Annotated in this window: 62 protein-coding genes; 44 read left to right on the forward strand and 18 right to left on the reverse strand. The window is 65.6% G+C overall.

Going from position 1 to position 40,605, the window contains the following annotated elements; translation table 11 throughout:
• The 3 genes from GM1_RS18875 to GM1_RS18885 all read right to left on the reverse strand — a co-directional run.
• Positions 1 to 1,033: IS481 family transposase (locus tag GM1_RS18875; protein ID WP_008381557.1), on the reverse strand; the 1,033-nt coding region annotated here is incomplete at its 3' end.
• Between the two features lie 185 nt (positions 1,034 to 1,218).
• Positions 1,219 to 2,070: an alpha/beta fold hydrolase gene (locus GM1_RS18880; RefSeq protein ID WP_008381558.1), complete on the reverse strand. Its 852-nt coding sequence runs from the start codon at positions 2,068 to 2,070 to the stop codon at positions 1,219 to 1,221.
• Positions 2,067 to 3,686, reverse strand: coding sequence for a hypothetical protein (locus tag GM1_RS18885; protein WP_008381559.1), 1,620 nt, complete (start codon positions 3,684 to 3,686; stop codon positions 2,067 to 2,069). The genes GM1_RS18880 and GM1_RS18885 overlap by 4 nt, the downstream gene beginning before the upstream one ends.
• 175 nt (positions 3,687 to 3,861) lie before the next feature.
• On the opposite strand from GM1_RS18885, the gene GM1_RS18890 reads away from it, so the two are divergent.
• Both GM1_RS18890 and GM1_RS23370 read left to right on the forward strand, forming a co-directional pair.
• Positions 3,862 to 4,242 (forward strand): carboxymuconolactone decarboxylase family protein, encoded by a 381-nt coding sequence (locus tag GM1_RS18890; protein ID WP_008381560.1) that lies wholly within the window; start codon positions 3,862 to 3,864, stop codon positions 4,240 to 4,242.
• A 33-nt stretch (positions 4,243 to 4,275) separates the two neighbouring features.
• Positions 4,276 to 4,458, forward strand: coding sequence for a DUF8730 family Cys-rich protein (locus tag GM1_RS23370; protein ID WP_075052025.1), 183 nt, complete (start codon positions 4,276 to 4,278; stop codon positions 4,456 to 4,458).
• Between the two features lie 14 nt (positions 4,459 to 4,472).
• Here GM1_RS23370 and GM1_RS18895 read toward each other — a convergent pair whose 3' ends face one another.
• Positions 4,473 to 5,423 carry a LysR family transcriptional regulator ArgP gene (locus tag GM1_RS18895; protein ID WP_008381561.1) on the reverse strand — a complete coding sequence of 317 codons (951 nt, stop codon included), beginning with the start codon at positions 5,421 to 5,423 and terminating at the stop codon, positions 4,473 to 4,475.
• 55 nt (positions 5,424 to 5,478) lie between these two features.
• Here GM1_RS18895 and GM1_RS18900 point away from each other — a divergent pair, with 55 nt between their 5' ends.
• Positions 5,479 to 6,132 carry a LysE/ArgO family amino acid transporter gene (locus tag GM1_RS18900; protein WP_008381563.1) on the forward strand — a complete coding sequence of 218 codons (654 nt, stop codon included), beginning with the start codon at positions 5,479 to 5,481 and terminating at the stop codon, positions 6,130 to 6,132.
• A gap of 81 nt (positions 6,133 to 6,213) precedes the next feature.
• On the opposite strand, the gene GM1_RS18905 is transcribed toward GM1_RS18900, so the two are convergent.
• On the reverse strand, positions 6,214 to 7,500 hold the full coding sequence (locus GM1_RS18905) for an acetyl-CoA C-acetyltransferase (RefSeq protein ID WP_008381565.1): 1,287 nt from the start codon (positions 7,498 to 7,500) through the stop codon (positions 6,214 to 6,216).
• A gap of 53 nt (positions 7,501 to 7,553) precedes the next feature.
• On the opposite strand from GM1_RS18905, the gene GM1_RS18910 reads away from it, so the two are divergent.
• A complete protein-coding gene (locus tag GM1_RS18910) occupies positions 7,554 to 8,195 on the forward strand; it encodes a DUF998 domain-containing protein (RefSeq protein WP_075052024.1) in 642 nt (213 codons plus the stop codon).
• Here GM1_RS18910 and GM1_RS18915 read toward each other — a convergent pair.
• A complete protein-coding gene (locus GM1_RS18915) occupies positions 8,128 to 9,192 on the reverse strand; it encodes a metallophosphoesterase (protein ID WP_008381569.1) in 1,065 nt (354 codons plus the stop codon). The two genes, GM1_RS18910 and GM1_RS18915, sit on opposite strands and share 68 nt — an antisense overlap.
• 117 nt (positions 9,193 to 9,309) lie before the next feature.
• On the opposite strand from GM1_RS18915, the gene GM1_RS18920 reads away from it, so the two are divergent.
• The 3 genes from GM1_RS18920 to GM1_RS22500 all read left to right on the forward strand — a co-directional run bounded on the left by GM1_RS18920 (position 9,310) and on the right by GM1_RS22500 (position 12,100).
• Positions 9,310 to 10,983 carry an alkaline phosphatase D family protein gene (locus GM1_RS18920; RefSeq protein ID WP_008381571.1) on the forward strand — a complete coding sequence of 558 codons (1,674 nt, stop codon included), beginning with the start codon at positions 9,310 to 9,312 and terminating at the stop codon, positions 10,981 to 10,983.
• 68 nt (positions 10,984 to 11,051) lie between these two features.
• Positions 11,052 to 11,936, forward strand: a complete 885-nt coding sequence (locus GM1_RS18925; RefSeq protein ID WP_008381573.1) for an SPFH domain-containing protein — start codon at positions 11,052 to 11,054, stop codon at positions 11,934 to 11,936.
• Positions 11,933 to 12,100 (forward strand): type II toxin-antitoxin system antitoxin, encoded by a 168-nt coding sequence (locus GM1_RS22500; protein WP_008381576.1) that lies wholly within the window; start codon positions 11,933 to 11,935, stop codon positions 12,098 to 12,100. Before GM1_RS18925 ends, GM1_RS22500 begins: the two co-directional genes overlap by 4 nt.
• Here the strand turns inward: GM1_RS22500 and GM1_RS18930 are convergent.
• The gene (locus GM1_RS18930; protein WP_008381578.1) at positions 12,094 to 13,383 is read right to left on the reverse strand and encodes a family 1 glycosylhydrolase; all 1,290 of its coding nucleotides are present in this window, start codon (positions 13,381 to 13,383) and stop codon (positions 12,094 to 12,096) included. The two genes, GM1_RS22500 and GM1_RS18930, sit on opposite strands and share 7 nt — an antisense overlap.
• A 64-nt stretch (positions 13,384 to 13,447) precedes the next feature.
• Positions 13,448 to 14,602 carry a hypothetical protein gene (locus GM1_RS18935; RefSeq protein WP_075052023.1) on the reverse strand — a complete coding sequence of 385 codons (1,155 nt, stop codon included), beginning with the start codon at positions 14,600 to 14,602 and terminating at the stop codon, positions 13,448 to 13,450.
• A 134-nt stretch (positions 14,603 to 14,736) separates the two neighbouring features.
• On the opposite strand from GM1_RS18935, the gene GM1_RS18940 reads away from it, so the two are divergent.
• Together GM1_RS18940 and GM1_RS18945 are read left to right on the forward strand one after the other, a co-directional pair.
• On the forward strand, positions 14,737 to 15,381 hold the full coding sequence (locus tag GM1_RS18940) for a HEAT repeat domain-containing protein (protein ID WP_008381582.1): 645 nt from the start codon (positions 14,737 to 14,739) through the stop codon (positions 15,379 to 15,381).
• Between the two features lie 7 nt (positions 15,382 to 15,388).
• On the forward strand, positions 15,389 to 16,369 hold the full coding sequence (locus GM1_RS18945) for a HEAT repeat domain-containing protein (protein ID WP_008381584.1): 981 nt from the start codon (positions 15,389 to 15,391) through the stop codon (positions 16,367 to 16,369).
• A 9-nt stretch (positions 16,370 to 16,378) separates the two neighbouring features.
• Here the strand turns inward: GM1_RS18945 and GM1_RS18950 are convergent, their stop codons facing one another.
• Complete coding sequence (locus tag GM1_RS18950) at positions 16,379 to 16,957, reverse strand: TetR/AcrR family transcriptional regulator (protein ID WP_008381586.1); 579 nt, start codon at positions 16,955 to 16,957, stop codon at positions 16,379 to 16,381.
• A gap of 100 nt (positions 16,958 to 17,057) precedes the next feature.
• Here GM1_RS18950 and GM1_RS18955 point away from each other — a divergent pair, with 100 nt between their 5' ends.
• Positions 17,058 to 18,596, forward strand: a complete 1,539-nt coding sequence (locus tag GM1_RS18955) for an MFS transporter (RefSeq protein WP_008381588.1) — start codon at positions 17,058 to 17,060, stop codon at positions 18,594 to 18,596.
• Between the two features lie 204 nt (positions 18,597 to 18,800).
• Here the strand turns inward: GM1_RS18955 and GM1_RS18960 are convergent, their stop codons facing one another.
• The 3 genes from GM1_RS18960 to GM1_RS18970 all read right to left on the reverse strand — a co-directional run bounded on the left by GM1_RS18960 (position 18,801) and on the right by GM1_RS18970 (position 21,560).
• Positions 18,801 to 19,661 carry an SCO6745 family protein gene (locus tag GM1_RS18960; RefSeq protein ID WP_008381589.1) on the reverse strand — a complete coding sequence of 287 codons (861 nt, stop codon included), beginning with the start codon at positions 19,659 to 19,661 and terminating at the stop codon, positions 18,801 to 18,803.
• Positions 19,662 to 19,779: 118 nt separating this feature from the next.
• On the reverse strand, positions 19,780 to 20,538 hold the full coding sequence (locus tag GM1_RS18965) for a lytic transglycosylase domain-containing protein (RefSeq protein WP_008381590.1): 759 nt from the start codon (positions 20,536 to 20,538) through the stop codon (positions 19,780 to 19,782).
• 128 nt (positions 20,539 to 20,666) lie between these two features.
• Entirely contained in the window at positions 20,667 to 21,560 is an 894-nt protein-coding gene (locus GM1_RS18970; RefSeq protein ID WP_008381591.1) for a potassium channel family protein, read from the reverse strand.
• A gap of 259 nt (positions 21,561 to 21,819) precedes the next feature.
• Here GM1_RS18970 and GM1_RS18975 point away from each other — a divergent pair, with 259 nt between their 5' ends.
• A complete protein-coding gene (locus GM1_RS18975; RefSeq protein WP_008381593.1) occupies positions 21,820 to 23,034 on the forward strand; it encodes a tyrosine-type recombinase/integrase in 1,215 nt (404 codons plus the stop codon).
• Here the strand turns inward: GM1_RS18975 and GM1_RS18980 are convergent.
• The 4 genes from GM1_RS18980 to GM1_RS18995 form a co-directional block, all read right to left on the reverse strand.
• A complete protein-coding gene (locus tag GM1_RS18980; protein WP_008381595.1) occupies positions 23,031 to 23,237 on the reverse strand; it encodes a DUF3263 domain-containing protein in 207 nt (68 codons plus the stop codon). The genes GM1_RS18975 and GM1_RS18980 overlap by 4 nt on opposite strands.
• Positions 23,234 to 23,647 (reverse strand): hypothetical protein, encoded by a 414-nt coding sequence (locus GM1_RS18985; RefSeq protein WP_040520722.1) that lies wholly within the window; start codon positions 23,645 to 23,647, stop codon positions 23,234 to 23,236. The genes GM1_RS18980 and GM1_RS18985 overlap by 4 nt, the downstream gene beginning before the upstream one ends.
• Before the next feature lie 168 nt (positions 23,648 to 23,815).
• A complete protein-coding gene (locus GM1_RS18990; RefSeq protein ID WP_008381597.1) occupies positions 23,816 to 24,643 on the reverse strand; it encodes a DUF3800 domain-containing protein in 828 nt (275 codons plus the stop codon).
• Positions 24,640 to 25,233 (reverse strand): helix-turn-helix domain-containing protein, encoded by a 594-nt coding sequence (locus GM1_RS18995; RefSeq protein ID WP_008381598.1) that lies wholly within the window; start codon positions 25,231 to 25,233, stop codon positions 24,640 to 24,642. Before GM1_RS18995 ends, GM1_RS18990 begins: the two co-directional genes overlap by 4 nt.
• A gap of 182 nt (positions 25,234 to 25,415) precedes the next feature.
• Between GM1_RS18995 and GM1_RS19000 the strand changes: the two genes are divergently transcribed.
• From GM1_RS19000 to GM1_RS19020, 5 genes are read left to right on the forward strand one after another with little or no spacing between them, the layout of a single operon-like run.
• Complete coding sequence (locus GM1_RS19000; RefSeq protein ID WP_157436201.1) at positions 25,416 to 25,709, forward strand: XRE family transcriptional regulator; 294 nt, start codon at positions 25,416 to 25,418, stop codon at positions 25,707 to 25,709.
• A 49-nt stretch (positions 25,710 to 25,758) separates the two neighbouring features.
• Entirely contained in the window at positions 25,759 to 26,547 is a 789-nt protein-coding gene (locus GM1_RS19005; RefSeq protein ID WP_008381600.1) for a phage antirepressor N-terminal domain-containing protein, read from the forward strand.
• Positions 26,544 to 26,750: a hypothetical protein gene (locus GM1_RS19010; protein WP_008381601.1), complete on the forward strand. Its 207-nt coding sequence runs from the start codon at positions 26,544 to 26,546 to the stop codon at positions 26,748 to 26,750. Before GM1_RS19005 ends, GM1_RS19010 begins: the two co-directional genes overlap by 4 nt.
• A 59-nt stretch (positions 26,751 to 26,809) precedes the next feature.
• Positions 26,810 to 27,883, forward strand: coding sequence for a hypothetical protein (locus GM1_RS21745; protein WP_008381602.1), 1,074 nt, complete (start codon positions 26,810 to 26,812; stop codon positions 27,881 to 27,883).
• Positions 27,880 to 28,674 carry a DUF6551 family protein gene (locus GM1_RS19020; protein WP_008381603.1) on the forward strand — a complete coding sequence of 265 codons (795 nt, stop codon included), beginning with the start codon at positions 27,880 to 27,882 and terminating at the stop codon, positions 28,672 to 28,674. The genes GM1_RS21745 and GM1_RS19020 overlap by 4 nt, the downstream gene beginning before the upstream one ends.
• 59 nt (positions 28,675 to 28,733) lie before the next feature.
• Here the strand turns inward: GM1_RS19020 and GM1_RS19025 are convergent, their stop codons facing one another.
• A complete protein-coding gene (locus GM1_RS19025) occupies positions 28,734 to 28,940 on the reverse strand; it encodes a hypothetical protein (RefSeq protein WP_008381604.1) in 207 nt (68 codons plus the stop codon).
• Positions 28,941 to 29,047: 107 nt separating this feature from the next.
• Between GM1_RS19025 and GM1_RS19030 the strand changes: the two genes are divergently transcribed.
• From GM1_RS19030 to GM1_RS19085, 12 genes are all read left to right on the forward strand, one after another.
• Positions 29,048 to 29,356 (forward strand): hypothetical protein, encoded by a 309-nt coding sequence (locus GM1_RS19030; protein WP_008381606.1) that lies wholly within the window; start codon positions 29,048 to 29,050, stop codon positions 29,354 to 29,356.
• The gene (locus GM1_RS19035; protein WP_040520725.1) at positions 29,353 to 29,550 is read left to right on the forward strand and encodes a hypothetical protein; all 198 of its coding nucleotides are present in this window, start codon (positions 29,353 to 29,355) and stop codon (positions 29,548 to 29,550) included. The genes GM1_RS19030 and GM1_RS19035 overlap by 4 nt, the downstream gene beginning before the upstream one ends.
• 241 nt (positions 29,551 to 29,791) lie before the next feature.
• Positions 29,792 to 30,055 (forward strand): hypothetical protein, encoded by a 264-nt coding sequence (locus GM1_RS19045; protein WP_008381608.1) that lies wholly within the window; start codon positions 29,792 to 29,794, stop codon positions 30,053 to 30,055.
• Between the two features lie 42 nt (positions 30,056 to 30,097).
• Positions 30,098 to 30,382 carry a hypothetical protein gene (locus GM1_RS19050; protein ID WP_008381610.1) on the forward strand — a complete coding sequence of 95 codons (285 nt, stop codon included), beginning with the start codon at positions 30,098 to 30,100 and terminating at the stop codon, positions 30,380 to 30,382.
• Positions 30,379 to 30,561, forward strand: a complete 183-nt coding sequence (locus GM1_RS19055; RefSeq protein WP_008381612.1) for a hypothetical protein — start codon at positions 30,379 to 30,381, stop codon at positions 30,559 to 30,561. Before GM1_RS19050 ends, GM1_RS19055 begins: the two co-directional genes overlap by 4 nt.
• Positions 30,558 to 31,100, forward strand: a complete 543-nt coding sequence (locus tag GM1_RS19060; RefSeq protein ID WP_008381613.1) for a hypothetical protein — start codon at positions 30,558 to 30,560, stop codon at positions 31,098 to 31,100. The genes GM1_RS19055 and GM1_RS19060 overlap by 4 nt, the downstream gene beginning before the upstream one ends.
• Positions 31,100 to 31,252, forward strand: coding sequence for a hypothetical protein (locus tag GM1_RS22505; protein ID WP_008381615.1), 153 nt, complete (start codon positions 31,100 to 31,102; stop codon positions 31,250 to 31,252). Before GM1_RS19060 ends, GM1_RS22505 begins: the two co-directional genes overlap by 1 nt.
• Positions 31,253 to 31,442: 190 nt before the next feature.
• A complete protein-coding gene (locus tag GM1_RS19065) occupies positions 31,443 to 32,240 on the forward strand; it encodes a PD-(D/E)XK nuclease-like domain-containing protein (protein WP_008381616.1) in 798 nt (265 codons plus the stop codon).
• A gap of 11 nt (positions 32,241 to 32,251) precedes the next feature.
• A complete protein-coding gene (locus tag GM1_RS23305; RefSeq protein ID WP_008381618.1) occupies positions 32,252 to 32,776 on the forward strand; it encodes an NUMOD4 motif-containing HNH endonuclease in 525 nt (174 codons plus the stop codon).
• The gene (locus GM1_RS21750; RefSeq protein WP_008381619.1) at positions 32,773 to 33,648 is read left to right on the forward strand and encodes a hypothetical protein; all 876 of its coding nucleotides are present in this window, start codon (positions 32,773 to 32,775) and stop codon (positions 33,646 to 33,648) included. The genes GM1_RS23305 and GM1_RS21750 overlap by 4 nt, the downstream gene beginning before the upstream one ends.
• Positions 33,645 to 34,175, forward strand: a complete 531-nt coding sequence (locus tag GM1_RS21755) for a WhiB family transcriptional regulator (RefSeq protein WP_008381620.1) — start codon at positions 33,645 to 33,647, stop codon at positions 34,173 to 34,175. Before GM1_RS21750 ends, GM1_RS21755 begins: the two co-directional genes overlap by 4 nt.
• Complete coding sequence (locus GM1_RS19085; protein ID WP_008381621.1) at positions 34,172 to 34,804, forward strand: hypothetical protein; 633 nt, start codon at positions 34,172 to 34,174, stop codon at positions 34,802 to 34,804. The genes GM1_RS21755 and GM1_RS19085 overlap by 4 nt, the downstream gene beginning before the upstream one ends.
• Positions 34,805 to 34,807: 3 nt before the next feature.
• Here GM1_RS19085 and GM1_RS19090 read toward each other — a convergent pair whose 3' ends face one another.
• Positions 34,808 to 35,044: a hypothetical protein gene (locus tag GM1_RS19090; protein WP_157436203.1), complete on the reverse strand. Its 237-nt coding sequence runs from the start codon at positions 35,042 to 35,044 to the stop codon at positions 34,808 to 34,810.
• Between the two features lie 37 nt (positions 35,045 to 35,081).
• On the opposite strand from GM1_RS19090, the gene GM1_RS22510 reads away from it, so the two are divergent.
• The 16 genes from GM1_RS22510 to GM1_RS22535 all read left to right on the forward strand — a co-directional run.
• Positions 35,082 to 35,300 carry a hypothetical protein gene (locus GM1_RS22510; RefSeq protein ID WP_008381624.1) on the forward strand — a complete coding sequence of 73 codons (219 nt, stop codon included), beginning with the start codon at positions 35,082 to 35,084 and terminating at the stop codon, positions 35,298 to 35,300.
• Positions 35,297 to 35,461, forward strand: coding sequence for a hypothetical protein (locus GM1_RS22515; RefSeq protein WP_008381625.1), 165 nt, complete (start codon positions 35,297 to 35,299; stop codon positions 35,459 to 35,461). The genes GM1_RS22510 and GM1_RS22515 overlap by 4 nt, the downstream gene beginning before the upstream one ends.
• Positions 35,458 to 35,679 carry a hypothetical protein gene (locus tag GM1_RS19095; protein WP_008381626.1) on the forward strand — a complete coding sequence of 74 codons (222 nt, stop codon included), beginning with the start codon at positions 35,458 to 35,460 and terminating at the stop codon, positions 35,677 to 35,679. Before GM1_RS22515 ends, GM1_RS19095 begins: the two co-directional genes overlap by 4 nt.
• Before the next feature lie 108 nt (positions 35,680 to 35,787).
• Complete coding sequence (locus tag GM1_RS19100; RefSeq protein WP_008381627.1) at positions 35,788 to 36,066, forward strand: hypothetical protein; 279 nt, start codon at positions 35,788 to 35,790, stop codon at positions 36,064 to 36,066.
• Entirely contained in the window at positions 36,063 to 36,263 is a 201-nt protein-coding gene (locus GM1_RS19105) for a helix-turn-helix domain-containing protein (RefSeq protein ID WP_008381628.1), read from the forward strand. Before GM1_RS19100 ends, GM1_RS19105 begins: the two co-directional genes overlap by 4 nt.
• A complete protein-coding gene (locus tag GM1_RS22520; protein WP_157436205.1) occupies positions 36,260 to 36,415 on the forward strand; it encodes a hypothetical protein in 156 nt (51 codons plus the stop codon). Before GM1_RS19105 ends, GM1_RS22520 begins: the two co-directional genes overlap by 4 nt.
• Positions 36,412 to 36,558: a hypothetical protein gene (locus tag GM1_RS22525; RefSeq protein ID WP_157436207.1), complete on the forward strand. Its 147-nt coding sequence runs from the start codon at positions 36,412 to 36,414 to the stop codon at positions 36,556 to 36,558. The genes GM1_RS22520 and GM1_RS22525 overlap by 4 nt, the downstream gene beginning before the upstream one ends.
• A gap of 136 nt (positions 36,559 to 36,694) precedes the next feature.
• The gene (locus tag GM1_RS23310; protein WP_085950685.1) at positions 36,695 to 37,216 is read left to right on the forward strand and encodes an HNH endonuclease signature motif containing protein; all 522 of its coding nucleotides are present in this window, start codon (positions 36,695 to 36,697) and stop codon (positions 37,214 to 37,216) included.
• On the forward strand, positions 37,216 to 38,175 hold the full coding sequence (locus tag GM1_RS21765; protein ID WP_008381630.1) for a hypothetical protein: 960 nt from the start codon (positions 37,216 to 37,218) through the stop codon (positions 38,173 to 38,175). The genes GM1_RS23310 and GM1_RS21765 overlap by 1 nt, the downstream gene beginning before the upstream one ends.
• Complete coding sequence (locus GM1_RS19120; protein WP_008381631.1) at positions 38,172 to 38,543, forward strand: hypothetical protein; 372 nt, start codon at positions 38,172 to 38,174, stop codon at positions 38,541 to 38,543. Before GM1_RS21765 ends, GM1_RS19120 begins: the two co-directional genes overlap by 4 nt.
• Complete coding sequence (locus GM1_RS23160) at positions 38,540 to 38,974, forward strand: HNH endonuclease (protein ID WP_040520728.1); 435 nt, start codon at positions 38,540 to 38,542, stop codon at positions 38,972 to 38,974. Before GM1_RS19120 ends, GM1_RS23160 begins: the two co-directional genes overlap by 4 nt.
• Positions 38,971 to 39,363 (forward strand): RusA family crossover junction endodeoxyribonuclease, encoded by a 393-nt coding sequence (locus GM1_RS19130; RefSeq protein WP_008381632.1) that lies wholly within the window; start codon positions 38,971 to 38,973, stop codon positions 39,361 to 39,363. Before GM1_RS23160 ends, GM1_RS19130 begins: the two co-directional genes overlap by 4 nt.
• A 124-nt stretch (positions 39,364 to 39,487) precedes the next feature.
• Positions 39,488 to 39,865 (forward strand): hypothetical protein, encoded by a 378-nt coding sequence (locus GM1_RS19135; RefSeq protein ID WP_008381633.1) that lies wholly within the window; start codon positions 39,488 to 39,490, stop codon positions 39,863 to 39,865.
• The gene (locus GM1_RS19140; protein WP_008381634.1) at positions 39,862 to 40,242 is read left to right on the forward strand and encodes a hypothetical protein; all 381 of its coding nucleotides are present in this window, start codon (positions 39,862 to 39,864) and stop codon (positions 40,240 to 40,242) included. The genes GM1_RS19135 and GM1_RS19140 overlap by 4 nt, the downstream gene beginning before the upstream one ends.
• Positions 40,239 to 40,391 (forward strand): hypothetical protein, encoded by a 153-nt coding sequence (locus tag GM1_RS22530; protein WP_157436209.1) that lies wholly within the window; start codon positions 40,239 to 40,241, stop codon positions 40,389 to 40,391. The genes GM1_RS19140 and GM1_RS22530 overlap by 4 nt, the downstream gene beginning before the upstream one ends.
• Positions 40,388 to 40,605 (forward strand): hypothetical protein (locus GM1_RS22535; RefSeq protein ID WP_373278359.1); only part of this gene is annotated, 218 nt, incomplete at its 3' end. The genes GM1_RS22530 and GM1_RS22535, both read left to right, overlap by 4 nt.

Here is a 40,605-nt window from a genome sequence, read left to right on the forward strand (position 1 = left end):
TTAGTTTGCGGATGACTGTCCGAGGTGACTGCGGTGGTTCGCACATACTGCCGCCGGGCACCGGTATCGACCGGTCAGGCTGGGGCCGAGGGGATTGGGCTTTGTCTGTCGCGCGGTAGGCGGCCAGCGGAGTGATACGGCCGGGAAGGCTCTGATGAGGGCGTTCGGTGTTGTAGATGAGGTCGAAGGCGTCGACTTGGATTTGAAGTTCGGCCAGGGTCGATGCCATCGGCTGGGCGTGCAGATACTGGAACAGGGTCCGGTGAAGGCGTTCGTTCTTGCCTTGCGTCGTCGGCTTGTACGGCTTTCCTGTGATCGGTTCGACGCCCAGCTTCTGCACGTGAACGACGAGTTGACCGAGGAAACCACGGCGAGACGGGTTGAGCGCAGACCCGTTGTCGGTCAGCAGCCGCTGAGGGACGCCGTGTTCGGTGACGCCCTTGTCGAACACCGTGATCGCTGCGTCTGCGGTTTCGGTCCATGCCACATGCGAGGCGATCTCCAGACGGGAGTGATCGTCTTCGAGTTGGAAGATTACGCAGGTCCGGCCGCCGGTCAGGACGTACTCGGTGGCATCGAGCTGCCAACACGCATTCGGTGCCGGGTAGACGAAGCGGCGCCATGCGGCACGAGGACGTTTCTTCAGTTCGATGCGCGCCACGCCTGCCTCACGGAAGATCCTTGCCAGAGAGGCCGTTGACGGGACCGTATCCAGGCCCATCGAGGTCATCTTCTCGTAGACGCTGATCGGTCCATGGTCCAGACCTGACGCCGCGAGCGCGGCCCGGACCTGCACAGCCTCGCTAACGGCGTCGTCGGCGATCTTCGTTGGACTCGATCGCGGCCGGCAGGATCGGGGTTCGAGAATCGCCGCCTGGCCCTCCTGCCTACATCGTCTACGCAGCTTGTAGAACGACTGCCGGGAGATGCCGTGCTCGATGCAAAAGGGCGCCACGGCACCGCGAGGCGCATCGTCGGGCCACTGGGAAATCGCCAGGCGCACACGAGGATCAATCGGTTCATTCGCAGCCATCGACTGATCGTCTAAGTGTCACCACCTGAACCACCGGAACTGTCACCGATGTCCTGATGCAGAACTGTCACCGATGTCCTGCGACATAACAAGTCGTCGGGAAGTCTTTCGTCCATCAGAGCGTCAGTGACAGTTCCGATGCGTGCGGTGGGCAGCGTCGGACAGGGGGCGGTGTCGCCGGAGCTCTACCGGTCAGTGGCGAGAGACGCGCAGAACTCCGCGACGTGCGATGTGGCGCGATGCTGGGCGTCGAGCATCATGCCGCCGTGGCCTTCGCCTTCGATGAGGATCCAGTCGGAGTTGGGGATGTGTGAGGCGGCTTCGCGAGAGCCGGCGGCCGGGAAGAACACGTCGTCGCCGAAGCCGACCACGAGTGTGGGGCAGCCGATTCCGGAGAGTCGTTCAACGGTCGGTTCGCCCGCGCTCATCCACGCGTACGATGCCGCGGTCTGACCGTGCTGGCCTGCGCCGGACGTCCACACGTCCGCCGAGCCGCCCATCAGATCGCGCCACACCGCCACCTGTGCGTTGTCGCGGAGCGCCGACGGTGACAGCGTCGTCATCAACTGTTCGAACAGTGACACAGAAGCGGGCACACTCCCGAGACGCTCAATGAGGTCCAGTTCCATCTGATTGACGATCTCGCCGATCACCGACGACCTCAGCCCGGCGATCATCGCGAGGCCGCGGATCGACCCGCCCCACACGTCGAAGAGCGCCTGCGAGATGTAGCAGCCCATCGAATAGCCGACGAGGATCGCCTCCTCGACGCCGTAGTGGTCGAGGACCGCAGCGGCGTCGGCGGCCATCTCGTGGACGGAGTACGGCGCGGGCGGCGCCGACGAAGGCGCCACTCCGCGAGCGGCGTAGGTGATGACCTGATACCCAGCATCCACCAAGCGGTCGGGGAGCCCGGTGAAAGCCCATGTGCCAGGGGGCATTCCGAGTCCGGCCGAGAGGAGGACGGCGGGGCCGTCGCCGGCGCGGGACGCCCAGATCTCGAGGCCGTCGCCAACCTGGATCAGATCGCCGCTCATCGGATCACCAAGCTCGTCGTGGTGGCGCTCAACGTGATCGGCGTTATCTGCTTGCCCTTCATCCAGTCGCGGACGAACGCGCGGACCGCCGGGTCGGACCCGCGTCGGGCGAAGGACGCGTCATCGAGTGCGACGGCGCCCACGAGATGCCGCGGGACCGACGTCAGGCCCGGCTTGCTCGGCGACATCCGCATGCCGTCGGCGGTGTGCAGCAGAACGTCGATCCGCTTCCCGTCCGGAGTCACCACAACCGCGGGGCGAGTGGTCGCGGCCGGATCGAACGCGGTCACGTAGAGGCGGTACCCGGACTTCGGTGCGTGAAGTCCCACCTGGTCGAGCAGTCGCGGGTCGACGACGCTGTAGGGCAGGCCGATGTCGATCAGGAGTTGGCCGTCGACGAACGCCTTCCGCGACGGAAGCGACGCAGACAGGTTCCACGGCACGCGTGGGGCGAGGGTCTCACCCGATCGGTCCGATGCCGAGTTCTCCACCGGTGTGCCGGACGGCGTACCGCCGGTGGCGGTGAATCCCCAGGTGGAAGCCTGCAGTGACTTGTGCCAGAAGCCCGCGACGCCGTCGCGCCTTCCTGCCACTCGCAGTTCGCGGCGTTCTACACCGGGGCCGGTCGCGATGACGGTGACCGTCGAGAAGATCTCGCCGGGGATCTTCGGCTGCCGTGTCCAATCGGGGGCCGGGAGCTGGACGGCGGCCTTCGATCGGTCCCACGTCTCGACCATCAGATTGTCGGCACTCGGCTTGCCTCGCTGCGACTCCCAGCTGTATCGGAAGAAGACCGAGTCCGAGCCCGAGGAGTCGAAGTCGAAGGTGCGAGTGAACATGTCGCCGAACTTGTTCATCACGAACATCGTCGACGCCGCGGCCGACAACGACCGCGACTGGAACCGTCCGCCGAGCGGGCCGCCGACCTCGTAACTGTCGTCGTTGGGAAGCCACGGGTCGGCGTATGTGATGCGACTGCCGTCGCCGGTGAGGCTCGGGATCATCGTCATCTTGGCCTGCCCGCTCGGATGCACCCGGCCTGCGATGTCCTGGTAAGCGCGATTGTCCGACGGCGACGTGACCGACAGGGCCCATCCGCCGACCTTGCGGCCCGGCAGCGTCCGTCCGGGGGCCGTCCACAGCATCGCGCCCCACGCCGACGTCCAGTTCCACAGGCGCGGCGACTGGTTCACATTGTCCATCGTGTAGATCCAGCCGCGGCCGTCGATGCCGACCAACTCGTCGTCGTCGAGTGAGATCGCGACGAGCCGGTCACGCAGGCACGACGGCAACGGCACTGTGCGCCACTGCGATGCGGACCGTGGCCGGGTGATCAGGCGGTGCCCGACCAGCGCGAACTCCCAATGGAGATTGAACTGCGTGGTCTCGGTGCGCATCTCCACACGTGACGGAGCCGAAGTCCCCGTGTACCGGGGGAACGCCGACAGCCCGGCCCGACTCCCGGTGGCAGGGGCACCGGGCGGCAACTGGGCGGTCCCGAACGGAACGCATGATGCGGGGCCGGCGTGGGAGTAGCCGCCACCGATCGGCGTCGTGAGCAGGGATGCTGCGGTTGCAACGGCGAGTAGGAGGGAGGGTGCGCGGAGGCTCTTCACTCCCGGATGGTACCGCGAACGTGTTCTAGTTCTGGGTCCGTCGCCATGACGGCCGTCACGATCAGTAACCCCCTCGGGGGATACTGATCTATGATTGCCATAACCCCCATGGGGGATAAGGCGATCCTGGGTGCACGGACTCGGCATCGCGAAACACCTGTGAAAGGAACACCAGATGACCGATCACGACTCGCCTCACGGCAAGCAGGTCCTGCGCGACCTGGCCCCGCTGCACCGGGAGCTGCGTCGCGCGATTCCCGACGTCTACAAGGGCTGGAGCGCCCTCTCGTCCGCGGCGTTCGCCGACGGAGCGCTCGACCGGAAGACGAAGGAACTGATCGCCCTGGCGATAGGTGTCGTCGAAGGCTGCGACGGCTGCATCGCGTCCCACGGCCAGGCCGCGGCGCGCGCAGGCGCGACGCCGCAGGAGGCTGCGGAGGCGATCGGCGTCACGTTCCTCATGCACGGCGGACCGGCGACCGTCCACGGCGCTCGCGCCTTCGAGGCGTTCCTCGAATTCGTCGATGCGATCGACGCGGGCGAGACCCCGGCCTGACACCCGAACTCGAACAAGAGAGGACAGCATCCGATGTGTCGACCCAGTAGATGCCGAACCTGTGGAAAGACGACCTGGGCGGGCTGCGGCAGTCACATCGCTCAGGTGAAGGCCTCGGTTCCGGCGGCCCAGTGGTGTGCGGGGACGCACACGGCCGAGGAGAAGTCAGCGGCGAAGGCGGCGAGCGGAGGCTTCTTCGGGAGATTTCGCCGGTGACGTCGCAGTGTCGGTCAACGCCCGCCGGAGGGGACCGGAGCGAGACCTCGACGCGGTGGGACGAGGCTGCGTCGGGCATGCTCGACGACGAGGTCGGTCAGTCCGGAGACCAGCGGAGACCGGAGCTTCCAGTGCTGCCAATAGAGTGGAACATCGACCGGCCGCTTGGTGAGCGGCACGAGTCGGCGGCCGATCTGTTCGTCATCGATCTCGACCTCGGGGACGGCGCCCCACCCGATGCCGGCCTGGATGGCGCGCCGATACTCCGACGCCGAGGGGATGTAGTTCACCGGCGGCGAGATCGGTTCGGCGACGAGGTGTTTGAGCGCCTTGATCTGAAGGTGATCCTTGCGGTCGAACATCACCATCGGCGCGTATTGCATGTCTCGCGCGCGGACACCGTTCGGCAGCCACCGCTCGATGAACTCCGGTGATGCGACGGGGAAGTACCGCAGCGAACCGAGCTCCACCGTCTGGCACCCGCGGACGACGATCGGTTCCGAGGTCACCGCACCGACGACATCGCCTGCTCGGAGCATTGCGGTGGTGACACTCTCGTCGTCGCGGTGCAGGTCGATCGACACCGGGTGTTCGCTGTGGAACTCGGCGACCACCGGCAGAAACCATGTCGCCAGTGAATCGGCGTTGCACGCGATCGGAATGGTCACGCGCGGAAGCATTCGCGGGTCGACGTCGGGTTCGTGGGCGATCCCGGTGAGCTCGCCCTGCGCTTCGGCGACGAGGAGCGACCACTGCTCGCCGAGCCGCGCGAGGACCTCGCCGTCGGGTGTCGCCGTCACCGGTTTGACTCGACGAACCAGGACCCTCCCGACGGATTGCTCCAGAGCTTTGATGCGCTGACTCACCGCCGACGGCGTGACGTGCAGCGATGCCGCCGCGGCTTCGAACGTGCCCTCGCGGAGAACCGCTGTGAGGGTCACGAGGCTTTCGGCGGAGACGTCCATGGGTGAAATCACAGTTAGTGATTCTAATCTTTCCTAAGAATCAGTCGATGGACTAATGATCGAACGGTTCCTAACGTCGATCTACGTGACCACGACCTTCCTGCTCGCCGCGCTCGCCGGACTCTTCACCGGCGCGGGCCTCATCATCGCCATCGGACCTCAGAACATCTACGTCATCCGTCAAGGAATCAGTGGAGGGTACGTGCTGCCGGTGATCGCCGTGTGCGTGGTGTCCGACATCGTGCTGATCAGCGCCGGAACCGTAGGTCTCGGGGCGGTCGTGTCAGCGCACCCGGGCATCGTCAGTGTCGCCAAGATCGTCGGCGGCCTTTACCTGGTTGTGCTGGGCGGATTTGCGGCACGCCGGGCGTGGCGACCGACGGCGTCGTCGACCACGAACGACGACCCGAGCCGCAACCGTGGCCTCTGGGCTGCACTCGGCACGGCGCTGGCTCTCACCTGGCTGAACCCGCACACCTACCTCGACACGGTCCTCACGCTCGGGTCGATCGCGAACAGTCACGCGGACGCGAAGTGGGCGTTCACAGTCGGTGCCTGCGTCGCCAGCATCGTCTGGTTCCTCGCGCTCGGATTCGGCGCCAAGAAGATGGCCCCGATGTTCTCCTCTGTCCGCGCCTGGCGGATCCTCGACTCGGTCATCGCTGTCGTCATGGTCGGGCTCGGCGTCAGCCTCATTGCGATGAGCTGACCGTCCCGACCTTTCGACTCACTCCGTTCGCTCAAGGAGCAGGGGGTGCTCAAGGAGCACGGATGACGCCGAGGAACTGGATCAGGCCGATTCGAGGATGAGGGCGACGGACATGCCGCTCCCGGCGCAGATGGACACCAGACCGCGGGACCCGGGCCGCTGGGAGATCAGCTTCGCGAGCGTGCCGACGATGCGGCCGCCTGTCGCGCCGAACGGGTGACCCGTGGCGAGGGAGCCGCCGCGGACGTTGAGCTTCGAGCGGTCGATCTCGCCGAGTGCCTCATGGCCGAGATGCTCGCGGCAGAAGTCGTCGTCTGCCCACGCGGCGAGTGTGGAGCACACCTGCGAGGCGAACGCCTCATGGATCTCGTAGAAGTCGAAGTCCTGCAGCGTCAGATCGTTGCGGCGCAGCAACTCGTCCACCGCGTACACCGGCGCCATCAGCACGCCCTCCGACTTCGGGTCGCCGTCCACGTAGTCCACGGCCCAACTCTGCGCGTCGACGATGCGAGCCAGCGGTGTCAGTCCGCGTTCGGCCGCCCACGCCGGGCTGCCGAGGAGGACGCTCGATGCGCCGTCGGTCAGGGTGGTGGAGTTGGCCGCGGTCATGGTGCCGTCGTCGCCCCCGAAGCACGGTGACAGTCCGGCGAGGCGTTCGGCGGTGAGTCCGCGCCTCATGTTGTCGTCCTGCGCGAGGCCCGCGAAAGGGGTGACGAGGTCGTCGAAGAACCCATCGTCGTAGGCGGTGGCGAGATTCTCGTGCGAAGCGAGCGCGATCTCGTCCTGCTCCTGGCGTCCGACGTTCCACGCCGCGCCGGTGATCGCCTGGGCCGCACCGGGAACGAGGTGCGTGCGTCGTTCGGACGGGCTCGGGATGTCGAAGTCGATCGACAGGGGGATCTGAGCCGCTTCACGCAGTCGGTCGCCGAGCGAGCGTGCCGCGTTCACCTTGACCAGACGATTCCGCAGACGCGGGCCGAAGCCGATCGGCGGGTCGGACGTCGTGTCCGCGCCACAGGCGACGCCCGACTCGATCTGGCCGCATGCGATCTTGTTGGCGATGTGAACGATCGCCTGTCCGCCGGTCGCGCACTGCTGCTGCACGTCGACCGTCGGCGTCATGCGGGAGAGCGTCGAGTCCATGAGCGCTTCCCTCGTGAGGCTGTGGTCGCGCGCGAGCTTCACGACGGCGCCGCCCGCCACCTCGCCGAGGCGCTGGCCCGCGAGGTCGTACCGGTCGATGAGTCCGCCGAGCGCGGCGGTGAGCATCGACTGGTTCGTCTCGGCGAGGTACGCCCCGTTCGATCGTGCGAACGGGATCCGATTGCTGCCGAGGACGAGGACGTCGGTCAGAGTGCGGTCGGTCATGCTGGACACTGTAACGACGCGAGCGACCAATCCTGACATCGGGGGATGAGACAGTGAGTAGTGGCAAGGTGCGGAGCGTGCTGGCGGCCGCTGCGCTTGCGATCGCAGGCGTCGCCTACTCGTCGTGGATCTTCGACTTCATCGTCCCGACCGGGCAGGACCGATTCAGGTCGTTCCTCTCCGAGTTGGAGGCCGACGACGTCCCATGGCACCAGGTGTATTCATACGGCGACATCGTGGCCGGGGTCGCGGCGGTCGGAGCGTCGTTGCTCCTGTTCGGCGTCCGGCCGGCGGGACGAGGTGCGACGACGGCCGTCGTCGCACTCGGGGTGTTCGGCACGGCGACGGTCGCCGACGCGCTCGCACCGATGGGCACGGTGCCGATCGTGCACGCCGCGACGAGTGCGATCGCCGTCTTCTCGCTGTTCGTGACGATGGGGGCCGCCACGTGGTCGGCGTTCCGCGAGGACAACTGGCCGATCATGAGAACCCTCGGCGCAACGACATTCGCCCTGGTGGCGATCGCGACCGGATGGATGCTCGGGTCGGATCGCCTCCAGGGCGATTACCTGCTGGGACTCGCTCAGCGGATCCAAGTGGGAGCGATGAGCGTGTGGCTCCTCGTGTTCAGCGTCGGTACGTGGTCGAGTACGCGGCACGCGCGGCGCCCGAAGCGGGTACCTCGTAGGCGGTGAGACCAACGGTGCTCGGCGTGATGTCGAGCGTCATGAAGCCACGGTCCTGGTAGTTCTCGTAACGAGCGCGGAACCGCTTCGACGACGACTTGTGGACGGTCTTGCCCGCCGCACCGGACACGATCTGGCGAGTGCCCTTCAGGCCGTGGACGTTCTCCAGCACCTGCTGACTGTGATCGTGTCCCGAGAACAGGAACTGCGCCTTTCCTGCGATGTGGCGCTCGATGAAATCCTTCGCGGCTTGGCCGTTCAACGGTGCGGGGAGCCCGTCGAAGTCGCCTGCCGGACCGTGCGGGCCGTTGTTGGCGTAGGGGTGATGCGTGCAGACAAACTTCCAGGGTGCCTTCGACGACGCGAGCGCCTTGTCGAGCCAGCGCGCCTGGCGAGTCATGTAGTGGCCGCCCGGCTCCCACTCCGGCGAGAACACCGGGGGAATGTACGCCGCGAGCGGATTCAGATCGACGATGAAGAAATCGGCCACGCCGAGCGACACCGAGTAGTAGCGCGACGGCATGTACCAACGACGCGACCGCGAGTGGTACTTCACCTCGGCGTCGCCGCGGAGCAGCCAGCCGCCGTCGCCGGGGAAGATCGCGGTGTTGTCGTGATTGCCGAGCGTCATCAGCCACGGGAAGTCCAGGCCGGCGTTCGGCTTCTCGAACTTGGTCTGAAACTGGTGATCGTCCGGACCCTTCGGGCCCGACTCGTAGATGTTGTCGCCGAGGCCGACGGCGACGTCGAACTTGCGGGCCGCGTGCAACTTGCGGGCGGCCGCGGTGACGGCGAACTGCGGCTTCTCGCCGGTACCGGCGTCACCGGTGACGAGTACACGCAACGCGTCGGACTTGTGCGGCAGCGGGTATCGGGCGGCGGCCGAGGCCTCGGGAGCTCCGGCTCCGGCGACGGCGACAGTGGCGGCGGTGCCTGCCACCGCAGCGGCTCCGGCGAGGAAGGTACGACGGTCAGGGCCGACCGACAAGGGGCTGTTCTCGATCATGCGATCCACTTTCCCATGAATGAATGAACGGGACATGGCGTCCGGACGTATCTACGACGATCTGTCGTTACCCGAGAGTTCACCGTCGGGACATCGGGCTGTGGGATCGTCCCCCGTATGCATGACTCAGCAGCCCCCACCTCAGTCACCCGCCGCGGCTTCATCGGGGCCGCCGGTGCAGGCGCCCTCGCCGTCGGACTCCCGATCGCAGCCGGTGTCAACGCCCCGAAGGCGCACGCCGCCACCAACGCCTTCCGCCACGGCGTCGCGTCCGGAGACCCGCTGCCCGGCGGCGTGATCCTATGGACCCGCGTGACTCCTACCAGCGACGCGACCCCCGGGTCGGGTCGCGGTGCGGCGTCGACGGTGGCCTGGGAGATCGCGTCCGACCGCGGGTTCGCCTCGCGTGTCGCATCGGGTTCGACGAGTACCGACGCGTCCAAGGATCACACGGTCAAGGTCGACGCCTCGGGCCTGAATCCGGCGACGGTCTACTGGTACCGATTCCGCATCACGTCGGGGCCCGCAGCGGGGGCCGTCTCGCCGATCGGGCGCACCAAGACCGCCCCGGCGGCAGGTGTCGACGTCTCAAAGGTGCGCTTCGGAGTCGCGAGTTGTGCCAATTGGGAGGCCGGGTACTTCGGCGCGTACCGGTTCCTCGCCAAGCGCACGGACCTCGACGCCGTCGTGTTCCTCGGCGACTACATCTACGAGTACGGCGCAGGCGAGTACGGCGGCAAGCACGGTTCCGTCCGCATGCACACGCCGCGCCACGACATCGTCTCGCTCGCCGACTACCGGATCCGCCACGGTCAGTACAAGACCGATCGCGACCTGCAGGCCGCGCACGCGCAGCACCCGTTCATCGTCACGTGGGACGATCACGAAGCCGCTGACAACCAGTGGAAGCACGGGGCGGAGAACCACAAGCCCTCGCAGGGTTCGTGGGCTCAGCGGAAGGCGCACGCCGACAAGGCGTACTACGAGTGGATGCCCATTCGTCCGCAGGTCAGCGCGGACAACCGTCACATCTACCGCCGGCTCGCATACGGCAAGCTCCTTGAACTGAACATGCTCGATCTGCGCACGTATCGCGACAAGGAGGCGTCGCGCTTCTCCACCGAGTCGGACGATCCGAAGCGCACCATCATGGGTCGCCGTCAGATGGAGTGGGTGCAGGGCGGAATCACCACGTCGACCGCGAAGTGGCAGATCGTCGGCAACTCGGTGATGATCGCGCCGATGCTCATCCCGCCGCTCGACCCGGCCCGCACCAAGGAGCTGACCACGCTGATCGGTGTGCCGGAGGACGGCATCCCCTTCAACGGCGACCAGTGGGACGGCTACGTGAAGGACCGCGAGAAGCTCCTCGACGCGATCGATCGAGCAGGCAAGAAGAACGTCGTGTTCATCACCGGCGACATCCACATGTCGTTCGCGAACGACGTCCCGCGCAAGCCCGCGAACTATCCCGGTGCGGGCAACGTCGCCACCGAGTTCGTCGTCACCTCGGTCACGTCGAACAACGTCGACGACATGGTTCTGCTGCCCGAGCACTCGCCGGTCGGTGGCGCCGCGTCCGCCGCGATGCAGGCCACCAACAACCACATCCGGTGGGTCGACACCGACGCGCACGGTTACGCGGTCATGACGATCACTCCCGCCGCGGCGCAGATGGACTGGTACTTCGTCGCCGACCGCGCCGACCCGCGCACCACCCAGTACCGCGGCCAGTCGTGGAAGGTGAACTCCGGTTCGCGCCGCATGGTGAAGGCGAACGGTCCCGCGTAGGCCCCGCGAGTTGCTATCGTGGTGATATCACTCCTGTCGATCCGCGGGAGGAGTCGAGAGGAGTAGTCGTGGAACTCAAGCAGGCATGGCGGATGAACGGGTTCGTCGCGCTGATCGGCGGACTCGCGGTGCTCGCGATCTGCGTGATCGCCGGCATCACATCGGTGGTCGTGATGGCCGACGGCGGATCCGCGGCACTGGCCGTGGTCGTCGTTCTGGCGATCGTCATCGGTCTCGCGACGCTGCTCGCGATGAGCGGGCTGACGGTCGTCGGACCCAATGAGGCCCGCGTCGTCCAGTTCTTCGGACGCTACGTCGGATCGGTCAGCGAGCCCGGGTTCGTGAGCGTCATCCCGCTCGCGGACAAGCAGACCATCTCCCTGCGCATCCGGAACTTCGAGACGCAGACCCTCAAGGTGAACGACGCCGACGGCAATCCCGTCGAGATCGGCGCCGTGGTCGTCTACCGCGTCGTGGACAGCTTCAAGGCGGCGTTCGCAGTCGACGACTACGAGCAGTACGTCGCCACCCAGTCGGAGGCGGCGGTCCGGCACCTCGCGACCATCCACCCGTACGACGCACACGAGGCCGACCGCATCAGCCTGCGTGACGGTGCGACCGTCGCCGAAGAGCTCACAGACGAACTTCGCGAGCGGACCGAGTCCGCGGGCATCGAGATCATCGAGGCCCGCATCACGCACCTCGCGTACGCACCGGAGATCGCACAGGCGATGCTCGTCCGCCAGCAGGCGTCGCAGGTGGTGGCCGCTCGTCAGCAGATCGTCGAAGGCGCCGTCGGCATGGTCGGTCTTGCGCTCGATCGGCTCAGCGACCAGGGCATCGTTGAACTCGACGATGAACGTCGTGCGCAGATGGTGTCGAACCTGCTTGTCGTGCTGTGCGGCGACCGCGCCACGCAGCCGGTTGTGAACGCGGGCTCGCTGTACGCATGACCGCTCCCAGACGGGAGTCGAAGAAGGTCCTGCTGCGACTCGACCCCGATGTCCACGCCGCCATCGCGAAATGGGCGGCCGACGACCTGCGCAGCATCAACGCGCAACTGGAGTACGCGCTGCGTCTCGCCTTGAAGGAGGCGGGACGCAGCCCGCGTCAGTGAACCGGGCGTGTGCAGCTCGACGCGCCCGCGACGAGGGAGCACCACACCGCGGGTCGCGTCGGGCGGTACGTTCGGCCGACGCCGTTGGCGGCCGTCACCTGGCGGTATGCCGCCACGCCGTCCGTCGGGCGGCGCGTCAGTGTCGGGTCGGTCTTCACGTCCACCGTGTACAGGCCGAACCGTGACGCGAAATTGCCCCACTCGTAATTGTCGGTCAGCGTCCAGTAGTTGAAGCCCATGACCGGCATGCCGTCGTCGTGGGCGCGCTGAATCCAGTACGTCATGTCTTTGAGATGATCGGATCGTCGGTAGCCGTCGGCGCGGGGTCGCCCGTCCTGGGTGACGAGTCCGGCCTCGACGATGTAGAGCGGCTTGCCTGGGAATCGTTCGTGCAGGTCGCGCAGCGCATAGTAGATGCCGTCGGCCGCCATCGACGCGTCCCACATCCGGTCGATCGCAACGTTCGCGACAGAGAGATCGGTCGGCGTCGCGGAGTAGTAGTAGTCGATCCCGACGAAGTCGAGTTTGTCGGCGATCCTGTTCAGAACGGTCTTGTCGATGATCGGCTCGGCTGCCGGAATGTACGCGATGTTCGACGACACCAGCGCTTTCGTGTCACGCGCGTGGATGTAGTCGTAGATCGAGCGATGCACCCGCACGATGCGGTCGGTCATCGCCGGGACGTCGCCGATCCCGATTCCGCCGTGCATCACTTCTTTCATCACGTACGCGGTAGGCTCGTTGATGCTGATCCAGAGCGGATGGACCTTCGCGTAGCGGTCGACGATCATCCGATTGTGCTGAAGCCACCTCGCGGTGATGCCCGACCACGCCCAACCGCCTCGGTCGGCCACCCACGCCGGGTACACCCAGTGGTCGAGAGTGATCATCGGCCGCATGCCCGCCGCGACGATAGACGCGATCAGGTCGTCGTAGTACGCGAGTTCTTTGCGGTCTATCCGGCCAGGCCTCGGTTCGACGCGCGCCCACTCGATCCCGACGCGATAGACCTTCACGCCGAGGCCCTTGGCCAGCTGGATATCGGACTTGTATCGGTGGCGGAAGTCGATGGAGTTCCCGATCTTGTCCGTCGTCTTTCCCTGCGCGATGTACCGCGTCCAGTTGCTGGGAGGCGAGTGCCCCTCGGCCTGGAATCCGGACGACGCCACACCCCACAGGAAGTCGGAGGGCAGCGGCCCGACTCCCTCCGCCGCGTTCGCGGGGGCGAGAGGTGCGAGTAGGAGCACGGCAGCGGTGATCAGGACAGTGAGACGCCTTCGCATGTCGCCAGTATGTGCTGATCGAACGATCGTGTTGGCGATTCGGGCGGATTCGGTGCCGACGACGTCAGCGGGGTGCGGGAACGATCTGCTTGATCAGCGCGGCGATCGGATCGACCGGGGCGCGCTTCGTCGGCGAGGCATTCGTCCTGGTGAGAGTCGGTGTCGGGTCGGGCTCGTCGGATGAGCCGGCCGATCCGCTGGTCGAGCCGTTGTCCGAGGATCCTGACGATCCATTGTCGGACGAGCCGGCACCGCCGAAGATGTCGGTGCCGAAGTGAAGGCCGTTGCTGAACGAGACCCGGATCAGATCGCGCTGGAACTCCGGCACGAACGATGACCCGAGCACCTCGCCGACCGCGGGCGGCAGGTCGACGAGATCGCCGACACTGTCGATCAATCCGGTGAGGCCGTCGCCGATGGGGGCGATCAAGCGGACCGAGAACGGATTCTTCACCGCGAACCAGACCGGGCCGTCGCCCTCCTGGTAGCGCTGGAACAGGAACCCGACGCTCGTGCACGAATCGATGTTGGCGCCGCTTCGGTCGGTGACCTGCGCCGATCCGTACAGGGCGGTGCAGACGGCTCCGTCGTTCGGGTCAGCGGTGGCCGTCGCACTGGAGATGCCGAGGAGTGCGGTGGCGCGGGCGTTCCGACCCGACAGCGGGTGATTGGACGATGCGATCGCGATGCCGCCCGGCAGTGCGTTGGTTGTCGCGCTGTTAGCTCCCACGCCACCGACCGCGAGGGACACGCCCACTCCGAGCAGCCCGTTGGCGTACGCGGTGCCGGCGCCGGTGGCTGCGGAGACGGCGATGCTGGCGATCAGGTTCGACGACGATGTGGCGTCGCCGCCGAGCGCCGCGATCGCGGTGTTCAGTCCGTTGCCACGAATAGTCGACGTGGTGCCGATCCGCAGGCCGAACGTGATGGCCTGGTTCATCGAACTGAGAGTGTCCGAGCCGATCAGCGCGTCCACTCCGCGGGCGAGGAGCGATGGGCTGGAACCGCGACAGTCGGCGGTGATGGTGACAGTGGTGCCGACGATCGGAACCCGCCACGAGGCGTCGGCCAGTTCGGGATCGCCTGCCGCGCAGGTGGCGGACGTGCCGGGGTCGACGTTCGCGTGTGCCGGCGGGGCGGTGGGAGCGACGAGTGCGAGGGTCGCCGCTACCGCGGCCAGGCCCAACAGTTTGGAGGTGTGCTGTACCGAGACGGTCATGAGCATCGATTCTGATGTGGGGGTAGTCGGACATTTCGACGTTAGGCCCGATCTCGGCTGCGCGTGGGAGAATTCGAGGCTTGACCTTCACACTGTGTGAAGGTCTTGGGTGGACGGTGAAGGAGGTGGTCCACATGACCGCACAGCTCATCCGAGCCCTCGCCGACGAGAGGGCGTCCGTCCGACTGCAGGCCGCGATGGCGGCAGGCACCGATCCCGACAGCGCGCTTCTCGACGCGCTGATCGACCGGTGCCGTGTGGAGCCGGACTTCTACGTCCGGGACATGCTGACCTGGGCCATCACACGTCTGCCTGCTGCCGGCACCGTGCCGGTCCTCATCAACGAGCTCGATTCGCCGATCGCGCAGGCGAGAAGCCAATCGCTGCACTCGCTGTCGAAGATCGGCGACCACGCCGCGTGGCCGTACATCACCCGGGATCTGTTGACAGACGCCGAGGTCGAGGTGGCGCGGGCGGCGTGGCGTGCTGCGGTGATCGTCGTTCCCGTCGACGAGCGGACCGGTTTGGCTGCGATACTGGCCACACAGTTCGGTCGCGGCGACACCGACGTGCATCGGAGCCTGAGCAGAGCGTTCGTTGAGCTCGGGTCTGCGGCGGCGCCAGTGGTGCAAGCTGCGCGACGGTCGTCGGACCCGATCGTTCGTGGACACGCCGCAGCTACCGAGCAACTGATGAACGACCCGGAGTCGGCGTTCGGTTTCGACGTCGACGCCGCCAAGCGGATCGCCGCACTCGGTGCGGCGGCCGACGACATGTGAGGCGACCATGCGAATCGGTGAGGTGGCTCGACGCTCCGGCGTGAGCGCCAGGATGTTGCGTCACTACGATTCGCTCGGCTTGGCGAGCCCGAGCGGGCGGTCGTCGGCCGGGTACCGGGAGTACTCGGCCGACGACATCGCCGCGATCTTCCACGTCGAGAGCCTCCGTGCGCTCGGGCTCTCGCTCCGCGAAGTGGGGCAGGCGCTGGACGATCCCGATTTTCGGCCGGCCGACCTGGTCTCCGATCTTGCGCTGCGTGCGGAAGCGCGGATCGCGCGGGAACAGGAACTGTTGTCGCGCCTGCGCCAGGTGGCCGACGCGGGGCCGGAGGATTGGGAGCAGGTGCTCGGCGTCGTCGCGCTGTTGTCGGGATTGGAGTCCGCGGACGCGGGCAGTCGGCAGCGGGCGGCGCTGACCGTCTCTGGGACCGATCTGCCTTCCGACGCTCTGGTCGCCGCGATGCTGTCGGAGGAGGACGAGAACGTCGCGGGCGCCCTTCGGTGGGCTGTGGTCCGATCGAGCGACGACGTGGTCCCACTGTTGGCCGAGGCGCTCGGTGATTCGGATGCTCACCTGCGTCGACGCGCTGTTCTCGCGCTCGTCGACATCGATTCGGACGCGTCGTCGGAGGCCTTGCGGACGGTTGTCGCCGACCCCGATCCGACGGTGCGGAGTCGTGCGACGCAAGAGTTGGCTGTTCGTGGCGACACTGCTGTGATCCCCTTGCTCGTTGACCGGGTGATCGACGGTGTCGCCGACGTGGACGCCTCGGAGGCGTTGGCCGCGGCCGGCGATCAGGCGATGGTCGTCGGCCGTCTCGTCTCCGCGCTGGACAGCGCTGACGCCGGGATTCGGCGCCGCATCGCGCAGGCCCTCGGGGAGGTCGGAGGCCCCGACGCCCATGCAACACTGCTGCGGCTCGTCGATGATCCGGACCGCGGGACGGCCGTCACGGCCCGGTATCTCATCGATTCACAACGAGAGTGATGACGACTGCTACGGCGCGAGGCCCCGCGCGATCAGGTTGATGACGTTCTCGTAGTTCTCGTCCATCGTCGCGCCCGGCGGTGTGGGCGATGCGAGTTCGAGGCTCGTCGCACCGTGAACGCACGACCACACCTGCATGGCGATCGAGCCCGGGTCGTCGTCGCGGATGATCCCTCCCACCTGGCCATACTGAACGATCTCCACGAGGGCGGTGAACGCGGCGGATGCCACCGCGATGTCGGGGGCGCACTGTCCGCCGAACATCAGGGAGTAGAGGGTCGGGTTGGCGAGGGCGAAAGCGCGATACGCGCGGCCCGATGCCAACAGCCTGTCGGTGGGGTCGTTGTCAGCGGCGGCGATGGCCTGCGCGAACTCTGCGAAGCCGTCGTTGACGGCGGCCGTCAGCAGGCCGTCCTTGCCGTCGAAGTGGTTGTAGACGCCCATCGGTGCAACGCCGGCAGCCGCGGCGACCGCGCGCACAGTCAATCCGCTCGGTCCCTCGTTCTCGAGGATCTGTCGTGCGGCCGCGAGGAGAGACGACCGGACCTGTGCGGCAGGGGTGCGTCGGCTGACTGGAGAGCGCGGCATGTGGTCCACCTTACTAGAACGATGTTCTACAAAATCCTTGACCTGCATTGTAGGACGGCGTACTACTGTTTTGGTACGTCGTTCTACAACGGAGGAACTGATGAGAACCAAATGGCTCGCCCTCGCGGCGCTCTGCTTCGCAGAGTTGCTGGTGATGGTCGACAACACGATCGTGAATGTGGCACTGCCGACGATCAGCCGTGATCTGGACGCGGGGATCTCTGGACTTCAGTGGGTCGTCGACGCGTACACGCTGGTGTTCGCCGGACTCCTTCTGACCGGCGGCTACCTCGGCGACCGCTTCGGGCATCGCCGGATGCTGCTCGGCGGCATCGTCGGATTCGTGGCGGTGTCCGTGGGCGCCGCCCTCGCCGGTTCCCTCGGCGAGTTGATCGCCGCCCGTGCCGGTCTTGGACTGTTCGCCGCTCTGGTGTTCCCCGCGACGCTGGCGTTGATCGTCGGCATCTTCACCGACCCGAAACAGCGGGCGGCGGCGGTCGGCGTCTGGGCCGCGACGTCCGGCATCGCCATCGCGATCGGACCGGTGCTCGGCGGATGGCTGCTCGAACACTTCTCGTGGTCGTCGGTGTTCTGGGTGAACGTCCCGTTCGGAGTGATCGCCTTCGTCGCGGTGGTCGCTGTGATCCCCTCGCGTGGACTTGATGCTCATGCGTTGCTTCCGCGGTTCGACGCTGTGGGCGTCGTGCTGTCGATCGCCGGTCTCGGCCTTCTCACGTACTCGGTCATCGAAGGTCCTGCCGCAGGTTGGGGATCAGCGCGAACCATTGTCGGACTGCTGGCATCCGTCGTGATCCTCGCGGTGTTCGTCGTTCACCAGCAGCGCGTCACGAATCCGATCTTCGACGTCCGACTGTTCGCCAATCGGCGGTTCGCGGCTGCCGCAGGGATGGTGGCCGTCGCGTTCTTCTCCCTGTTCGGGTTCATCTTCCTGATCACTCAATACTTCCAGGCAGTGCAGGGATACAGCCCGCTGCAGGCCGGCATCCGCACGCTGCCGTTCGCTGTGGTGGTGGCGGCGCTGTCGCCGTTCGCGATGGCTGCGTCGCACCGCTTCGGTCCGCGACCCGTTGCGGTCTCGGGTGCGCTGCTGATGGCTGCCGGCTTCGGGCTCGTTCAGTTCGTCGGCATGGAGTCGACGTACTTCGGCCTGATCATCTGGTCGATGATGCTGATGGCGGCGGGACTCGCGCTGATCTCCGGTCCGTGCACCCAAGTGATCATGGATGCACTCACACCCGAGCAAGCCGGAGCCGGTTCGGCGGTCAACGACACGACGCGTGAGATCGGCGGAACGTTGGGCGTCGCCGTCCTCGGGTCCGTGTTGACCTCGGTGTACGCGGCCGATGTCGCGGACCGCCTCACTGCGATCGGCGTGCCCGCATCCGTGCGGGAGACTGCCGAGCAGTCGGTGATGGCTGGCGTCGCCGTGTCCGAACGCGCCCCGGGTGATGCAGGACGGGCCGTGCACGACGTGGTGTCGTCGGTGTTCATCGACGGGCTCGCCCAGGCCACCTGGGTCGCGGTGGGCGTATCAGTTCTCTCCGCGGTGATCGGGGCGTGGGCGCTGCGCGCACCCTGTGTCGAGGCGGCCGAGCCCGAACCCGAGCTCGTCGGCTGACGCCTACACCGAACGCGCTCGTCGAGCGGCGGAGTCCTTCTGCTCGTTGAGCGAAGGAAGTGAGTCGAAGCGTCCTGCCGAATACACGAACCCAGGAGTCTCACGCCAGCCTTTATGACCCGTCAGGCCGTGGGCTCGTGGACGTAGTTCGGCGGTGGGGGACGACCTTTCGACTCACTCAGTTCGCTCAAGGAGCAGTGGTGGTCAGGCCTTCTTCTTGGTCCCCGGGAGCACGCCGGCGTCGATGACGGCCTTGACGTACGGCCGCATCCGGGCGACCAGATCGTCGGCGCCGGGGGCCGACCACACGTTCTCGCCCAGCGCGTCGGTGGTGGCTTCGATGTCGTCGTACAGCGCTGCGCCGTCGGCGGTGAGGCGATGCCCGTCGTCGGTCCGTTCGGCGATGCCGCGTGCGACCAGTCGATCGACGGATGCCTCCCAGTCGGTGTCCGACCAGCCTCGGGTCAACTGCGTCAGTCGGCGTCCCATCGCGCGGCGACGGATGGTCGGGTCGAGCAGCGTCGACTCGTGGAACGTGCAGGCGTCGATGCCGTCGAGCCCGTGGCCGACGAGCACTGAGATGTGGTTGTCGCCGCGCCATTCGCGCAGGATCGCGACGTTGTTCCAGAGGCGCAGCAGGTCGTTGCTGTTCGGCGGCGTCGACGTCGACCATGCGGCCGCCAGTGCCCGTCCGCCGAGCGGCAGGTCGGAGGCGAGTCGGCCGAAGCCGTCGGCGAGTTCGGTGATCTCGGGGTTGTCGGCGAGGTCGCCGAGGATGTCACGGAGCGAGGCGTCGAGCATCGCGAAGCGACGATCTGCGATCTTCTGGAGGCCGGCGGACCGCGCGGTCGCCCATCCGGCCGTCACTGTGGCCGGTGCGAAGTTGTAGAACGTCGAGATCACGACCTCGGGCGCGCAGTCGCCGAGCGGTGCGCCGCGTGCGCCTAGGTAGAACGACGACGGGTCGACGCCGGTGTCTTTGAGAGCGTCGCCCATTCCGGGGTTGAAGTAGGCGAGGACGTGAAATGGCTCGAGGGACTCGTACGCGGTCCGTGCAGCGGTCATGCCTCCACCATCTGTGTCTCGTCGAGTCGTGTCAACGGGCGGCCTACTGGCCGCGAAACAACTTCGGCACTCCACGCCGCGCTATTCGCGGTGGGGAGTGCCGAAGTTGTCGAAACCGTCAGTAGCTTCGTGCGAAGCCGAGGACGTCGTCCACGTACTCCATCGAGTTGTAGTAGCGCAGGATCGCGGTGACCCGGTCGCCTGCCTTGCGCATGTCGACGCGATCCTCGCAGAGGTAGCGGGCCGTGGTGAGGGCGGCGTCGAAGAGGTTCTGCGGGTCCTTCTTGCCGTCGCCGTTCCCGTCGGCGGCGTAGTGCTCCCAGGTGGACGGGAGGAACTGCATCGGCCCGACGGCGCGGTCGTACGTGGAGTCGCCGTCGAGGCGTCCGCCGTCGGTGTCGGAGACGACTCGGTTGCCCGCGAGGGAGCCGTCGAGCGTCGGGCCGTAGATCGGGGTGCGCAGCTTGCCGTTGCGGAAGGTGTCGCCGAGGTTGGCGTGGTGCGACTCGACGCGCCCGATGCCCGCGATCAGTTTCCAGTCGATGTGGCAGCGGGGTGTCGACTTCGCCATCGACGCCTCCGCCGAACGGTAGGCGTCGAAGTTCACGCGCGGAACGAGTCCCTTGGACACAGACGCGGGAACTCGCGGCGGTGCGACCGGACGGGTGAGCGCTGCCTTTCGGACCTGCACCTGTGTCGTGGGTGCGGGGGCCTGGGCAGGCTCCGGCTGCGGCTGGACGTGCGCCGCTTGGACGACGGCGGGAGCCGCCGCCTGTTCGGCGGTGCTCGCCGCCGCACCCGTCAGAAGGGCGGCGACGGGAGCGACGCCGGCCATTGCGAGCACGACGGTCTTGCGGAGGGGGCGGTGCGGATGCATGGTCTCCCAGGGGTCGGGGAAAGTTCTCCTCGTCGGCCACCCGAGGTGGGGGAGGCGGTGCGACACATGCGTCGCGTCCGATCGAGGACTGCCGACGAACGTACATGAATCCGCGGTCTTGTTGTTATCTAGTCGTTATCAAAAGTGGTGATTCTCAGGAGCCGGGCAGCGCACCCGCAGGTCATCCAGCGGAAGGTCGCCCAGTGTGAGACGGCGCACGTCATGGCATGTACTTTTCGGGATCGCGTTGATCGTCCGAGTCGGCGTGCTTGCTCGCGAGCGTCGAGCCGCTCGTGCAGTCGCTTGATCTCAATCCGCAGTTCGTTGACCAATGCTTGAGTGGCGGCTTCTTGGTTCTTGGCGTCGTCGATCCGTTCGATGAGCCAGGATGCGACGGTGGCGGTGACGACACCCAGAAGTGCGATTCCGGCCAGCATCAACGCTGCGGCGACGAATCGGCCAGACGTGGTGACCGGATACCGATCGCCGTATCCGACAGTCGTCATCGTGGTGATCGACCACCAGAGCCCGTCTCCGATGCCATTGATTGTGGCTCCGGGCCGGCCCCGTTCCGCATCGGTGATGGCGAGTGAGGAGAGTATGAGGAGGAGTGTTGTGCCGCCGGCCGCATAGGTGACGACTCGGCCGCGGAGGGTGTTCGTACCGGCGCGGTGTGCGATGGACAGAAGCGCGACGAGTCGCAACGCGCGAAGCGGTCGGAGCACTGGGATGGCCAGAATCAGCGCGTCGAACCAGTTGTGGCGAATGAAGTACCTCTTGTTGCCTGTCAGGATCAGGCGCGCCAGGTAGTCGAGAGCGAAGATGATCCAGGCGACGATCGTCGCCGCGGTACACGCAGACTGCCAGCCTGGACTGAGATCTTGCTCAACGATCGGTGTGCCGTAGGCGACCAAGAACGCTAGGGCGGCAACAGCGAGGATCGGTTCGGAGCGACGCTCCCATTCGGCTCGACGGGAGATCAGAGGTGGCCGTCCGTTCACGCGGTCCGATGATTTCGTCATGGCGGAGATTCTTACTGACCGCGAGCGCTCATCGAGAACAACTGAAGGCAGGCATTCCGAGGCAGGGGTTGATCGGTCCCGACCAGGGGGTTCGATGGAGCCGATGACGGGAATCGAACCCGCACTCTCAGCTTGGGAAGCTGTATTTTTGGTACGATAGAGCCAGGTTGAAATACGTAACAGCAGGTCAAAGGCTATGCGCGGTGGGCTAGCGTACGCTGGGGATACGCAGACGTAGGAGTAAGGATAGGAGTAAGCCGTGGCGAGAGGGAAAAGGCGACGTCGAGAAAAGGGTGACGGGGGACTTCACCAACGCGCCGACGGCATGTGGATCGCCCAAGTCTGGCGCGAGGACGGCACCCGATACCAGCGCGGCCGCAAACGCTACGACGACGCACTCGCCGAACTCCGCAAGATGGTCGACGAAGTGAACCAAGGAATCGACCCAGCACGCGGCGTCGTCACCGTCACCGACTGGCTCACCGAATGGTGCCGCGACATCGCGCCCCGGCGAATCAAACCGAACACCCTCGACACCTACCGGTCCTGCATCAAGAACAACATCGTTCCGCACATCGGAACCAAGCCAATCGGCTCACTCCAGCCACGCGACATCCGCGCAATGCACACCAAAATCACCGCCACCAGATCCACGCGCACCGCCCAGATCGCATTCAACATCCTGTCCAAAGCGCTCGACGACGCCACCAACGAACGACTGATCACAGCGAACCCATGTGGCCGCATGGACCGCCCGGAGTCTCGCAGTGAAGAGCGCGACCCGCTCACCGTCGACCAAGCACGTGCAATCCTCCTGCATGTCGCACAATCCGGCGACCCGCGCGCCGCCGCACGATGGTCACTCGCACTCCTCACCGGGGCCAGGCAGGCGGAAGTACTCGGACTCACTTGGGACCGCGTCGACCTCGATCATGATCAGATCGACATCAGTCACCAACTTCGCCGCATCAAGCTCGTCAAGGGTTGGGGTCGGCCCACTGACCCCGTGTATCCGCGGGAGGCGTTCGACGTCCGGCCGGAGTTTGAGTTCACGCCGGTGTGGCGTGGTGCCTGCCTCGTCGACACCAAGACCCGCGGGTCACGCCGCATCATCCCTCTGCTCACTCCTGTGCATGCGGCACTGGAAAGCCTCGGCGGTCCGTCGCCGCGATCTGGGCTGGTGTTCACTCGAGAGGACAGTACGCCGACTGTGGCCGCCGACGACACAACCGAGTGGCGGCAGCTATGTGTCGATGCCGGTATCGTCGCCAAGATCGACGACGCACCCGACCAGCACGCCAGCCGCAACACCGTCGCCACTCTCCTGCTCGAAGCGGGAGTCGAAGAGTCGGTGCGCATGCAGATCCTTGGGCACACAACGGTCACCGCGCACCGCGGGTACGTGTCGACATCCACTGACGTGACGAGGGCTGCGCTCGGCAAGATGGAGACCATGCTCAAGCTTGAAGGCTAGGCACGCCCGGCGATCCTCCGCAGCCGGTTCACGACGACTGGCGCGTAGGCGAGAGCTTCGGGGTCGCGACACAGGTTCGCCACTCGCTGCCAGTACCGCGTGACCGACAGCCCGAACTCTTCACGGACCGCCGCGGCGTGGGCGCCCGGCGATGAGAACCGGCGGCCGGCGAAGTCGAGTAGTCTCCGGTCGTCGTCGGTCATGCCGCCCACGACCAATCGCCATCAGTGGCCGCCTCGATCTGCGCGACCTCGATCGGGTCGAGGTTCAGCATGCGCGTGTGGGCGGCCTGCTTGTCCACCCACCAGTGGTCGGCGAGCTCCTCGGTGGTGGGGTGTCGAAGCCAGCAGAAAGCGTCGATGATCTGCTCGACAGTGATGAGTCGGCGCGCGGTGATCCGCTCCACTTCGGCCTCGGTGGCGTCCGGGTATTCGATGTGGGTGATCTCGTGGGTGAGCGAGGTGCGTCGCTCGCGCTGTGAACTACCGCGGCGGATCCAGATGGTTGTCTCGCCGAGGAGTCCCATTGCTTCGCCTGCGAGGTGGCGGGTGCAGTCGATGACGAGGTGGGGGTATTGGTCCCTCGCCCAGTGCCATGGATGCCAGCTGTTCATGTCCGGTATGAGACCACAGCCCACCGACAAAAACGGCTGTGACCAGGAACTACACGAATGTCATTCGTGTAGTCGTGCACAACCTAGCACTCGGTGTTACTGTTCAGTCAAACGTTCCACCCCGCCGACAAGAGCCCCTGGGCTTTCCCTCTTGGGTAGGCGGGGTGGTCATCTTTTCCAGTATCGCGTGTGTCCACTCTGGAACAGGTTGAAGTCGGTCCACTGAACCTTCGCCAGCCGCGCACGCGGCTCTGAGTCGCCGACTTCGAGATGTCGATACAGCGACCATGAGAAGTAGTCAGCTATCTGGCCGTTCAGTTCGGACTTGACTGGATGGAACAGAAGCCGAAACTTCACGTCGAGCTTCTTCAAGTTGGGCACGACCGCCTGCTTGAACGCTCCCTGCTCCTTCTTGGTCAGTACTGAGTCAAAGACCATGACGATCTGCGTGTAACGGTCGCTGTGAACTCGTCCGACGTACCGCCCCATCGCGTTGCCGAACAGCGAGAACAGTGCGACCTTGTTCTGCTTCGAATGGTGCGCGTACGCCTTGTCGATCCACAGCGAGTGCACTTTGATCGTTGTGATGGTGCTGATTGTGTCAGCTACGCGCTTGCGGGTTCCGACCGAGTTCTCGGTGGCGTGGAACTCGAAATGCTCACTCCCCTTGGCCATCTGTTGGTACTTCAGATTCTGGATCACGGACGCCGATGCGCACGGATCGTCAGTGACGACCGCAGACAGAACGAAGTGCTGACTGCCCTTCTTGTCGAAGGTCATATCCCCAGACTCGTCCATGAACACGTACAGGGTCTTCTCTGGCGGAGCTTCTTCTACAGGGGCTAGCCCCGCCGCCACAACTTCTTCCCACGGATCCTCCATATGGGCCCAAGGATCGAAATCGGGCGGCTCGAGCGTGGGGGCCTCAAACTCCGGAGGTTCGCTCGTAGGCGGCTCGAATCCTCCCCAGGGGTCATCGCCCCAATGGTCGCTCACTCGGTGTCCTGGTTCTCTTCGCCGATGTCGTTGGTGCCGTAGTATCCGGCCGGGTCGTCGGGCGCGAACCTCGGGTCACGGGTACGGGCCGCGATCGCATCCTCCGGCGACTCCTCGCGCGCAGAAGATCCAGCCTCACGCCTTGATCGACGCTCCGACAAGTCTGTGGGCTTGACGTCGTTCTTCTGGTCTTCGGTGCCCTGTGCTCGCGCGGCCGGCGTCGGATCGGCGGTGTCAGTGGCAGGTTGTTCGGCATTGGAGACTCCAGGACTCTCGACGAAGCTCCGGATGAGCTCGTCTAGGGCTCGCCGCTGCCGCATCCCGAGCCGGTTGGCTTCGGCGGGCGGGACGTAGGGGTCAAGTTCTCCCGGTTGAAGTCCAGCCGCTTCGCGAAGCTCCGGCATAGGGATGCGCAGTAGCTCGTGAAACGCCTGAAGAACTTCTTCACTCGGCCTGGCCGGGTGCGTGCCGTTGCGGTAGTTGTCGATCGTTCCGCGTGACACCCCCGACGCTTCGGCGATCTTCCGGTTCGACATCTCAGGGAACCGTTCAGCGAAGTGCCGATTGAGTAGTTCGCTCAGTGCGCTCACGGCTACGAATCTCCAGTGTGGATGGTGTGTTGGCAACTAGAACTGTAGCCACCTCAGCTACAAAAACCATCGATGTAATTCGGTGCGCTGCACGTAAGCGACGAATCCCACTCTTGCGCATGTAGCCGCCCCCAGCTACATTGGCTATTGCCAACGTAGCCACTAGCCGATACAGTCAGGAGGTGACCATGACAACGACCTACCCCCGGAGGGAGGTGTACATGAAGCTCATCAGCAAGGACGCGCTTCGCGCCTACATGGACGCTCGAGGATTCTCGAACATGACGCTCGCTCGCAAGGCGGGTGACGAGAAGTATCGATCAACCATCAGCCTGCTCCGCGCGCCGAACGGCCGCACCACGTGCGGTCCCAAGGTTGCCGGAGCGATCGAGAAGGCGCTCGGAGCGCCGCCCGGTTCTCTTTTTGTGGTCGAGATGGCAAATGACAACGTGACCAATCGCCGACCTGCTGCATGAAAAACCCCCGCCGGACGGGGCGGGGGCAGACACATCAAGGAGTAACAAGATGCACGATCAGAATACCGCAGTAGAGGTTCGGGTCCCCGGATCGTCACTGCCGCTCTACACAGACGGAAAGTCGCTTGCTGCGATGAAGCCGATCGTCGAGTACTTCGGACTCGACTACTCGGGACAGCTCCAGAAGCTCAAGTCGAAGTCGTGGACCTGCATGGGGAAATTCTCCACGCAGCTCCCCGGCGACACTCAGCGCCGCGAGGTTGTCGGCGTCGACCGCCGCACGCTGACGATGTGGTTGGCGACGCTCGACGAGAAGCGTGTCCGTGAGGACAAGCGCGACGAGCTCCGCGCGTACCAGTCGGAGGCGGCCGACGCCCTCGACGCCTACTTCCACAAGGGCGGCGCGATCAACCCGCGCATCACCGAGCACCAGGCGAACGCGCTCATCTTCCAGGCCCGCGCGCAGATGGAGTTGTGTCAGGCCGCACAGGGCCTCATCCACCCCGACCACCTTGAGGCGAAGGCCCGCGTGATCCTGGCCCGCGGCATGGGTGAGAACGCCGAACTCGATCAGGGCCGGCGCCCGCTCTACTCCAAGGACTTCCTGGGCGAGAAGAACCTCAGCGAGAAGCGCATGAAGTCGATCTCGGGAGTGTTCGGGAAGCGCTGCAAGGCCGCGTACATCGAACGGCACGGCGTCGAGCCGGGGAAGTATCCGCTCACCCTGTCGAACGGGCAGACCCGGGACGTGCTGGCGTACACCGAAGCCGACCGTGACCTGCTCGAACAGGTGTGGCGGGACTACTACGCGCCGATGACGCTGGAGGTCGAGGCATGAACAAGTCGGATGCGGTGAAGAACCAGTCGAACGTCCATGACGGCACCGTGCTGATCTCGCAGTTCGACAACGTGGCGCGTGACGGCGCGTACATCACGATCCTTGGTCGCGCCGAGACGGGCGCGGCGGAGGAGATGCCGACGATCGTCGCGTTCGACCTCGCTGACCTTGCCAACGTGACCAATCGCCGACCTGCTGCATGAAAACGGCCTCGGTGCTGGAACACCGAGGCCGTCAAAGAAACAAGAACAGGAGAGTTCAAGTGCACACACAGTCTATCGCGCTGACGGGGGACGTTCTACCTCCCGACGTTGGCACCCGAGTCGCAGAGTTGCAGCGACTCGATGATGCGGAGGGGCAGGCGCGTGCAGTGACGGCGATGCTGTCCCACGCCCGCACAGGCCTGCTCGCCGCAATCGCGGCGCATGACCTGCCGCAGATCGTGGAGTTCAAGGCGAAGGCCGCGGCCATCCAGGAGATTGCGAAGCAGGTACGGCTTGGCAGGGACATGCAGCTTGACGCCGCCGAGTTCGTCCGGCGCGCTGAGCGTGGTCTCGGCGTGGCGATCCGCGAGGGGCAGGCGCGCGGCGAAATTGAGACCGCTCGCGAGGGCAAGGTCCGTGGCGCTGCCACCCGCGATCATCGTGTTGATAACACGATGATCAAGCCGAAGCCGACTGATTTCGCCGACACGAACGAACTAAGCGGAAATGGCGCGGGAATCTACTCGCTGACCGACAACGTCTCCGACGATCAGTTCGAGGAAGCGCTCACCGAAGCCAAGGATGAGGGCAACCTGTCCCGCGCGAATGTCGCGCGCAAGGCGAAGGCCAAGGCCGAGGAACTCAACGGCGACCTGACCGCGTCCGACATCGTCCATCTCGCCCGCGAGATCCCGAGCATTCCGGGTCGACGTCACGCAGCGGTAGCTGCCGAGAAGTTCGGCATCTCCAAGCGCACCTATGAGCGCATCAAGCAGGTCGTCGACTCTGCCGAGAACGACATGACTGGCGAGGTCCGCGAGTACGCCTCGTGGCTTGTTGGCGACCTCGACTCTCGGCGCATCACCCCGACCGAAGCTGAGAAGTCGCTCGCCGAGTTCCGGTCGGAAATCGATGCCGACGTTGCGCCCAACCCGGACAGCACGCCTCGCCCGTTCAAGAAGTCTGACGCCGAGATGCTCGCCGAGATCACGAGCAGCCTCACCACCTTCGCGGACCTCATCAAGTGGATTCGCCCCAACCGCATCGACAGCGAAGAGGCGAACGCCCTCGCATCCCAGGCCCGCACCGCATGGCGCGCCATCAACAAGCACCTCAAGGAGATCGAACAGTGAACAACCAGCGCATCGAGTTCACCAGCCGCATCGGGTGGGTCCGACTCGACCAGATGAACATCAGTCCCGTCGCCCAGCGCACACTCAATCAGCCGTGGGTTGACACCCTCACCAAAGACTTCAACCCCGACGTCATGGGCATGATCCACGTCTCCAAGCGAGACGGCTGGTACTACGTCGTCGATGGCCAGCACCGCCGCGCTGCCGCCATCCAATGGCTCGGCTCCGACCAGCAGGTCCAGTGTCACATCTACGAGAACCTCACCACTGCCGACGAGGCCGCACTGTTCCTCAAGCTCAACGCAGTGAAGGCCCAGAGCCCCATGTCCAAGTACAAGGTGGCACTCACCGCCGGCAGTCCGATCGAGACCGACGTGGACCGCATCGCGAGATCACTCGATCTGGTCATCGGGACGAGCAAAGACCTCGAAGAGATTGGCTGCGTCACCGCCCTTCTGAACACGTACCGGAAGTCCGGCCCCGGCTCACTCTCGTTCTCTTTGCGCGTCATCCGCGACGCATACGGATTCGACGGCTTCCAGCGCGACCCGATCGCCGCCCTCGCCCTCGTCAAGGATCGCTACGGCAACTCGATCAACGAGGACAAGCTCATCATGCGTCTGTCGAAGGTCGGCATCGTCGAGCTCCGACGTAAGGCCCGCGACTGGCGAGAGACCACCGGCAACCCGGCGGCGCAGTGCTTCGCGCACACGATGATCATCTTCTACAACCAGGGCCGAGGCGACAAAGTTGAGCCCTGGTGGAACATCGGCGTGGTCGGTGCGGCATGAGCGACTTCGAGCAGAAGCTCCTCCAACTGATCCTCGAAGCACAGTTGGAGGAACTGTCCTTACTCGCTGCTCTGGCGCTCCAACACCAGGGGCATCGACGGTCCGAGACGGAGAAGGAGATCACGTCCATCCGTCGTCGATACATGAACGTTCGCGACGTGGGTGTTGAAGTCGAACGAGTCGATGGCCCGCAGGATTCCGTCGGCGGTGTCGCTGGTGATGGGGTAGCGCTGCCCCGCGAAAACGAGAGTGACGTCTTCGGTCATGGTTCTTCTCCTTGCTCTGGATGTGGAAATTCGAGCGTAGGAGACGCCGGTCGACGGGCGGGCGAGGATGCACGCCCGTCGACTGAACGGCCGACAGGTGGTGCGGCATGAGCGACTTCGACCGCATCCCGGCGCTGCTCGCGGAGATCGGGGCGGACTGCCCCTCGGCACCCAAGCGCCGCCTCTGGGCGGAACTCAGGTTCCACCCGATCCGCCGCCCAGACGTCCTCATCTACTGCGCCGACATCGACGAGTTTCAGGAGCAGTACTCCCGCACTCTCGACGTCAGTCACATCAACGGCGAGTCCGGGAAGTGGGCGTCGATCACGGTGACAGCTGGCCCCGCCGAGGATCCGATCGCGCTGCTGGAGCGCGCTCTGGATTTCGTCCGCACGGAAACGCCGGTGCCGCTGTGAGCGCGGCGAGGTGGGACGTCACCAGCGAGGCGGCGGCGGAGCTGTTCGAGAGGTTCGTCAATCGCGCGGTGGCCCACGCGGCGCAGGTCGCAGAGGGCCTTGTTCCGCGCGCATCCGAAGAAGGTTGGGCACCTGTCCTCGATGCCTGGCAGGCATTCCAGCAGGCACAGGCCGAACACCAGGAGGCATCGTGACCACACCACTGCTACATGGTCCGCGTGCGGTTGCGGAGCGGATGTTCGGCGATCCGACGCGGGAAGACTTCGTGGCCCGGCGCATGTCGTCGAGGCGGTGGCCGTCTCGGAAGATCGGCCGGTCCCGGTTCATGACGGACGGCGACATTCTCGAGGCTTTGGAGATTGAGGCTGTGGCGGCGGTGGAGCCTCCGAAGCCACGGCCGTCGGGGTTGTCCCCGCGGTCACGGATGAGGTCGGCGTGACGCGCGCTCTGCCGGTCCGTCCGGGCGAGCCGATCCCGACCGCGGAGGCTGGCGTCACCACGTCGTGCGACGTGGACGGGACGCTCGCGATCGCCGACACCCGCGTGATGGACGTGACTCTGGTCCGCCTGACGCCGGTCGCTCGTCGCCTTCTGGCGCAGCAGCTTCTCGCGTCGGCGGCCCACTCTGCCGAGCATGACGCGGTTGGTGACCGCTGCACAACACATCACCCACTAATTCTTCCCGGTCCGCCCTGTTGAGGGAGCGGGGCGGCCCGGGGCTTTTCTTGAAAGGAAATCAGCATGACCAGCAACAACATCGAGGCGACCGCTTCGGCGCAGCTTCTCAACGGGGACACCGTTGTGGTGGATCGGGTGGCGTGGGAGCGCTTGAACCCGGACCCGACACCGGACTACACGGACGGCGCATGGGCGTACTTCGGCGAGGTCGCACGGGCGCACACGTGGAAGTTGGGCGCTCCGAGGGTTTGGGCCGGTGACCACTGGGGCGATGCCGACACGGCTGAGCAGGCCGCGCTCGACATGCTTCGTGCGGTCGCTTGGGCACGGCAGGAGGCCCAGCCGTGAGCGCCTTGTGGCAGGACGCCGCGATCCTGATGTGCGCCATCGTCTTCGGTTGGGCGGTCGGCTTGGCGATGGGGATGCGCGACAGGCCCGGACCACTGCATGTCCCGGATGAGGCACACCCGGCGTTGGACGGTCCGCTCGGCGACATCGTCCGCAACGGAAAGGTGGTGCGGCGATGAGCATCGACCCCACCACCTGCAAGCCCGACGACGTGTTCCGCATCCGTGTGGGCGACCGCGTGTTCGTCGGGGAGCGCGTCGACCCCGAGGACTACCTGCAATGGCGCCTGAATCGACCCGCCTCCGTCTGGGTCCGCGACGTCGACGTCACCGTCCTGCACCGTCTCGTCCCCGAGGTCGACGATGTCGTCGACGCGGAGGTCGAAGAAGACTGGACGATCCTCCGCAAGGCAGCGGACGCGATCCTGCACAGCGGCTACGACCCGACCACGCTCACGACCGTGCTCGACGTCGCGGACTACCTCACCGGGCAGGCCGGACGTATCGAAGCGGACCACCGCGCCGCGCAGGAGAAGGCCGCAGCCGACGCCGCGCGGGAAGTGCTGATCGAGAAGGCGGCGCGCATCCAGTGCGACGGCTTCTACGGTCCGGGCGCGTTCGACGACCGGGCTCCTGATGACGAGGTCCGCAAGCGGTACATCGATGACTGCGCGCGACTCGCTGACGCTGGCCTTCTCGCCGAGCCGGGTGAGGCGTAATGACTCCCGTGTTCATCGGTGTCGCCGTGATCCTCGCCGCCACCGTCGCAGCCGCAGCCCTCATCCGCCGCACCGTCACACGCACCTACGCACGCGACGGCATCACAGCCCTCGAAGCGTACGCAAACCACCCGGCAAGCAGCGCGCCATGAGCCTCGAATGCCGCTGCTGCGGACTCCACGGCCACGAACCCAACTGCCCGATCCGCCTCGGCCACGACTGGTGCGAAGACTGCGGCCACACACGCTGCACCTGCATCACCGTCTACCGCTGGCCCGACGGCACCCTACACAACCAGCCCTGGCTCGACCCGAGCCTCTACCAGCCCGAAAGGACAGCGTCATGACCACGACGCTAGGACGCACCGGCATCGTCCACGACCTCCCCGAAGCCGACTACCACCGCGACCTCACCACACTGTCGTCCACCGGTGCCCGCATCCTCGCCACCCGGACACCCGCCGAGTACCGGCACGAACAGCAGAACGGACGCCCACCCAAGCGGGAGTTCGACTTCGGGCACCTCGTCCACCGCATCATCCTCGGCGCAGGAGCCGACATCGTCACCATCGACGCCGCCGACTGGCGCACCAAAGCCGCCAAGGAACAACGCGACCAGGCATACGCCGAAGGAAAGACGCCCGTCCTCGAAAAGGATCACCGCCGCGCAGAACGAATCGTCGAAGCGTTCCGCGACCACCCGACCGCCGCCGGCCTCATCACCAACGGAACACCCGAAGCATCCGTGTACTGGTCAGACGCCTGGTCCGGTGTTGCGTGCCGTGGCCGTATCGACTGGCTCCGCCCCGACGTGGCGGTCGACGTCAAGACCACCGCGTCGTCGTCGCCTGCGGCGTTCGCGAAGAGCGTCGCCGAGTACGGCTACCACCAGCAGGCCGCCTGGTACCTCGACGGCCTCCACGCCTGCGGGTGGGAGGGCCGCGACTTCGTGTTCGTCGTCGTCTCCACCACGCCGCCATTCCTGCCGTTCGTGGTGCGACTCGACGACGCGGCGATCACCCGGGGCCGCGAACTGAATGCGAAAGCACTGGAGCGGTACGCCGAATGTCGGCTCACCGGCCTGTGGCCGGGCCACGGCGACACCATCCACACCATCTCCCTGCCCGCATGGGCCGCGTGAAAGGCACCACCATGAGCAACGACCGCGAGTCGTGGCGACCAATCCCGGGGTGGGAGAACTTCTACGAGGTGAGTGACCTCGGTCGAGTTCGGAGCGTCAATCGCACCATCGAAACCCGGCCCGGAGTCTTCGCCAATCGACGAGGGCGAGTACTGACGCCGTCGCTCTCGCCAGACGGGTATGCGCACGTCTGGCTGTGCCGAGGCAACCGGCGGACATTTCAGAGGGTCAGTCGAGCCGTAGCTACAGCGTGGCACGGCCCCTGCCCCAAGGGTATGGAATGCAGGCACCTCGACGGCGACAAGACCAACAACACACCCGCGAACTTGGCATGGGGGAGTCGTTCGGAGAACACCCACGACAAAGTCCGCCACGGAACGCACCCGATGGCGCGCAAGACCCACTGCAAGCGAGGGCACCCGCTCAGCGGGCCGAACGTCTACATGATCAACGGCGGACGCCGATGCAGAACCTGTGTCAACCAGCAAAAGCGCGATCGCCGCGCACGGATCAAGCATGAAAGGAAAGTCGCATGACCAGCACAGACCTTGCCCACATCGGCGAGACCAGCATCCAGCAGACAGCAGCCAATCTGTCCTACGCGCACCAGATTGCTACCGCACTCTCGGCGACCGCGTTCGTACCGCAGCACTTCCGCGGCAAGCCCGAAGACTGCGCCGCCGCAATCCTCTACGGCTCGACCGTCGGCATGGACCCGATGACCAGCCTTCAGAACCTCTACGTCATCAGCGGAAAACCCGCGCTGTACTCACGCCCCATGGTCGGCATCGTCCTATCCCACGGCCACGAGATCTGGACCGACGAGGAGACCCCTGAGAAGGTCGTCGTCTGCGGCCGGCGTAAGGGGTCCAGCACCATCGAGCGATCCGAGTGGACGATCGAGCGCGCAAAGAAGGCCGGTTACACGTCGAACAAGAAGTACCAGACCGACCCTCGGTCGATGCTGTACGCCCGCGCATCCGGCGATGTTGCCCGTCGAGTCGCCCCAGACGCCCTCCTCGGAATGGCCTACAACGTCGAGGAACTCGAATTGTCCGATGAGCGTCCGGCTCCGCGGCCTGTGGAGTCGGAGTTGGTGGGCGCCCATGCTGCGCCTGCCGCACCGGAGTGCCCGATCCCTGCGGACTTCGCGTCGAAGATCGATTCGGCGACGAATGTGGAGTGGCTGGATTGGGCGCGTGGCCGCCTGGCTCAGCACGAGGCTGATTGGCCGGATGAGACGGCGGCGCTGTTGGCGCGTGTGAGTGAGCGTGAGCAGGAGCTCGCGGCGGAGCGGGTGGATGCTGCGCCGGCGGAGGCCGTGTCGGAGCCGACTGTGGATGACGCGCAGGCGACCATCGCCGACGTCCTCGACGCCGAGGTTGTCGCCGAGGCGGTGGCGTCATGAGCACGAAGCAGGGTCCGGCCCTGCGCGGCTCGAACATGACGGTCCAACCGCATCCCGTTTTGTCCCCGATCTCGGGCATGGCGTGGGTTGACCACGGCGCATGCATCCCACCGCGGGGCGGCAAGGATTGGACGCCGGAGCAGTGGGCCGCCCATGACCTGATGTGGCATCCGGAGAAGGGTTCGTCGTCGGCTGCGTATGCGGCGAAGGCTGTGTGCTTGTCGTGTCCGGTGCGGCGTGAGTGTGCGGCGGCTGGTGTCCGGCACAACATGGGTGGCGTGGTCGCTGGGGTGGCGGTGGACACGAAGGCGTCGTCGACGTCGGGTGGTTCGCGTGCTCGGGCGTTGCGTGCGCTGGCGAAGGTTGCGGGGCTGCCGGATTCGGAGGCGTCGCATCCGCGTGGCCTGGTTGGCGAGGTTCAGCGGATGGCTGGTCGGGGTGTTGCTCCGCCTGTGATTGCTGCGCATTTGGGTTGCCGGATTGAGACGGTGAACCGCCACATCAAGGCGATGGCGGTGACGGCATGACTGACGAGATTCCCGACGTCGTGTCCCGTGCCCGCGCCGCCCTCGACGGCATCACGCCCGAAAAGTGGGTGCACTACGACGACTTCCTTGGCGGTGTGCACACACTCGACGACCTCAGTGAGACTGACGTCCGGTTCGCTCTCGCCGCGCCTGACCTCGTCCGCGACCTGATCGCCGAGGTGGAGCAGCTGCGGGATGACCTGCGTGTCGAGCGCATCACCACCCACCTGTGCGAGTCGGTCGACGCCGACCTCCGCGAGGCTCGCGCCGAGGTTGAGCGGCTGGCCGCCGAGCGCGACCAGGCGATCGCCGCGCATCAGCGAGCCGAAGCACGCGCCACCCTCCACCGCGAAGAACGCGACGAGGCACGCGCCGCCGTCGCCCGCGAGGCCGACATCTGGCACCACCTGTCCCTCGCGGCGGGTGGACCCGTCGGCACGCACGGTGACGCCGTCGACGCGATCGCCAGCCTGCGCCGCGAAACCGACCAAGCCGGGGCAGCAGAGCTACGCGTCCGACTTCTCCACTCGCCCGTCGACTGTCGCGGCACCGACGAGCAGCGGTGCCAAGAGTGCATCAGCGAACCACACCCTTGCCCGACCATCCGCGCGTTCGACGGGGAGGCGTGATGCCTAGCGGCGTCGCACGTACACGAGCTGCGGGCAGTGCAAGCACTCGTAGAACACCGTCGCCGTCGTCGACCCGTCCGGCGGCGCACCCCACGACCGGACCGCGTTCTCCCGCAGGATCAGCATCCGATCCGGAGTCGACCACGCCACGCCGCACCGAGGGCACGCCGCCGGGATCGTCTCGACGACACCCCGCTCGGTCTGCCGCCACTCAGCACCATCCCACCAACACCACGCCATGCGGTGACGGTAGCGCCAACCACCGACAGGAGCAGCAATGAGCGACAAGTACGACTGCATTCGAGAATGCCCTGGACATCCGCTTGGCATCGCGCCATTGGGGCCGTCATGGGTTGTCGATATCCCTGGTCAGCCGCGCTACTACAGCGACGGATGGCATTTCGGGACACGGGAAGACGCCGAGGAATACGTGGACCACTACATGGGGCGCTCCGACTCGGAGGTTCTTGGCCCGCTGGGTGGTGACACGGCATGAGCGACCAAATGGCCATGCGTACCCGAGACGAGACCCGCATGAAGATCGCGCGCACGCTCCGACGCGAGTTCGAACACCAGCCAGCAACCATGCGATGCGACGACACCAAATTGCTGCTGCTCTCCGAGCTGGTGTTGCGAATCGCAGAGGGGGCGGCATGAGCGACCTCGACTTGTGGCCGCGTATCGAGGCCGCGATCTACGACACCAAAGTCGGACGCGCGGACGCCGAATGGCAGTGGCCCCGATGCCACAAGAAGAACTGCCAGTGCCAGAGCGACATCGACTTCGTGTTCGGCATGTTCACCAAAGCAATCGCCGACAGCGTCTACAAGGAATTGCTGTGCAAAGCGGTCACTGACCCGGATGGCCTGCCGTGAAGTCCTGCACGCACCTCCAAGCCCTCGCCATCAACACCGTCATCACCCTCGCCGCGATCGGCATCTGCCTGTTCGCCGCGTTCTACCAGCCCTGAAAGGAGCCAGCCTATGACCACCACCGAAGTCGTCGCACTCGTCCGCACCTGGCTCGACGACCTACACGCAACGCACGCCACCATCACCGGCCCCAACATCAGACCCCGACGCCTCGCCACCGTCACCATCCTCAGCCTCATCCGCACCCTCAACCCCATCAACGCCACCATCGTCAACGATGTCGCCAACGTCGCCGCGGCACCGTACGGCGTCGTCCGCACCGAACTCCGCATCGCCGACCCGTGCATCCGGCACACGACATGGGAGCACCTCGGGGCAGGTGCAGCATGAGCCTCACCAGAGCCCAACACTCCACTGCCCAACGTCTCCTCGACGACGGCTGCTCCTACCGGGAGACCGCCAGAACCCTCGGCGTCGGCCGTGCCAGCGTCATGAAAGCGCTCCCAGGCTACGGCTGGACATACCGGCAGGCCGGTCAGTTCCGGGCGGCCACCCGCGACCGGTCAGCGGAGAGGCGGCCGGCATGAAGAAGCTCCTCGACCCCGACATCTGCCCGCACCTCACTCTCGACGCCAGGGACCCGCGGCACCCGCGGTGCCGCCAGTGCGGCACGCCGTGGCCGTTCGTCCACGCCGCAGGGCAGGCCGATGAACCGACATTGTTCGGAGGTGCGGCATGACCGCCGACGACGTTCGCAGAAGACGCCTCGACGCGCACGCCCGCGGTGAGTGGTGCGACGCCTGCGGAACCTCGCAGTGGCCGCACGGTGACGAGCCCGACGAGCTCGCCCTGTTCGCGATGCCGGCAGGGGAGGCAGCATGACGTCGCCGCGGTTCCCGCACTGCACCCAGTGCGGCTCCACCCTCAACACCTGGACGATCCGCGTCTGCCACAACTGCGAACAGAAGGAAAGGACCGAGCCGTGAGCAGTCGCCAGTTTGCCATTTCGCCTGGTAGAATGGGGTGCACAACTGAAAACGGCCCCGGCTGGTGCGTCAACACCGACCGGAGCCTGACCCAACCCCATCTGATTACGGCAGACAGGAGGGCTGTAGTGGATTCTACAGCGCATCGCATTCCGCGATCCAGATACCTCGCAACTCGCGAAGGTTTGATCATCGCCCCCTCGGGCCGGCCACTGAAGCCGTGGGCCGGAGACCGCACAGGGCACCTGCGGGTAGACATCGACCTAGGTCGACACTTCGTCCACCGCCTCGTCATGGAGACGTTCGTCGGGCCATGCCCGAGCGGGATGGAGGTTCGCCACTTGAATGGCGAACCGGCTGACAACAGGCTGGAGAACCTTGCGTACGGCACGCGATCCGAGAACGTCCTGGATTCGGTCGCCCACGGAACCTACCGGAACGCGAACTCAGCGAAGACCCACTGCCCGCGCGGGCACGAGTATGTGGACTCGAACGTCTACATCGACCCCCGTGGAAGCCGACGCTGCCGCGCATGCAAGGCGGGCGAACAATAGTGGCTCGCATCAGAACGATCAAGCCTGAGTTCTTCACCTCTCCCGACATCGCGGCACTCGACTTCCCGGCACGGCAGTTATTCCAAGCCATGTGGTGCTACGCCGACGACTTCGGGATCGGCGAAACGAACCTGTACGGACTGCTCGGTTTCGCCTTCCCCGACAGCGACGGATTCACTGCGGAGGATTTGCGCGGATTTTGCGCCGCACTTGCGGCGCAAAATCTCGCAGAGTTCTACACGGTTCGCGGGAGACACTTCTATGTCATCCAAACGTGGGACAGTCACCAGAAGACGGAGCGACGCTCCACCCGCCGCAAGAACCCCACCCCCGAGGATCCCGAAGCAACCCCTGACATGCGGATTCTCTGTTGCGCCGATTCTGCGCCGAATTTGCGCCGCACTTCCGGCGCAAATCCTCCGCAGGAACAGGGGAAAGGGAACAGGGGAAGCGGAACAGGGGAACAGACGACGACCGCGCGCGAGCGTGCGCGCGCTCCGCGCGAGTCGTCGTCGACGTTCGCCGACGGAACACCGATCCCACCCGAGCCTCCACACGACTCCGACGAGCACGTCGTCGTCGCCGAGATCGTCCCCACCGAAATCGGAACCGCCGCGACACCGCGCACCACCTCGCCCGGCAACGCCGCCAAGACGACCGTCCGCACCATCCTCGGTGGAGCCGGATACCCAGACTCAACCATTCAGCAACTCGCCACCCAAGTATCCAAACTCTCCGGGAAGCACGAACCCGAACTCATCGCCGAAGCGCTCCGCGAATGGGACCGAAGACCAAACGTCAAACCCTCATTCCTCGGATCCGTCCTCGGCGACGTCGTCAAGGCCAGACGTGCCAGACCCGACCAGCCGAAGTCCAAACTCCGCGCCCTCGCCGAACTCGCCAACGAAGAACGGTCACGCGAGAACGACCACCAGCCCAACCGGAAGGAACTCGCATGATCACCCGATCCGACGCACTGGACATCATGACCGCAGTCATCGCCGCCCACCCTCGCACCGCACCCCGCTGGCACGACGACCCAGACGCCGCACGAGCCACCGCCGACATCTGGGCCAAGATGTTCAACCGACACAATCTCGCCGCACCCGACATCCTGGAAGCAGTCATCGTCCGGGCGGCCGACACGCCACAAACGGCACCCGAGCCCGGTGAACTGGTGGCAGCAGCACGCCAGATCAGGCAGGACCGGGCATCACGTGAACAAGGCGACCGCGACCAGCGCGCCCTTCACGAAGCCAAGATCGACCGCAAGATCGCCAACTTCGCCGGCAACTTCGGCATGGAGATCGACGGGCCGATCCGATGAACGACACCGAACCGATAGGAGACCTGCTCCAGTCTGTGACCGATCTCGTCGACGAGGCGGCGTCCGCGCCACGCGCTGATGTCGTGAGGACTCGACACACCGAGGATCGGAAGCCGATCAATCCCATCGTCCGGGCGTCTGTCCTGCGCCGAGATAGATACCGATGCGTGTGGTGCGGAAGTCGCTACCGACTCGAAATGGACCACATCATCCCGTGGTCCGCAGGCGGCGCGGACACTGCCGACAACCTGCGAGCGTTGTGCAAGTCATGCAATGAGGCGCGGTCAAATCGCTTGAGTCTGCTCGACCTCGATGCACAGACCATGCCAGCTGTGTGGTGCACAAGGTGTGACAGTTCCGACCGCCTCGACGACATGGTCGAAGTCTGGTGTCGACGATGCGGATCTCGCGGATTCGGGTATCCGGCATGACCACGTTCACGATCGACCTGCCGTATCGGACGCCGCCACTCACGCTCAACGGCGGTGTGCCCACGTCGGTACCGGCGATGCGAGCCAAAGCCCGCCAGATTCGCTCTGTACGCGCTGACGCCGCAACCCTGGCCCGTCACACCAACCTGCCCCTGAAAGTCGCCCACGCGACGATACAGCTCCACTACGCCCCATCGCAGACCAGGCACCGAGACCCGATCAACCTCACGCCCACCCAGAAGGCGTTAGTCGACGGCCTCCGCGACTACGGACTCGTCGAAGACGACGACAGCCGATACGTCACCGACCTCATGCCCGTCATCCACCCGAAGACCGGAACCGGCGTCGGCCGACTCTGGCTCACCATCGACACCCAGGAGAAACCATGACCGCCGCCTGTTTCGTCTGCCGCCACCCCAACCCGCCCGAACGGCCAGACGGTTGCGGCCCCGAATGCCACACCACCAACGCCTGCCTTGAGCTCGCCGACACCTTCACCCGAGAGGACCACCGATGACCAGCCTCGAACAACACCTCGCCGACCACGCCCAATCGACCCGGTACGTCGACGGTGCTCCCCGCTGCGCCTGCAAGTGCGGGAAGTGGATCGCGAGCATTGTGGAACGCGGCCCCGTGAAGGCCCATCGCCACCACGTCGCCGACACCTGGCGTGAAGTGCGGACCGTTCGCGCCGTCGAAGAACTCGACGCACTGCCGATCGGGACTGTCGTGCAAGAGGACGAGTACCGGCACACCTGGATCCGACACAGCAAGAAGTGGCACTGCTCGTGCGACGGCACATACGTGGAGTGGTCATCCGCAGGGGCATTTGAGGAGCTCGAACGCAGGCCGCTCACCATCCTGTGGACGCCCGAGGACGGTGCGCTGTGAGCACAAACCTGCACACCGTCACCATCCACGGCGACACCGTGAACGAGGACGACTGGACCAGCTACGAGAACGTTCGAATCGAATTCGCGTGCAGCGGTGACGAGACCAGCGAATGCCACCAGTACCCGGACTGCGGGTGTGCCGACTGGGACGACCACCACGAGGCAAACCTCGGCCCGGAGCACGCAGCAGTACCGCACAAGCAGTGCTGGATGCAGGACTGGTTCGACAACGACTGCATTGTTCCGATGACCGAAGACGTGGTCTTTCCCCTTATACGCGACGACGGCAGGTGGAAACCAGGCATGTCTGGGCCGATCCGCACCACCTTCGAGCTGGACTACATCGCATGGCAATTCGAGGACGGTGCCCGATGACCACCGCGGCCCTGTCACGTTCGTGTCTCGCGCGCGTGTGGTCGTGCTGGTGCGGCACCACACTCCACCGCCGCGACGACCTCGGTGAGCGTGCCTGGTTGGCGCGGATCGCAGACCACACCCACCACTGCAAGGAAGCAAGAGCATGAGCACCGACGGATACCTGACACGAGTCGAACAAGACGCACTCAAAACACTCCTCGATGCCATCCACAACTGGATCGCCGAAGCCCTCGACGACACCCTCACACGACAAAACCGCTTTACCATCGGCCCACGAAGCGGACCCCAGAAACGCCGCGAAACACCACTCCCATTCCACGCCCAAGCATCCGACGCCGCAGCAGACCTCAACGGCACACT

This window comes from Gordonia malaquae NBRC 108250 (genome assembly GCF_000344135.1).
Taxonomy (GTDB): domain Bacteria; phylum Actinomycetota; class Actinomycetes; order Mycobacteriales; family Mycobacteriaceae; genus Gordonia; species Gordonia malaquae.

Excerpts from the sequence above, each read along its gene's own strand:
- GM1_RS18960 (WP_008381589.1), bottom strand. The coding sequence starts at position 19,661 with ATGACCGCTGCACGGACCGCGTACGAGTCCCTCGAGCCATTTCACGTC.
- GM1_RS19095 (WP_008381626.1), top strand. The coding sequence starts at position 35,458 with ATGAGCGACCTCGACTTGTGGCCGCGTATCGAGGCCGCGATCTACGAC.
- GM1_RS18955 (WP_008381588.1), top strand. The coding sequence starts at position 17,058 with ATGAGAACCAAATGGCTCGCCCTCGCGGCGCTCTGCTTCGCAGAGTTG.
- GM1_RS19030 (WP_008381606.1), top strand. The coding sequence starts at position 29,048 with ATGAGCGACTTCGACCGCATCCCGGCGCTGCTCGCGGAGATCGGGGCG.
- GM1_RS22530 (WP_157436209.1), top strand. The coding sequence starts at position 40,239 with ATGACCACCGCGGCCCTGTCACGTTCGTGTCTCGCGCGCGTGTGGTCG.
- GM1_RS18965 (WP_008381590.1), bottom strand. The coding sequence starts at position 20,538 with ATGCATCCGCACCGCCCCCTCCGCAAGACCGTCGTGCTCGCAATGGCC.
- GM1_RS19010 (WP_008381601.1), top strand. The coding sequence starts at position 26,544 with ATGAACAAGTCGGATGCGGTGAAGAACCAGTCGAACGTCCATGACGGC.
- GM1_RS19005 (WP_008381600.1), top strand. The coding sequence starts at position 25,759 with ATGCACGATCAGAATACCGCAGTAGAGGTTCGGGTCCCCGGATCGTCA.
- GM1_RS19060 (WP_008381613.1), top strand. The coding sequence starts at position 30,558 with ATGAGCATCGACCCCACCACCTGCAAGCCCGACGACGTGTTCCGCATC.
- GM1_RS18970 (WP_008381591.1), bottom strand. The coding sequence starts at position 21,560 with ATGACGAAATCATCGGACCGCGTGAACGGACGGCCACCTCTGATCTCC.
- GM1_RS18895 (WP_008381561.1), bottom strand. The coding sequence starts at position 5,423 with ATGGACGTCTCCGCCGAAAGCCTCGTGACCCTCACAGCGGTTCTCCGC.
- GM1_RS18890 (WP_008381560.1), top strand. The coding sequence starts at position 3,862 with ATGACCGATCACGACTCGCCTCACGGCAAGCAGGTCCTGCGCGACCTG.
- GM1_RS22500 (WP_008381576.1), top strand. The coding sequence starts at position 11,933 with ATGACCGCTCCCAGACGGGAGTCGAAGAAGGTCCTGCTGCGACTCGAC.
- GM1_RS18980 (WP_008381595.1), bottom strand. The coding sequence starts at position 23,237 with ATGACCGACGACGACCGGAGACTACTCGACTTCGCCGGCCGCCGGTTC.
- GM1_RS18940 (WP_008381582.1), top strand. The coding sequence starts at position 14,737 with ATGACCGCACAGCTCATCCGAGCCCTCGCCGACGAGAGGGCGTCCGTC.
- GM1_RS23160 (WP_040520728.1), top strand. The coding sequence starts at position 38,540 with ATGAACGACACCGAACCGATAGGAGACCTGCTCCAGTCTGTGACCGAT.
- GM1_RS21755 (WP_008381620.1), top strand. The coding sequence starts at position 33,645 with ATGAGCACGAAGCAGGGTCCGGCCCTGCGCGGCTCGAACATGACGGTC.
- GM1_RS22520 (WP_157436205.1), top strand. The coding sequence starts at position 36,260 with ATGAAGAAGCTCCTCGACCCCGACATCTGCCCGCACCTCACTCTCGAC.
- GM1_RS19105 (WP_008381628.1), top strand. The coding sequence starts at position 36,063 with ATGAGCCTCACCAGAGCCCAACACTCCACTGCCCAACGTCTCCTCGAC.
- GM1_RS18950 (WP_008381586.1), bottom strand. The coding sequence starts at position 16,957 with ATGCCGCGCTCTCCAGTCAGCCGACGCACCCCTGCCGCACAGGTCCGG.
- GM1_RS18945 (WP_008381584.1), top strand. The coding sequence starts at position 15,389 with ATGCGAATCGGTGAGGTGGCTCGACGCTCCGGCGTGAGCGCCAGGATG.
- GM1_RS21750 (WP_008381619.1), top strand. The coding sequence starts at position 32,773 with ATGACCAGCACAGACCTTGCCCACATCGGCGAGACCAGCATCCAGCAG.
- GM1_RS18985 (WP_040520722.1), bottom strand. The coding sequence starts at position 23,647 with ATGAACAGCTGGCATCCATGGCACTGGGCGAGGGACCAATACCCCCAC.
- GM1_RS19065 (WP_008381616.1), top strand. The coding sequence starts at position 31,443 with ATGACCACGACGCTAGGACGCACCGGCATCGTCCACGACCTCCCCGAA.
- GM1_RS19085 (WP_008381621.1), top strand. The coding sequence starts at position 34,172 with ATGACTGACGAGATTCCCGACGTCGTGTCCCGTGCCCGCGCCGCCCTC.
- GM1_RS19025 (WP_008381604.1), bottom strand. The coding sequence starts at position 28,940 with ATGACCGAAGACGTCACTCTCGTTTTCGCGGGGCAGCGCTACCCCATC.
- GM1_RS19090 (WP_157436203.1), bottom strand. The coding sequence starts at position 35,044 with ATGGCGTGGTGTTGGTGGGATGGTGCTGAGTGGCGGCAGACCGAGCGG.
- GM1_RS23310 (WP_085950685.1), top strand. The coding sequence starts at position 36,695 with ATGGGGTGCACAACTGAAAACGGCCCCGGCTGGTGCGTCAACACCGAC.
- GM1_RS23370 (WP_075052025.1), top strand. The coding sequence starts at position 4,276 with ATGTGTCGACCCAGTAGATGCCGAACCTGTGGAAAGACGACCTGGGCG.
- GM1_RS22525 (WP_157436207.1), top strand. The coding sequence starts at position 36,412 with ATGACCGCCGACGACGTTCGCAGAAGACGCCTCGACGCGCACGCCCGC.
- GM1_RS22515 (WP_008381625.1), top strand. The coding sequence starts at position 35,297 with ATGAGCGACCAAATGGCCATGCGTACCCGAGACGAGACCCGCATGAAG.
- GM1_RS19100 (WP_008381627.1), top strand. The coding sequence starts at position 35,788 with ATGACCACCACCGAAGTCGTCGCACTCGTCCGCACCTGGCTCGACGAC.
- GM1_RS18905 (WP_008381565.1), bottom strand. The coding sequence starts at position 7,500 with ATGACCGACCGCACTCTGACCGACGTCCTCGTCCTCGGCAGCAATCGG.
- GM1_RS18900 (WP_008381563.1), top strand. The coding sequence starts at position 5,479 with ATGATCGAACGGTTCCTAACGTCGATCTACGTGACCACGACCTTCCTG.
- GM1_RS22505 (WP_008381615.1), top strand. The coding sequence starts at position 31,100 with ATGACTCCCGTGTTCATCGGTGTCGCCGTGATCCTCGCCGCCACCGTC.
- GM1_RS23305 (WP_008381618.1), top strand. The coding sequence starts at position 32,252 with ATGAGCAACGACCGCGAGTCGTGGCGACCAATCCCGGGGTGGGAGAAC.
- GM1_RS19130 (WP_008381632.1), top strand. The coding sequence starts at position 38,971 with ATGACCACGTTCACGATCGACCTGCCGTATCGGACGCCGCCACTCACG.
- GM1_RS22510 (WP_008381624.1), top strand. The coding sequence starts at position 35,082 with ATGAGCGACAAGTACGACTGCATTCGAGAATGCCCTGGACATCCGCTT.
- GM1_RS19050 (WP_008381610.1), top strand. The coding sequence starts at position 30,098 with ATGACCAGCAACAACATCGAGGCGACCGCTTCGGCGCAGCTTCTCAAC.
- GM1_RS18935 (WP_075052023.1), bottom strand. The coding sequence starts at position 14,602 with ATGACCGTCTCGGTACAGCACACCTCCAAACTGTTGGGCCTGGCCGCG.
- GM1_RS18920 (WP_008381571.1), top strand. The coding sequence starts at position 9,310 with ATGCATGACTCAGCAGCCCCCACCTCAGTCACCCGCCGCGGCTTCATC.
- GM1_RS18880 (WP_008381558.1), bottom strand. The coding sequence starts at position 2,070 with ATGAGCGGCGATCTGATCCAGGTTGGCGACGGCCTCGAGATCTGGGCG.
- GM1_RS19120 (WP_008381631.1), top strand. The coding sequence starts at position 38,172 with ATGATCACCCGATCCGACGCACTGGACATCATGACCGCAGTCATCGCC.
- GM1_RS18915 (WP_008381569.1), bottom strand. The coding sequence starts at position 9,192 with ATGATCGAGAACAGCCCCTTGTCGGTCGGCCCTGACCGTCGTACCTTC.
- GM1_RS19135 (WP_008381633.1), top strand. The coding sequence starts at position 39,488 with ATGACCAGCCTCGAACAACACCTCGCCGACCACGCCCAATCGACCCGG.
- GM1_RS18930 (WP_008381578.1), bottom strand. The coding sequence starts at position 13,383 with ATGCGAAGGCGTCTCACTGTCCTGATCACCGCTGCCGTGCTCCTACTC.